This is a genomic window from Pseudomonas sp. PDM31, from assembly GCF_019218965.1.
Taxonomy (GTDB): Bacteria; Pseudomonadota; Gammaproteobacteria; order Pseudomonadales; family Pseudomonadaceae; genus Aquipseudomonas.
The window spans coordinates 57672-115342 of the sequence record NZ_JAHUWS010000012.1; the positions used below are offsets into that span (position 1 = coordinate 57672).

A 57671-nucleotide genomic window follows, 5' to 3' on the forward strand; every position below is an offset into this window, starting at 1 on the left:
ATGATCGAGCACCACGGCATTTTTCAGGGGCATAATTTCTTTCACTGCCTTGGCATGGATCGCAACATGCGTGACCGGTTCAAGGAGCATCCGCATTACGAACGTACGGTGGAATTTATCGATAAATACGACAGCCCCGCGTTCGATCCGGAGGGGGAGATTTATCCGTTGAGTACGTTTGAGCCGATGGTGAGGCGGGTGATGGGTGCGCCGCGGCGATCTATCTATAAGGCGGTTGTGGATGCGGAGTGAGGTCCGCTTTAGCAGGGGCAGGCGGGAGTTGGTTTTTATCAAACCCCAGATGCAACAAAGCCCGCATTGGGCGTAATGCTGTGGGCACACACTTGTGGCGAGGGGGCTTGCCCCCGTTGGGTCGCGAAGCGGCCCCAAAACCTGCCATCAGGGCGTATCAGGTACACCACGTGTAATGGTTTTGCGACTGCTTCGCAGTCGAACGGGGGCGAGCCCCCTCGCCACAGGTTTTGTACTTGCCTGATGATCGTCTTAAGTGAACAGCACTACCGCACTGGGCGGGCTTTGCCAGTTTTGGTTGGTGGGCCGGGACCAAAAAGGGGACGGATCTATTTGTGCCGGATTGTCACCTGCGGCTGGCGTCTTCGCTGGCAAGCCTGCTCCGACAAGAGGGAGCCATCGATTGCCAAACCCCAGATGCAACAAAGCCCGCACTAGGCGGGCTTTGTCAGCTTCGATTGGTGGGCCGGGGTAATCTGAACTGATCGCATATCCATTTGATTTTTATAAGAAACTATCGGTTAATTTCACTGGTGGAATACCCATTGGAATACCGTTTCGTCAAGGATGCTTTGAAATAGCCATCGATGGCTGGCACGGCTCCTATTTGGGTGCAAAAAAAATGGCCCGACTGAATGTCAGATTCCCACTCCTCTCAACTCATGCCTTCCTTTTGAATTACACCTTTTCTGACGCGTGAGTCGTTTTTCGCTGCGGGTATACCTGGCGTCGCGTTTGTCTGATGGGCGATGAGGCGCGCGCGGGCAGGTAGCTTGCGCTTCATCTACTACTGGCAGCCCAATGATGGATAGTCATGTTAGCGATTTAAGGCAAGGAGAGCGTGAGAGCCTGCCCTCCGACCAGGAAAAGCCGAAACAGGGCGTCACCGAAGTGCTGAGGGAGAGAGGTGCCAAATGAAAAAGCGTGATCTGCTTGCCGAGATGATGCAGGGCGTCAGTAAAGTGCTAGCCCATCGCGAAGGAATGAACAACTTGTGTCAGTACGAGCTTGAAAAAAGGCCGGTATCGGATGCTATCGCTGCTTATTAGATCGATGTTTCTGCAAGACGACGCATCTGTCCCAACATGTATTTGTACGTCCTTTCCGTATCAGCAGGGGACACTGGGAAGATGGGCGCAGGGAAGAACGAGGTCCAATACCCAGTCTGCAGTATTCAAGTTGGATGAAAAATATTCAGACATGGTAGGGCGTCTGGAGAATTTCTGATATCCAAGCCCCCGAAAAAATAGGGGCTTTTAATCGGCATATGCTTTGCCTGGCCGCTAAAGACTTTTGGTTAAACATCCAGCAGTGGCCGGAGCTTTTCTGCAATATAGATTCCCTTCTCTTCCTCCATCTGCAGCAGAATCTCTAATACCTGGGTTCGTTTCAGGTCATGTTTTTCTACTAGCTTATCTAGGCGCTTGATTGCTTTGTTTGACAAGATAAAGTTGTATTGTTTTTTGTCTGTCTGTTTCTCTCGATATTTGTTTTGACTCCAGCGCTTTTTTATTTCTTCGACGAGCAGTTTCACCTCCGCTGGGCCCATTACCAACTCGTCAAAAAAAGTAACTAGTTCTTGATGGTTTTGGAATTTGTCAAGGATCCATGGGAGGAATTTGTGCTTGTTGTGCACTATATCCCAGGCTGCTTCCAGCTTTTTTTGTTCGTCGGATCCTTTGAACCAATCAAATATTTTGTCGTTTGATTTTTGCTGTTTCCAAAGGGTTTCAAGTTGGAGGATTTCATTTGACTTGCTTTGTGGGTCTACTTTCCAGAAGTCAATCAAGGCTAATGCGAGTTCGTATTTTGGTAGGGTGTTTAGAATCTGCATGTGTGGGATTGGTGTTTTTCGTAGTAATCGTTGAACTATCCACCCAATTTGTCTTCCGTCTTTGGTGATCCATTGTAGATATTCATCGGAGATGAAGCAGTAGTTTTTGTTGTTCTCGATGTCTATTTTTAGCTGGGGATGTTGGTCGATAAACTTTGCCATCTCGTCCCTTATCCCGTGGCTTCGCAATTCGCCGATCTGAAAGTTTGGTACGGATGTCTTGAAATACAGCCACAACCAGTTAGTGAATCTTGTGTTTGTGTCTATGTTGCTTATGGATTTTGCGAGTTGGTCGTGTCTACTAGCTTCCACGATGATTTCTCCTGGATTTAAAAATTAATATTCTCTATTTATCACTAGTAGAAATCAAGTGAAAAATATGGTGTTTGGTGATGTTATTTTATCTGGTTTCTAGGGTATTTATAGTAGATTAAAATATGCTTGGCTCCATGGCTTTCCTGCCTTTTATGTGGCGTGGCTTGATGTTGCGCAGTAGTAATGTGGCTGGCAGCCACTCGTGTAAGTCGCTCCTCACGAAGAAGCTCTTCGGAAGTGATTGCTTAATAAAGTTGATCGCGTTAGATGACCATTGAGCGGTGCTGATTCGAAACGACGCTTTTTCCAATATGATGAGGGACGCCTTGAGGCGCTTGGAGTGGATTACTGTGTGGGGGTGGTCCTCACTTATTGGTGGTGTAAAGATTTACGTGGCTCGCCAATCCATTGAGTGGATATGAGGAGCTCAATCATGAAAATAATTCGACTGAATCAAGTGCAGGATGTAACGGGTCTGGGGCGCTCTACCGTTTACAAGTATATTGCGGAGGGATCATTCCCAAAGCCAATTTCATTGGGGGATCGTTGTGTTGGCTGGCTAGAGAGCGAGATCCACGATTGGATATTGGCGAGAGTCGCAGAGCGTGATCTGCAGGAGCCTGCAGTTGCTTGAAGATGGCAGCGAACTGGTAGTAAAGCGACAAATTCATTACTTTGTTTGATTTCAGAAAGCATTATGACTGGAGGACTCCCAGTCATGATGCTTTTTTTCCGGAGTGCTAGTTTTCTTGAAAATGATGGTTTTTTAATTGATTTATCAATATTTGTTGTGTTTGGGCTTGTCCGTCTTTTCGGTATTAGTAGTATGCTTTAGTAGTATCGATTGGTAGTGCGTGTCTGTAGTTGAAATTTCTGTATGCTATTGTTTTCAGGCTAAATTAGCTAATCGACTGTGTTGGCTATCGCTAGTGTGTCAAGGTGTGTTTGGATTGATGTCGGGTGCTCAATGCAGCGCTTGGTACAGTTCTGTTTGTTTGTAAGGCTCAGTAAAAATGTACTTGTTGCGCTGAGGGTATGAACCTAAGCCATGGAGTACCAGCATGATTCGCCATCCTAGCAATACAAATCTGACTCTTCACTACGAAAATACCTACCAAGGTTTGCCTGTGCAGGTAGCGAAGGGTCCTTTTATCAGCGAGTACCTAAATCGTCTTAACCAGACGGTAGAGCGAGCACTTGCTCAGTACCCTCGTGTATTTGCATTCAGGTTTGATCTGCGACTTCCTGCCGAGATTGAGTTATCTGAAAGCGCTTACAGGAATCAGGTCATTGAGCGTTTCATCGAATCTTTTAAAGCCAAGATCCGACATAACCGCAACATGGCTCGCCAATCGAATCCATATGCGCACGACAGCAAGGTCCGATACGTCTGGGCGCGAGAGCATGGCCAGCACGGCAAGCCGCACCACCATCTGGCTATCCTATTGAACTACGATGCCTTCAACTCGCTGGGTAAGTTTGAGCTCGGCAGGGACAATATGTTCAACCGTCTGCTGGAGGCCTGGGCCAGCGCCTTGGGCCTATCTGTAGAGGCTGTCAGCGGCTTGGTCGAAATCCCGAGTAATCCTTACTATCATTTACATCGTGACGACCTGGCTGGGCAGGAGGAGTTCTTCCACCGAACAAGTTATATCTGCAAGTCGGCTACCAAGGCCTTTGGTGATGGCAGCCACGGCTTTGGCTGCAGCCGAAGCTAAGTACAAACGCTGGATCACGACAAAAAATAAGTGATGGGTACCGTGCCGATGACCGCCCTGGCATCAGCCAAGGGCAGTCTATCGTGCAGTGTGAGCCGAGGAGTTAAAGGTAGCCTCGTTCAGCCAACGACACGCAGCCTTCACAGCCCACCACCACATGATCCAATATCTGGGTACCGACCATGTTGAGGGCATTTTTGAGGGTGGTGGTCAGTGTGCGATCAGCTTGACTAGGTTCCGGATCGCCGGAGGGATGATTGTGAACCATAATTACGGCCGCGGCGTTGTGCTCTAGAGCGATCTTGACCACTTCACGCGGGTACACGCTGGCCCCATCCAGCGTTCCTCTGAATAGTTCTCTAAAGCCTATAACCCGGTGTTTGGTATCAAGCAGCAGCAGAGCAAAGATTTCGTGCTCATGGTACTGCAGCAGTGTTTGCAGGTGGCTGAATACCTGCTTAGGCTCAGTCAATGCCCGGCCTTTAGACAGACGACTCATTGCCAATTGTTGTGCCATACGCAGGATGTCAGCTTCGGTGACCGGGCCTTCCAAAACATAGGTACCGGTATTTTCACCGGCTGTGAGCTTGTGATATTTCATGGGGGTCTTCCTGTACGAATGCGGTGAGAGAGGAGGAATCTGAGAAACCTGTTACTGGACGGTGGGCTTGCCGTTGTGCTGCGTGGCTTGTGACTCCAGCTTTTGGGCGAGTGAGGGTTTCGCAGGCGCTGCCAGTTGGGCTTGGGGCTCTACAGGGCTGGGCTGATCTTCCAGGACGGGAAAGAACTCCTCGACGACGGCACCGGTGTCCTCCTCGCTGTCCTCAAAGGCCCCATTGTTAAAGCCCTGCTGGGCCGCGTGATCCAAGGCGCTCTGTTCAAAGCCGGAGGCTTGCCGGGCTTCGTCCAATTGCTTGGCTGCCAGCAATGCGTCTTCTAGGCTCAGCCCGCTGCGTACTGTGATGTCCACGTAGAAGATCGGCGTGCCATGGCTCTGCCGGGTGGATTTACCACGTAGACGCAGCTCCAGCGGCAGACAGGCCAAACGATTGCCGGAGACGGCTTGCAAGTAATGCAGACGCGCTGCCAGGGTGCGGATGCTGTTAAAGCCGGTAGTGCGAAAGACAAAGCTGCCCAGTGGATCATCATCGCCAATCACCACGTTCAGCCGTCCGTAAGGCTTGCAGGCATTGCCTTGAGCCAATGAACAGCCATCGGGTGAGGGACAAGGCAATGATTGGATGCCATCCTTGGTCAGACGCTTGCAGGTCTCTCCATTGCCGACGCACAGCGGCCGACCTGTGTTTCGGTCGAACAGGCTGTAGTCCGCCCGAAAGTTTAGATCCGGCTCGTTGAACAGCAGCCGAATCGGAATGCTGCGCAGCTTGTCGTCCTGGCCATTGCGAAGTTCTTCGTTAAGGGGATGCAGCAACCAGCCGTCGCGGTTTTGTACCTGCGAGGTAATGGTGAACTGATCATCTTTCTCCGGCAGACGTTTGCCGTTTTTCTCGACGACCTTGCCTATGGAAATGCGCCCGAGCACGGGCGGGGTGATGGCCAGACCTTTGAGCATGGGAGTTCTCCTGCGTCTGAAATAAAAACGCCACCGAGACCGCGCAAACGGCCACGGTGGGCGTTGGAGAGAAAGGGCATGGGAATAAGGGAGGAGCGAACAAACGTTCAGGCCAGCAGAAAACGCCGACTGCCGGTTTTGGTGGTTGCGTAGCGCACTTGCAGATGGGGCTTTTCTTTGAGCAGGCGGGGGATATCCAGAGCCATGCTGTCTTTGGCTTTCTTCCACGTGATGCAGCCAGTGGCGAAGGTTGCCCGACTGGCATCGCCCATGGCCTGTTGTAATGTTTGCTTGAACTGAGCTTCCAGCTTCTCCTGCTGTGCAATTGATTCGCGTACGTTCTGCAGTGCGGTAAAGGTCGTACAGAGCAGCATGTCCTGGCTGAAGTCCAGACTGTGCCCACTGTCCTGTGGATACAGGCAGCGCAACGCGTGCTCCGCCGAGGCAGAGCCGTCTGCCGGTGGCGGGGTATCACTGACCACGTAATCCCAGAACAGTCGCTCCAAGTCGACCAGCCGAGCAATCAGTGAGTCGTCGCGTTCAATGCGATGGATCTCCAGGTGCTGACCACCGAGCAGTACCGCCACATCAGCAGCCTGCTTGCCAGTGACGGCGAGCTGGTGCATGACTTGCAACTGCACATACTCGGGCACACCTTCTTTCCAGAGGCGTGCGCCGTTTATGCCGGCGGTTTTGCATTCGAGGATCTGTACGTCTGACGCACCGATTACTTCTCGGTCGATGTTGGCCAGCATCCAGGGCAGTTTGGGATCAGGATGCTGCAGCACCGCATTGACGCGTCGCACCCGGTGACCACTGCGCCGGGTGTAATGGGTTGCGACAATCGGCTCCAGGATATTGCCCCAATAAGCTGGGCTTTCTTCATCCTGCGGATCGAGCTTGGGCAGTGCGGTGTCACGGCCGGTTTTCTCCAGCCACAGCTCCAGCTGGGATTTATACGGGTTAAGCCCGACGGCAGCGGCGGCATCCGAACTGCCGATGCCTTGCTTACGCACGGCCAGCCAATCCTCGCGCGGCAGTTGTTTAGTCCCCACCAGACGTAAGGCTGGGCGGGGTTTGCTGCTGGGTTGTTGCAGAGTTTGTGTACCCATGATGTTTTCCTGTGCGGCATAAAAAACACCCGGCCAGCAAAAGCTGACCAGGCGTGTTAATAGTTGAGTAAGTGAGTGGAGCTAGGCGGCGAGTTGCAATGCGGCTTGCAGGGCGCGTTGTTTGATGACAGCCCCTTGGCCGAACCAGGCCGAGTCCATGCGGTATTCAGTACTGCGGGCCCGCCGCTCGTGATCAACGTACTCGGTCACCGCATTGAGCAAGCCCCAAGCGGTTCCTTGAGCCGACACCAATGTTGATCCGCGTCCCTGGCCTTCATACAGGCTCTGCACCTTGCGCAGCGCCCGCTCCATAGGGAGTACTGCAGGTAGTGGACTGTTGGGGCTGGCATCACACAATACGTTCATGAAATACCCCGAGGCCTCATGCCATTGAACCTTGCGTTCCGACAGGATTCGCATGCGGTACATGAAGTCGTCCCATTGCGAGACGGCGATACCTAGCTGCTTTTTCACTGCCTGCGGATCGAAGCGGGTGTTATGTGGCACCTTGATCGCGTGGGTGGTGCCATCCAGGGCGATGGTCAGCGTGTTATTGCAGACCACGCGCACGGTGGTGGGCGTTGCGGTGGTGGCCAAAGTGCCATCGCAGGAGGTGGCAAGCAACAGGTATCCATTAACCTGGTCGTTGCCCTTCAAAACCGTGCCTTGGCCAGTACGGGCCAGAGCCCAGAACTTGCGACCGCCTTTGAGCACTCCAGCGGTTTCTAACTCGTAGCCCGAGACCTCAGTCAGATCCCGGTAGAACTCCAGCACTTCGCGCGGTTGTACGATTTGGTATCGGTTGGAGACGACCGACAATGGAGCCTTGGTATCGGAACGGTAGAGCACCTTCTGTTCAGGGAAAGAGTGAATTGACCCAAGAGCACCGATGCTCTCAGATTTGAAATGCACCGGGCTGTCTTGGATCTTCCAGTCCATACCCGCTTCACGCTGCCAGACTTCCAGCGGTTGCTGCGGGGAGAGGCGACTGCCCAGGCCATGCCAGGGGGTAGCACCAGCGTAAGCCATTTGTTCAATGAGATGAGCCATGGGAAAGATTCCTGCGGAATGAATGGAAAAGAGCGTGGCTTCAACAAACAACGACCTAACGGTTGACGCTGAAGCTGTAACCGCATTCCAGGCACTGATAGTTATCCAGCACCTTCTCATCAATCTGTTCACCCAGCGTGGCCCCAGCGATCCCGCCGGCAGCACCACCAAACAGCCCTCCAAGTATGGCGCCAGCGATACTGCCCACAGCGATCCCAACAGGCCCGCCGACTATGCCAAGTACTGCACCGGCTTCCGCTCCCGACAGGGCTCCGGCGGCCCCACTGACTGCACCGCCTGCAGCGCCAATCAAGCCACCCGTTTGCTTACCGATATTTTTCGTTACGACACGTCCAGAGTTGCAACTAGGGCAAGGGGTATACATACGTAAATCCTCTCAAGTGATGAGCGTACCAGCCAAAAAGCAAGCACGCTAAATCCCTACCGCAGTTAATACGGTGGGCGTTCACAGAGGTGATATAGGTCTGAGTTATTTTTGATTGGGATTTCAAGCGGTAATTAGTTGAAATCTCGCGGGAAATCGAGATATTCCAAGTGTTATTGGGGGGAGGGGCTGGAAATTGAGTGCGTGTTGCCCTGTCGTTGTGCGGCGGCAAACGCGCGGCGGCGCTAATGAGTCTGATCCAGCGGGCCAAGCTCAATGTGCGTGATCGGTAGGAGTACTTGAAGGACGTACTGGCGCGGCTGCCGACGAAGCAAGCGAAATCACCGAGTTGTTGCCGCATAACCAGATGCCGTTACGCAACCTGCAATGCCCGTTCGTTTACGGTCTACCTATGCAATAACCGGATAACAAGCATTACCCCATAGCGTTTCCGGGTTATCCAGCATCAGCAAAATAATCACCGGCACCAACTTGCCGAGAAGGTTCGAGCAGTCGCGCAGTTGGTCTCGGTTCACACTGCTGTTCCAGGTTGCGCCCCCATGCATTACCTGGTTACGCAATGTATAGATTCGATTGAACAGAACGCCGAGTACTGCTGGGGTATTGCGGTTGGCCAACGCTTGCTGCGCTGCTCGCCGACCGCTGGCAAAGCGCTCGGTCCACTGTTGCTCGCTGATCTTGCCGGTCTGGTGATCCCAGAGGCTCTGGAACACGAAGGGGTTGTCCAGCAACGCGCGAATGCTGCCAGAGAACTCGGACCAGACCAGATTCTCGATCCGGTTGGCCGTGTCGAGCGCACAGAGTTTGTCCAGGAACGCCTTGAACGTGGATTGCTCGGAAAGGCGGTATTGCTCGTCAATATCGGTGGCGTAGGCCGAGTTGAAGGCGATCCACAGGAAGATAAAGCGCCCATCGACATCGTCAGCCTGCTCGGCACGATTGAGCCAGCTCAACGCCCGATGGACACGCAAGGTGAGGTTGGGATGATGACTTTCACGTTCCTGGCGATGACGGGTCTTGAGTGCTTGATGGTCCATGGGGTGCCGATCCTTGAGGTCATGGGCAGTACATAAAACGGCAAGGTGCGTCTGAAAACTTTACATATGTTCTGGCTAAATGCCGACATGGGAGAAAAGCGTCTATCCAGCGCTTCAGAACCTGTTCCATTTGTTTACCTGTATGGGCAAACAACGTGGACTTGGCATGATCTTTTGCTTAGGGTATGGCCATTCGATATTACCTGCAAGGTGGTCTGCATGAAGCGCGAACAGTTCCTGGGGCAACCTGAAGTTGAGTCCTTCATCGCATGGCTTGCAACGAACTTGCCGACGTTGACTTTCAAGCTGCGCTTCAAGGCGAGCAAATTTGTACCGGGCGGTCTAACGGCTGATGTCCAGGGTTTCGAGCAGGTTCTTGAGCAATATCGCTGGAAAGCGAGCTGGCAAGATAGCCACCAAAACTCGGTGGATTCACAAACCTGGGCTGAAACTCAATGCTCTCTTGGGCAACTTCGCGAGTGGCTGACGAGTGCGATCAACCGGGGGGATGAACAACAAGCGCTTCAGGCGTGTTTGCAGATTCTTCGTTGGGGTGGTGTCCGGGGAGCGATTCCATTTTTGCACCGGCTGGCCGCAAAGGGCGAGCTGTCGAGCTATATGCAAAAGATGGGCGGACTCATGTCACTCGACGGCGACAATGATCTGAATGATGTCGATGCGATCAGTGTCGAGCGTTTCGATGCCGGCCTGACCAAGATTCACGCCTTGCTTGATCCGTCAGGGTCACCCATCTATGACAGTCGTGTCGGCGCTGCGATAGGCATGCTGTATTCACTGTTTCGCCAGCAGTGGATGGAGAGCGGCAAGCCCTTGCTGGCGTTCCCGTCCGGAGCCGCTCGCGGCAGCCAAATCCGCAACCCGGGAGCGTTCTTGAACGGTTTGGCGGCGCCGCAATTTTCGGCGATCGATTATGCCGAATGGGCACGTTGGCAGGTGCGGTTGGGGTGGATTATCCGAGCCCTGCTTGAGCGTACCGGCTGGTTTGCCGAACAAGGGGCTCTGCCGGCGCGATGCCACGCCTTCGAGGCCAGCCTGTTTATGCTCGGCTATGACCTGCGGTGCTTTGGTGTGACGCTGGCGTCTGATCCGAAGGCAGCAATGCCAGTAATGGCTGCGCAGAAAAGTGAACGAGATGGCACTGGCTGGGTGCCTACCGGGCACCCCTTCAGTCAGGTCCTGAAGGATTATCTGGCCTTCCGCCACAGCGGTTTGCACGACAATAAAGCGTCCTTCGTTGCATGGCTGTTGACTAACCCGCGTAACGAGAACCCGCTCACGCGTGCCACCGCGCAGGGCTACTGTTTCGCGTTTTCTATTGATGAGTTCGACCTGTTCGGCCGGCCGCTCGAAGAGCTCGAACGTATCGTCGACGGTGACAAGGACGGATTGTGTGCGGCACTGGCAACCGAGACTTTGGAGCCGTTCACCCTGGGTGATGAACGGGCAAGTGTCTGTTTGGTGGATGTATTGATTACGGGCAATGCGTATCTGCGGGCGACGACGGAGAAAGAGCGCATCGACTACCTTTTGCGCGCCGGATATGCGGGTACCGAGAACTCTGCCAAGACGCTGATGGCGTTGGGGCGCAATGTGGGCAAGCACTTCGGTCTGCTTGATGCACAACATTTGCCGACGACCTTGTTCGAGCAGTTTTTCCGCGGATGCTCGCTCGACGCTTGACTCACACACGACATTGAATCGGCGTGAAACGTTCCTGGACGTTTCACCGGACTGGAAGCGACCATGCAGACTCGAAACGGATTTCAGCTGTACTCCGCCTCAGATATCTGCGGTTTTCTTGAGTGCCAGCACCTGACGGCTCTAGACCTTCAGAACCTTGTCATGCCTATGGAAAAAGCCGCGGCAAGCGATCAGAACCGACTGATACAGGACAAGGGCTTGGCCCACGAGGCTGCCTTTTTCGAGCGGCTCAAAAGCGAAAATGCCAACGTAGTCGACATCGCCGAAGGCTATCCGAGTTTCGAGCGCCGGGTTGAACTTACCATCCAGGCCATGAAGGCCGGCGCCGATATCATCTTCCAGGCGTCGCTTCAGGAAGGCGCCTATATTGGCCATGCCGACTTCCTGCGCAAAGTGCCGCGAGCGTCGGCGCTGGGCGACCACAGCTATGAGGTGATCGACACCAAGCTGGCGAAAACTGCCAAGGCCAAATTCCTTGTGCAGGTTGCGCTTTACTCGCGAATGCTGATCTCGATCCAGGGTGTACAGCCACAGTTCATGTACGTCGTACTCGGTGATGCTGCGCGTACCGAGCAGGCATTTCGGGTGGCCGACTACGCCGATTATCTGGAACATGTGCTGCAGCGTTTCGATGCGTTCGTGAACAGTGCCGAACCGCCAGTCACCTACCCCGAACCGTGCGGGCATTGTGGGTTCTGCGCCTGGCGTGATCGCTGCGACGAACAACGACAGCAGGACGATCACCTATCGGCGGTAGCGGGTATCAGCCGTTCGCAAATCAAGAAGTTACAGAGTGCCGGCGTGACCACATTACACCAGCTGGCGGAAAGTACCGACGAGCTGCGCATCCCGAAATTGCAGACAGAGTCGTTGAGCAAGTTGCGACATCAGGCGCGGTTGCAGTTCCAGGGGCGCTCCAGTGATGTCCCGTTGTTCGAGCTCCTGCCTGTCTTGGGTGAACGGCGTGGTTTCTATCGGATGCCCAAGGCGGTCGATGGTGATTTGTTCTTTGACATGGAGGGCAATCCGCTGGAAGAGGGTGGCCTGGAATACCTTTTCGGTCTTTACATCGACGAGGGTGGGCAGCAAACCTTCAAACCCTTCTGGGCGCATACCCGAGAAGAAGAAAAGGTCGCCTTCGAGCAGTTCATCGACTGGGTCATCGGCCATTTCAAGCGTTACCCCGACGCGCATATTTACCACTACGCCAGCTACGAAGAGACGGCCATCAAGCGCCTAATGAGCCAGCACGGGACGCGTGAAGCACAAGTGGACTGGTTGCTGCGCAACGGCAAGCTGATCGATCTGTACAAGGTCGTGCGCGAAGCGATCCGGGTGTCCGAGCCCAGCTACTCGATCAAGAATATCGAGCACTTTTACATGGCTCAGCGCGACGGCGACGTTACCAATGCCGGCGCGAGCATCGTGTTTTATGAGCAGTGGAAAGAGACCGGCGAATCGAAGTTGCTGGAGCAGATCGAGCGTTACAACGAAGACGACGTGCTATCCACCTATCTTCTGCGTAACTGGCTGTTGGAAATCAAGCCGTCGAGTGCAGGCGCTTTTCTCGGGTCTGAAGCCGAAAGCGAGAAGTCCATGGCGGAGCAAAAGGAGATCGAGATTCGTCTGGAAGATTATCGCGATCGTTTGCTGGGGGGGATGTGCACCGACGAAGAGGCCATGAATGACGAGGATCAGGTCAAGTTGCTCACCTTCCAGTTACTCGACTTCCACCGCCGCGCAGATAAGCCTACGTGGTGGCAGCTGTTCAGCCGTCAGGACATGACAACCGAGGAACTGCTGGAAGATATCGAGAGTTTGGCCGGTTTGCAGCGTACAAAAACACCGCCGGAACCGATCAATCGGTCTTATCTGTATGAGTACAGTTTCGAACCACAAGAAACCAAAATGTGTACCGGTTCTCAGGGCGTCATCACCGAGTCCCTGGCCAGCGTACAGCTGGTTAATCTGGACCATGACAACGGTCTGGCGACATTCAAGGCTACCGAGAGAAATGCACCGCCTGATTACTTCGACATGATTCCCGGGAGGCCGATCCCGTCTACTTCGCTGCGCAAAGCGTTGTTCCGTTATGCCGACAGCCTCTTGGCCGGCGAACAGCGCTTCCAGGCGGTTGCAGACTTTCTGCATCGACGCGCTCCTCGGGTGAAGGGCATAAAGCCGGGTGCACCACTTGTTGATTCAAGCCTGCCGACGATTGATGCCATCAAGCAGGTGGTGCGAAACCTCGAGCACAGCGTGCTGTTTATTCAGGGGCCGCCAGGTGCAGGCAAGACCTACGCCGGCTCGCACGTCATCGTTGATTTGCTCAAGGCGGGCAGGCGCATCGGCGTAACTTCCAATTCGCACCACGCCATCAATAACCTACTGGCGGCGGTTGAATCTCGTGCGCAAGAAGAGGGATTCACTTTCACGGGATTGAAAAAGTCCTCGGAGGGCGAAGGCACGGAGTTCACCGGCCGCTGCATCCGTTCCATCGAGGAAAAAAAGGAGTTTCTCGATGCCTGGGGGCCGAACATTGACTTGACGGCCGGCACAGCCTGGCTATTTGCCGACCCCGTCTTCACTGAGCAACTGGACTACCTCTTCATCGACGAGGCTGGTCAGGTGAGTGTGGCGAATCTGGTCACGATGGGCTTGGCTGCGCGAAACATCGTCCTGATGGGCGACCAGATGCAATTGTCGCAGCCGGTGCAAGGCGTGCATCCGGGCCGCTCCGGCGATTCCATCCTCGATTATCTGCTGGATGGCACGCCCACCATCGCGCCTGATCGTGGGGTGTTCCTGGCGCAATCCTGGCGGATGCACCCCAACGTGTGCTCGTTCATTTCGCAAGCAGTGTACGAAGGGCAACTTTCTTCGGCGCCCGGTACTGAGAAGCGGGTGTTGTTATTGGATGGCCTGCGACCGGCAGTGCCGAACAGCGGGCTGATGTTTTGCCCTGTGGACCACGATGGCAACAGCCAGAGTTCGGACGAAGAAGCGGCGCAAGTCAAAGCGCTTTTCGCATACTTCTTGCGCCAGCGTTATGTGGATAACAAGGGCATCGAGCACGCGATGTGCATCGAAAACATCCTGGTAGTTGCGCCCTACAACCTGCAAGTGCAGTTGTTGAAACAGGTGCTGCCAGCGGGTGCTCGTGTCGGCACTGTGGATAAGTTTCAGGGGCAAGAAGCGGAGATTGTCATCGTATCGATGGCGACCTCGAATGAAGACTATTTGCCCAGAGACATTGGCTTCCTGTACTCGAAAAATCGCTTGAATGTGGCCGTCAGCCGGGCGAAATCCCTGGCCTGTATCGTCGCCAGCCCTGATCTGACGGCCATACGCTGTCTGACTCCGCACGACATGAGCCTGGTCAACGGTTTGTGCATGGTAGTCAGGTACGGGGCGACTTCCAATGCTGTCGCGCTTTGTGAATAGCGGCCCGGAGGGGCTTGTCATCTAATCCGGAGCAGGGAAGAAAGTCATGTCATACACGCCCGCTTTGCTTGCTCTGCTGCAAAAGGTTCTGGCCCCGACGCAGTGTTGTGTAGACGACATGCAGGGGCTAGGCATGGGGGACTGGCACGCTTCAGTGCTTGTCGACAATACGCAGTATCTGTCGTCGTTTGACCCGTTGGCGCTCAATGACCGAGATCTTGCAGGGGACACACCACTGGACATCGCCTACCGGCTGAACAGAATCGCCCTGATCGAGAAGCTGGAGGCACTTGGTGCCGTGGGGGACAAACAACGACAGGACTGGAAAGGCCTCGGCAGCTTCATGCCGCACGATAAATACATGCATCTGCCTGCCAAGCAGGGAAAAATCAAAACCCTTGAAACGCGTTTCCGGCTAGGCGGGAGTCTCAACCATCGTGATGTGGACGGAAATACGCCTATCCATTGGCTGGCAATCAACGGTCACTTCAAGGCCGTCAGGTACTTCACTGACAGCTACAGGATGTTCGAGCTTGATATAAATGCAAAGAACAATGAGGGCAATACCGCTCGAAATCTGGCCATCCTCCATGGCCATCACGACATAGCGCAGCAGCTGTTGATCCGGGAGATCGACAACTACATCAGCGCTACACATATCTGGCACGAGATGTCGGCCGAATGGACATGGATGTTACCGAGTCGAAACACCTGACAGACAGCGATCGACTCGGGGCAACAGGCTTTTGCCCAAAGGATTGAGGGTCAGTCATGCATGAGCCAGGGGCGCAGCTCCTTGAGGTTGGTTGCCACGATTTGCTGTGCCTCGGGGTTAGTGGCCTGGCTTCTCGGGTCGATCTGATAGCGTTGCAATACATACTTCACCAGCGCTCTGCGACTGGGCACTACTAGCTGGCCATCAATCATGCCGAAGTCGGTTTCGATGATTGACTTCTGCGCCGTGTTCAATCGCCCATCGGCTGCAAAGATGACCGGTATCTCGGTGTTCCAGTCTTCATCCAGCTCACGAGTGTTTGGCGATTCGTCGAGCAGATCCGGCTGGCCCCGTAGACGGCTGAGCACAAAGTCGCGGTACTGGCCGTTCTTCTCGCAGTAAGCCCGAACATGCCAACGCATACCGGTATAGACCAGCGTGTGAGGAGCTATGAGGCGAATCTCTACATTCGGAGTATTGAGCGACACGTACTCGGTTTCCAGGCGCAGGCCATCGCGACAAGCCTTGAGCAATGGGCGCAGGACTTCCGGCCGAATCGGACGATCCGGCACTTCGAGCACCTTGGTGTGGGCGTAGGCCAGGGCGAGCCCATCGATGTGCGGGGCGCGTTCGTTGTTCTGGTAGAGCAGGTGCAAATAGGCGCTGGCGCTGTCGTCGATGAACAGCGGCGTGAACGTCTTGCTGGGCACGTAACCTTTTATTTTTTTGTCATATGTAAGATTTTTAGGCGCATGTTCTGTGATGTAGGTGTTGATGTCCTTGGACGCCTGCTGACGGCTGATGCCAAAGCTCTGCATCAAGTGTCCCGTGGTTAACCGGCCCTCCCACCAGGCAACGGTCTCAATCAAACGATAGCGAAGTGCCAGATCCCAGCGGACCTGTTCGATGGACTGCTTGCGTTTCATACCCTCTCCATGTGCTCGAATACTTTACCTGTATAAGTCTACATTCTAGACCTGTCGTTTAACATTACATATCTTGTGTCTGTCTTCAAAATTAATTGAAGTCACGAAAGGAAGTGGACATGAGTATGTCGGAAGTGGTTTCGACAGGGGCATTGGTGATGATGGGGGCAATCCTGCTGGTGCTTCTGCATCAGTGTCTGAGGTTGCGTGAGCTCTGGCAGATGGCCATGGACTGCCAAAAGAATGCGCGCTGGTCGCGGATTTGGGAGGCGGAGAACCGGGAGTTGCGTTCGGCGCTGCGCGCTGAAAAAGCGCACATCGAGCAGTTGCAAAGAAAGCTGGTGATTCTGCAGGAATTGATCCCGGCAGAGGGATGAGGGAAAGGACATGAACAGACTTGAACGGATCAAGGGCTGCCTGCTCGGCGGCGCCGTCGGTGATGCGCTAGGCGCCCCCGTGGAGTTTCTTGAGTGGTCGGCAATCGAAGCTAAGTTCGGTCCACAAGGTATCGTTGATTTTGCCCCTGCTTTCGGTACCACCGGCGCCATCACCGACGACACTCAGATGATGCTTTTCACCGCAGAGGGCTTGCTGCGGGCGTATGTGCACGACAGCTCACGAGGGACTTGCCACGTCCCCAGCATTATTCATCATGCGTTGCTGCGCTGGCTGATAACCCAGGACTACCCTACGGCGATGCCGATCGGCGTGGACGGCTGGCTGATCGAGCAATCGGAGCTCTGGTCTCGGCGCGCCCCTGGCACTACTTGCCTAGGTGCACTCAAGGCAAGTCCGCGGCTGGGCGCAGTTGCCGAGAACAACAGCAAAGGCTGTGGCGCCTTGATGCGCGTTGCGCCCTGCGCCTTTTTTGCAAACGCCTTTGACTACGCTGTCCAATCAGGGCGCCTGACTCACGGACATCCTACGGGCTACCTGGCGGCCGGGTTGTTTGCCGATATTCTCCAGCGCATTGTCAATCGGCAAGACAGCTTGGAGCACGCGATTACTCAGAGCCTGGCCGAGTATGGACAAGTGCCCGGTATGGAAGAAACCCGGAGCTTCATTGAACGTGTGCTTTTCTTCTTTTACGAGGGCTACCAGCCCACGCCGCAACGCATAGGCGAACTCGGTGGCGGTTGGGTCGCCGAAGAAACGCTGGTTATCGGATTGTGGTGCGCCCTGGCAGCACCTTCGTTCGAAGAAGGCGTGATCACGGCGGTGAATCACAGTGGCGATAGCGACAGCACCGGGCTCATCGCCGGGCACTTGTTGGGTGTTCAGTATGGTGCTGCGGCGATTCCTGCTCGGTGGTTCGAGCAATTGGAGCTGCGTGAGGTGATTGTGCAAATCGCCGAGGACATTGAGCGCATTCCGCGTGAGTACTGTGGTTATGGTGGAGAGTTCGATCAGCAGATCGAGCTGGCGTATCCCGCTGGCCGAGAGCGCTGATGGAGACGATTATGGATAAATTTTCAGGAGAGCTGCGATGCCTATAAGGCCCAGGCCATTTACGTTTGTGTGTGGTGAATGCGGTTGGAAGAAAACGGTGGCCTCCCGGAGTGATGCGCTGGGACCGGGGGAGTGGTTCAAGCAGTGCCCGAAATGCGGGAGCGAATCGTTGAAGATGCGCGATGCGGGGTGGGTTCAGCGGACGTTAGCAGAGTTGCTTCTGCGTCTCTAAGTGCGTTGCCCAGTGATATCTGGGTGGAGTCGCGATATGGCAAAAGGCCAATTATTCACGAGGCCGCTCGGCCGATCACGACACTCCCCGTCGTGCTGGTCTCTCATGCTCGCCTCATCAGCATGCCGAGCGATGGATTACACGATCCGAACCGCTGAAACCTATAAACCCTAAGAGGTCGTAACATGAAAAATCTGTTCGCAATTGTTGGCGTCATCGTCGTCGCCAAGAAGGGCTACGAGTTCTTCCGTGAATACATGGAGATGAAACAGGAGCTGGGCAAGTGCACCGCTGATTCGGACTGACAAACTCCGGCAGCGTCGACCACTTCTTTTTTAGACTACCAACTGGTGTTTTCTCTATGCCTTGGCCGCCCATCCTTTTATCCAAAGCGGGCGAAGTGCTGGTACGTATTATCGCCAGCCTAGATAACTAACGAGCTGCAGGGAGGGCTCAGTCCTCACCGATCTTTGACCTGCTGCGCACGATGTTCATCGCATGTTTGGGTTGGTAGATATCTGTGGGCTAACTGCTGGGAGTGGGGCGAGTCGGTAAAGGGCGGAGCCAAGCAGTTCAAAGAACAGCTCTCCTGACGTTGCATTTGGTGCTGTGGATGCTGTGGGCCATAGCGTCGAGTGTTCCTGCACATGAGCGCAAAGATTCTGAATTAGCTGGCTCTGTTGTCGAAGTTCTTCTAATTCTTTCTGCCGGAGACCTGGGCTGAACAACAGTGCCAAAACCTGCCTCTCGGCCAAGGATATCTCGGTGAACTCCCGACTGTGACGACTCAGCCAGCGAGAAATCATTCGAATGTCTTCATGATTACGAGCATCGCTCACTTGAAGTTGTGCCACGCGAATCTCATCTGCACCGACGACCACTCGGCATGCAACGTAGCAGTCGCCGTTGGCAAGCGGGGCGCTGGCGTTCTCCAGAGCTAATTTGGGAGTCCCACTGGCATAAACGGCATGCCGGCGCGATGGCATCGAATCCGGTCGTAGCCACTCCCAAAGGTTATCGACAACGTAAGGAACATTGCTGGGAATTCGCAGGGTACTCTGGCGTCGATACCCTTCAGAGGATTCGGCCAGCTTGCTTTCGGGGATTGCTCGGAATAAATCAACAGTCATGGTCCAGCACTCAGTACGTTCGATCCTGAGTCAAACAGGATTTAGGGGCGGTTAGTTCTTTGGCCTAAGCTGTGAAATTCGGGCGCATGCCACAAAAACTGACTCCAGTAATGCTACTTGTAATACGAGAACAAAGGTTATCGATCGCCCTGGAATGCTTGACGGCGAATAACTCGCCGGTGAGCGCTTATTATTGCCGGCCTAGAAGGAAAAGATCGACAGCCTCGAAGCAGAGAAGGCTTGACCCACCTGCGCAACGGTAATCGACGCGATGTAGGTTCGGTTGGAGCATGACCCGGGAAAGTTGAGGGTTGGCCACCAGACTGTTGAACATCCTTTTGGAACGCTCAAATATTGGATGAGTGCAACCCACTTCCTGACTAAAACAATTCCGCGGGTAAGTACCGAAATTAGCCCTCATGTGCTCGCCGACGACCTCAAACGAATGATGCGTATCTCTGGCATCGCAGGACTGCTTGAAGCGATCTAGGTATAAATCCACACCTGCTCGCCCGTTAAAAATCGTTTGGGCCGCTGACGCGGCCCAAACGACATTACGAATGTCTATGTAGCTGACTAAGGCAATTCGCGCTTCCGCATGCTGATCCCACAGGCATCATCAGTGCGTAAGGACCACAAGCACCGTCGGCATCGCCCTGACGCAAATGCACCTGTTCGCCATTCAAGACGCTCTTTGGAAAAACCATTAATCAGCGGCGCACGCAAATCGTGTTGATTATGATCTTACCCTTCGATCCGGGTGAATTCGGCTTCGATCAATTCCCCGGTTTGGCGCCATTCCCGGAATTGTTCACGTAGTTTTTTCTGCGTATCGATGGCGACCTGAACATCAGCAGCATTGGCATCAAGCGAGGCGTAGTCGGGGAAGAATCGCTCCTCGAACGAGACGTCCTGAATCATATTCAACAGTTCTTCACGCTGGTTGTTGAAGTTGTCCACCATCTCTGCAATGGCCTGTCTGAACTGATCCTCGCGTTTCTTGCGCTCATAGCTGTCCCAGGCTTCCAGTGCCAGGCCTGCAACCGACAGGATACCGTTGAGGTTTTTCGCCAGGTTAACCGCGCCCCAAGGCTTGAATTTAAGTGCCTTGCCCAAATCCACGCCGAGGGTCTTGGCCACGTTGACGATGCCGTCGCGGGCAGCCAGAATGCTGCCGTTGTTGATCAGGTTGCCCTTGATCACATAGTTCACGCCTTGCTTGCCCAGGTTGATCACGTTGGTGTTGAAGTGATCGATTTCGGAGTCGAAACTTAGGCGCATGCGGCTGAGTTCCTGGCTCACCCCGTTCAGTTGACGATCGAATTCGTTTTGCAGGCGTGTGGTCACCATGACCCCATCACGTCCAATCTCGCGCTCGAAGAACTCCTTGAAGGTCTCTTGGGTCAGCCCTTCAGTGCGCATGATCAACCCGGAAAAATAACGGGTGACAAATTCGCGCAGGCCAATACGTACCTCACCGATTTGACCCTTGGCACCATCGAGCTGACGACTGAGCGTGCGGCTGACGCCGCTGAGGCGCTCTACTTCTTCGCCCAGGCGTTGGTCGTTTTCCACCGCCACTGGTAACTCTTTGTGCAGCACGTCGAGGATCACACTCTTTCGCGCTTGCTCGACGATCACCGCAGAGCCACCGCTGGACTGGATCTTGCCGGCGGTTGCTTGTTGCAGGTTATTGATGTGCGAAAGTGTCTTGAACTGCTCGATCCGCTCGAGCCAATAATCGGTGCCCATGTCGAACGGATTCGCCGCCACTGCGACGATACTCAGTGCCGCCACCTCCGCGTCGCTAGCACCGATGGACTCGCGAAGCCTGCTCTCGACATTGCTGCGTTTAACCTGCAGGTGCTGCGCATAGCTGGCCTCATCCTCCACGTCGGCCACTTCGTCGAAACGGCTCAACACGAAAACGGTGCGCGGCAGCAGGTCGAGCGTGCGGAACAACCAGTTCAGGTCATCTTTATGGCTGTCCTTGATCGGGTTGGTCGAGTTCATCACGTACAGCACCAGGTGTGCTTCGCTGACGTATTTGCGTGTGATGTCCTTGTACTTCTCCATCGAATTTATATCGGCGTTGAACTGTTCCTTGAAACCGAACAGCCCTGGGGTATCGATCAACACGAAGTTCTCATCTACTTCGTATACTTTCACCTCGTTCGATGACTCCTGCTGGCTGATATTCATGCTGGATTTGTCGAGACGCTCCATCCAGGCCGCAGCGATGGACGTCTTACCTTCAGAGAAACCACCGATCAGGGCAATTTTCAGCTTGTCGTTGGCCAGGTTCTGACTGGCATGTTCGAGCTTGCTCAGCAGTGTCGGGTCGATGTTGACGCCCAGTGCCGCGCCTTTTTCGAGAAACACTCGCAGTTTGTCTAGTAGTGCCAGAGCCTTGTTGTTTTGATTCAGAAAGAGCTCAAGGGTCGAGTTCATAGTGCAGTTCCTTATGCTTTGAGGTCGCTGGCTATCTTTTTCAGGCCGAGGTGGGCAGCGTCGAGTTTTTGGTTGATGTGCCGTGCCTGCAGGGCGGGTTGCCGAAGAACGGTACGGATTTGTTCGATTTTCACTTCCAGTGGCGGCAGCGCCTGCGCGAGGGTTTCGCGGAAACTGTCGCGGATCGCCTCGCAAGCGTTTTCGAGGTTATTGTCGGTGGCTTTGCGCTGTTGGCCTTTCTTGTAATCACTGTCGAAAAAGCTCCACACGGCCTTTGCGAGACTGACCAGTAGCGTCGCCACGCCAATGGACATCAGTACCCAGCCGGCGGGGTTCCAGAACAACACTGCACCACCGGCCAGGCTGGCCAACAAGCCTACGACGTTGATCCCGTTGTCGATGTTCACGTTCAGGCTGAAGTCTCCGGCTAGGCGTGCCTTGCCGATCTGTGAGTAGCCGGCCAGCAGGTCTTTGGCATGAGCCTCGAAACGCTGGACGATTTCGCTGACATTCTTCTGGAACTGCTCGACTTGCTTGTCGAGTGCTGTCGGGAGTTTTTCCTGCAGTGCCGACTGCTCACTCCGTAGCGCCTGCTCCAGTGCTTCTTTGAAATCATCATTGCTGATGTCATCGTCGATGCAGTCGTAAACGCGGTTGCGCACGGAGTCTTCAAACTCGCCGATGGCCTGCTCGCCCGCATTGCTCAGGCGGCTGTTGAGGGACTTGAACGCAATTTGCAACTGGTGACAGGCATTCTCGGCTTCCTCGTTCAACTTTTTCGCCAGCGGAGCGAACTGCGCGACCTGGATGGCTTTCACTTCTGAGCAAACGTCGGTTACCGCCAGTTGAACCTTGTTCATGTTCGAGCGGCGTATCTTGGCCTGTACGTTTGTGACCAGGTCTCGAGTCAGGTGCCGATAGAACTGCTTGACGCCGGATTTTTCCAGCAGCGCGTCTGGCGCCATGGCCTCGAGGAATTTCTTGCGGCTGGTCGCTATCGTGGAGCGTGGTACCAGGCAATCCGCTGCTGCATAGAACGCGGGCAATGCGCAGAGGGTCATGCTGCGCTGGTAATGCTCGCCCAGCTGCTCGCGCATGATCTGGTCAAGATCATCCAGGCTGACCTGCTCGTCAGGGCTGATCAATGCGGGTTTTTGCAGGGCCATTGGGTTGGTGATGCGTTTGTTGTAGAGCGTCCAGACTTCCGTCTGCGCTCCCAGTTGTGCCTGGATTTTTTCCAGGGTGCCAGGACGGCCGGCATCTCCGGTCTGCGGCGGGGCCGCTTTGGACGTTACGTAGAACACCGCATGGGCACGCTTGACCGCGTTGTTTATCTGCTCGCTGACCTTGCGCTCGTCGCCCTCAATGCCGGGAACATCGAGCAACTGGAAATGCTGGCCTTCTGACTCAAAGGCGTACGCTTGGGTTTGACGGGTGAAGTCAGCGCGGCCATCACCGATGATGCTGCCGTCTTCGAAGGCGGACAGTTGCTGTAGACCATCCAGTGCCGTTGCATGACGCTGGCAGGTTTCGCCTAGCTGAGACTGAATCTCTTCGCTTTGCTGACGTAGCCTGGTCAGTTCGGTTTCACGCTGTATGGACAGTACGGAGGCGCCGGCCTGCAATTGCACCAGAGCGATTTCTTCGGGAAGCTTGCGCAGCAGGTTGAGAATGCGCTGGATCAGACTAGCGCTTCGTTTCTGTTCTTCGATACGCGTGCGCAGGGTGTCTTCTTGCAACTGCTGTTCGACTTGGCGCTGGTCATGGCGAGCGTCGGCGTCAGTCGTTGCACTTTTGGCCAGAACCAAGTGGCTGCTCAGCGACTCGATTTCGGTTTCCAGTGCCTGCAACGCCGCTTCGCTTAGCCCCGACTGCTGCTGCAACGCGAGGAAGCGCTGACGTTGCTCACATTTGGTGTTTTCCTTAAGCAAGATGCGCAAGGTTTCAATCAGAGTCGACTTGCCAGCGTTGGTTTCGCCATAGAAAGCAACGGTGAAGGTCTTGTGTTCAGCGTTGTCCTTTAGCTCGTTAATTGCCTTGGTCAGCGTCTGTTCGATTTCCTGTAGTTTGCTTTGCGCCTCTACCTGAGCCGAGGCTAGGCTTGGATCGTCGGCGCCCCGTGCCAAAGCTTTGAGCAAGGTGCTGATGTGGTCGATAAGTTTAAGGTAGAGGCCTTCGGAGAGGTCTTCGGCGGCAGTCATGGTGTCTTCCTGTCTGACTAAATGTAATCGATTCGCCGCAGCGACTTGTTGCTACCCCAGACTCATGGGTCGCGCAAGTTGTGTTCAGGCGATGTACCCCCAGTCATCTCTGCGATCCGAGGCATGCATAAGGAGGCGTGGTGCGGGATGTTGAGCAACTTATCGTCCTTGCTGGCTCGTATGGATCACCGTCGACATCGGTACAATGCTGGCGTCTGGCTATCGGCCCTCAGTGAATAAACTTTAATTTTGGTAGCGACTACTTGTTTCGCTGACTCGGAATTTAGAGATAGCTCGCACATCAATCAGGACGTAGTGATCAACCCCCATCCAGTTATGCGACAACCCCATTGCCGCCGACAACGCCGATGGGGCTCGTTGAGCCATTGCTCAAGAAGATGTTGTGCAACGATGAAATTCGATTTAGAGCAGTCCCATGACGAGGTGTCGGAGCATTGGCGTTCTCTCTACCCGAGAACCATTGATTTGTCCGACACTGAGCCGTAGATCACTGTATCGACACAACTTTTCTGGCCCTGTTTTCCTTGATAGCTGACACTGACAGGTTGCCGGTAGCTGCTTCTTGAATAGGCATGGAGGGCTTTCTTGGGGCAGGTGGTGCTGACAGGGAGACGGATATGTCGACGCAGATAGTGTTGGGCGGTGGCAATGATCTGTCGGGGGAGCGCTCTGGCATGATTTTGGGGCTTGCTGCCACTGCAGTATCCCGGCACCATCTGCGCAATTAGCCATCCCCTTGCCATTATCGGGCGTGACCTCATCACACTCGGTCGAACGGATTTGCAAACCAGCTCATTACTTTGCCGCAAACGGCGACGTGCCCGCCCAAGACCTGTTCAAGGAATGAATGCAATGATCAAGAAATCGGTATCGGAGCTCGCGTTCGTCAATAGTGGGTCCCCGCTGCCCACCGTCGAGGTTGATTCGCAGTCCATCGAGAATGCTGGCTTCAGCATCTACCGCACCGTGATGCAGGTACTGACCCGGTTGGCCGAACAGGACGCATCACTGCGGGCGACTCTCTACATGTACGGTTCTGTTAGCGTCAATTTCCACGAACCGTGCTGGTCTGAATTCTTGTTGGTTGCAGGTCCCAAGAAAGTTCTGCTTGCCTTGGGCGCCGGCTTTGAGCAGTTGTCGACGGTGAAGTCGCGGTTTAGTGATTACATTTCGTCTTCTGCCGCCCTGCGCACGTTCCATCTCGAGGATGGTTTGGTATGGGAGCAAGAGGATGCCTGCACCTGGTATTCCCACGGCCAGAGTCTGGCAGACCTGACAGCTGAAGCCGAAGAGGGCAGTGACGATGCCGAGCCTATCGAGGAGGATGAGGAGGACGAGGTCTGGGATGTCGAGGAGCTGGATTCTTCGGATGAGCAGGATGAAGACCTGGCCGTTGTCACTGCCAGCCGGAAGGCGGCGCGGTATCGTGCCGCACGTTCGGATGCGAAGGTAAGCAGCATTCGGGCAGCGATCGAAGAAGTCTTTGGGTTGCCGGAAGGGTCAGTCGCACTATGTGGGCCAGATCGGCGTGCGCTGCGGGGTGATGCCCGGATCAGGACGTTGCGTAAACGCTGGGAGGAGAGCTGAGCAGGGGAGCTCGATCCATGACGCAGGAATCTCTTGTTCGGGTCAGCACCCTGTCATTCGCCGATGTGCTGAAGGCAAGTGACTGGCCATTGGCACTGGACAGCTATCAGCGCGGCTTCGTCTGGGGCCCGGACAAACTGATGCAACTGGCCAGTGACCTCGCAGAATTTGCAGAGCAGACGGACAACACCCTGCTTTACTACATGGGTGTGGTGTTGCTGCATCGCGATGCATACCAGTCGAGACGGTTCATCATCGATGGTCAGCAACGCATCACAGCGTTGTCGCTGTTGTACTATCGCGCTACCGGCATGCTGCCAGCGGGCCAGGCGCTCAGCTATTCGGGGCAATCCGCGCGGCATATCTCTGAAGGATTGCAGGCTTTGAAGCAGCTAGAGCCGATTGCGCGGGAGGTTATCGAAAAACTTCGTCTGACGGTGATCGAAGTGGACTGCACCGATCTTGCCTTCACCTTTTTCGATACCCAGAACAACCGCGGAGTGCGCCTAGAGGCCACCGACCTGCTCAAGGCTTATCACCTGCGTGCGATCGATCATGCAGATGGTGAGGGCAGGCTCAAGACAGCACTGCAGCAGCACTGCGCTGAGCGTTGGGAGTCACTGCAACGCCACCCCGCGATACTTTCTCCAGGTCAGGATTTCGCACCCAACCTATTCAATCGTTTTCTCTGGCGTGCGCGGCGTTGGCGCGGATCGCAAACGCCTGCGGGCAGGCACGAGGCGCTACTGGCCGAGTTCCAGCGCGACACTTGGCCCCATGTTGCAGACAGCCGCAGTCGTATCGATAGCGTGCCGCTCTACGCCACCCGGCACAATCGGCTGGCGACTGCGCTGACGCTGGCGGGCGACGGCGAGTACGTACTGCAGGGCAGTCAACTGCGTGTCAGCCACAACCCCGCAAACTTGCCGATGGCACTGCGCCAGCCCATTCATGCGGGTGTGGGATTCTTTCTCTACACAGATAAGTACTCCGCGCTGCTACAAAGGCTGATGAACGATCTTGAGCCATGCAGGCACGTGAGTTCGTTCCGCGTTATCTATCGACAGCTGCTGCGCAACAACCAGGAGTATCTGCGCGAGATATTTATGCTCTGCAGCTTGGTGTACGTGGATCAGTTCGAAGTTGAGCAACTGACTGCGTTTGCCCTGCGCCTGGAGTTTCTGCTGGGCGCGATTCGTCTGGAGAAAAAACAGGTCAAACAGGAGACCGCCGCCAACTTTTTCAGGCTGGCCGAGCTGAACCTGCTGGATGTGATTGCACAGAGTTACCACCCGAAACAGGTGCTGGATTTTCTGCAGCAACGGCAACAGGCCGTGGCGTCGTTGTACGCCAATGAAACGATTGAAGTGGGGAATGGTGTGCAGGGGCGATACAAAAGGGCTGTCCTGGAGTTCTATCGGGGACAAGCGGATTCTGAATGCCGCAGCCTTGCGGGCAAATCGCAATGGATCGAGGCGTTCCTGAAGGCTTTCCAGGAAGATCGCCATGAAAATTGATTCCAGCCTCTGCACTCTGGAACAGTTGGTCAACAAGCAAGACGCCGCCTGGTGCTTTAATGTGCCAATCTACCAGCGCTTGTACGTGTGGGGTGATGACCAGATCAAGACGCTGCTGACTGATATGGCTAATGCCTTCGATCGACGCGACACGCAGTTTTTCCTGGGTGGCACGCTGTTGGTGGAGAAAACCGCCGAGGAAGACCGCCATCAGGGCGTGCGCCGCTTCGACCTGATCGACGGGCAGCAGCGTTTCACCACGCTGTGGATGCTCAGCACGGTGGCGGTATGGAGCCAGGTGATGGGGGACTTCAGCAGGGTTGTGCTGAAGGACGGTGCGATTCCGCGCCTGCACTTCTCGATCCGAGAGCAGGTGAACGACTTTCTTGCCAGCATGATGCCGGGAAGTAGAGCGACGACCAGCGAAGCCATCGACACCCAGAGCATGAGAGAGGCACAGCAATTGATGACCTCCTTCGCGCAGACCTACAAGCGTGCGGACGGCGGGCCTGTGGATGATGAATATCTCAAGGCGCTGGCCGGCTTTGTTTATCGCAACGTCTCGCTGGTGCTCACACAGGTGCCCGAGGGCATGGACTTGAATAAGCTGTTCGAAGTCATCAATAATCGTGGCATCCAGCTACAGCACCACGAGATTCTCAAGGCCAGGCTGCTGCGTGACATCCCCGCAGAAAGCCGTTCCCGCTACGCGGCATTGTGGAATGCCTGTGCCGACATGAGTGGTTTTGTCGAGCGCAATCTTTGCCTGGAAACCCAACTGGAGGCGCATCAGCTGGGTGATCTCTATAACAAGGGGCAACTGCTGCATGCAGGCGCCGTGCACGGGCTGCTGAGCCGAAAGGTTGACGCCGCGCAAGCGGAAGGCGACGAGCGACTGACCTTACAAGCTATCGTTGACGGCGGGCTTACCGATATCGGCACGGATCCGACAGCCATCGCCGTGGATGATGGAGAAGCGTCCTGGGCGCGAAGCATTATCGGCTTTCCGCTCTTCTTGCTTCATGTGCTGCGCATTTGGTTGAAGGAGCAAGGGCAGGCGGATCTGCCCCGCGTGCTAGATCGCCAGTTGCTCGCTTTGTTCGAGGCGCACTTGCTGGTGCCGTCGGAGTCAATACAGCGTACGGCGAGGGCGCAGGGATTCATCGATCTGCTCTGGCGTATGCGCGTGCTGTGGGATGAGTACGTCATCAAGTGGGTCGATCAAGGCGATGAAGAGATCCACCAGGTTTGCCATACCTCGATTTCTGCCAGTGATGACAAGCGTTACATCAATCGCAGTCGTGACAATTCCCTGCATCAGGGCCTGTCGTTGCTGCAGAGCATGCTGTATCACTCGCAGGAGATCACCACTCATTACTGGCTGACGCCATTTCTCTACTTCATCCACAAGCATGCGCACACGGTGCGTGGTGGTGGTGGTGGTGGTGGTGGTGGTGGTGGTGGTGGTGGTGGTGGTGGCGAGGTGGAGCGCTATTACGGCTTCCTGTGTCATCTGGATAACCAGTTGCTGGGGGAGGCTACCAACAAACCGCTGGTCACACGTACCCGCTCGTTCATGGACGAGCCCTGGCGCACCGCATCTGCACTCCAGTTCGAGGATGTGCTGCCGTGGAGCCACGGCGTTGATTTTGCGCATTACTGGTTCTACAAGCTGGACTTCGTGCTCTGGCATGAACAGCAACGTGACCATGAGTTATGGGGCAATTTCCGTTTTACCGCAAAGAACTCGGTAGAGCATATTTCGCCGCAGAACCCACAAGCGACCGACACCAACAAGGTCTCGAAGGATTGGCTGGACCGCTTCGGCAATCTCGCGCTTGTCTCGCGCAGTATCAACTCAGAGTACGGCAATCTTCCCTACAACGAAAAGCGCCAGCGATTCCTTAACAAGCGGGCGCTCGAGAAGCGGCCTGACTCCTTGAAAATGGACTTGATCTATTCGGAAAATGAGTGGGGGGATGCCTCGGCCGATGCTCATCAGACGGCAATGCTGGCGGCACTGCGACGCCATTACCAAAGGGGTTTCAACCTCGACTAACCGCAAGCAGATGTAGGGCATAATCGACATGCTCTAGCTCTATCCCCTCCAGCCAGGTAAGGTTCAGTAGCGGCGTTAAGCCATCTTTTTCTTATGGTCAATACAATTTTTCGGGCGGAGCTGAGAATTCTGTTTACTTACAGCCTTTTCGTCGATTCACATCCGATCTGAACGGAATCACCAATGAATAATTCACACCCTACGGCCAATCACCTTCCCCGCGTCGGCATGCTAGCAACTGTGCGTAACCGCCGCGGTGTAATCTCTTCTGTAGAGCCCTTCAGCGATAGCAAGACCTCTGCTTTGCTGCACCTGGTTACCATCGAGTTCAGCGATACCGATGGTGATGCAGAAGAATCCCTGCTGTGGGAACGTGAGCGCGGTCCGGTGGTATTGGAACCGAACGCGCTGCCCAAAATAGATCGCGAAGCTCCGATGCAGCAGGATGAGTTTCTGGCCTTACAACGCGCAGCTCGCTGGAGCGCGCTCACGCCGTTCCTGTCGGCCAGCAATCCGCAGGAACGTTCAGAGCCAGTGCCCACTGCCCCTGTCTACGGTGCTGTCAGTGTCGACGACTTCCAGTTGGTACCGCTCGCCCGGGCCATGCGTATGCCGCGTGTTTCTTTGCTGTTGGCCGATGATGTGGGTTTGGGTAAAACCGTTGAGGCCGGCCTGATTCTGGCCGAGCTGATTCGTAAGCGACGCATTCGTCGGGTGCTAATCATCACTCCTGCAGCCCTGCGCACCCAGTGGCAGCAGGAGATGGAGGAAAAGTTCTCCCTCGGCTTTGATATCGTCGACAAAACCGCCACGCACAAGCTGCAAAAGGAGATGGGGCTGGATGCCAACCCTTGGCGTGCACTGCCGCGCATCATCACGTCTTACCACTACTTGCGTCAGCCTGATGTGCTGGAGCAGTTCATCGCCAATTGTGAATCCATTAAGCAGCGGGGTGGTGCACAGCTGCCGTGGGATCTGCTGATTGTCGATGAAGCCCACAACCTGATGCCGTCCAACTTCGGTGAAGACAGCGATCTGGCCAAAATGCTGCGGATCCTGACGCCGTACTTTGAGCACCGCCTGTTTCTGACAGCCACACCGCACAACGGCCATACCCGCTGTTTCTCGGGTCTGCTGGAGCAACTAGACCCTGTTCGCTTCACTCAGACGCCGGACTTCACCGATAAAGAACGCAAGATGATCGGCGATGTGCTAATCCGCCGTCTGAAAAGCGAGATCAACGATCAGGATCGCCAGGCGGGCCGAGTGCCGCGTTTTGCCAAACGCTATCTCGAACCGTTGCCGCTGTATATGTTCAAGCCGGAGCAGGAGCTGGCGGCTGCCGTTCGCAAGTTTTGCGCGCAGTTGAAAGGTATTATCCGCACCGCTCCCGAAGCACGCATGGTGCTCAATTTCGCCATTGAGATTTTGCGCAAGCGGTTGTTGTCGTGTCCGGTGGCCTTTGCCGACAGCTGGTTGCGCTTCAAGGAGGGTCTGGCTGCCAAAGAGGCGTTGCAGGCAGCTGAAGTGGCTGCCGCCCGTCGTGCCAGTGAAGAAGATATCGACGATGATCAGGAGCGCGAGAGCCGCAGCCGCCATGCCGCGCAGGTCGTCGGCGCCTGGATGCACCCCTACGTGGAGGTACTGCAGTCAGAAATTGACGCAATTGATGCCGCGCTGAAGTCTTTGGGGCTGGACAAGCAGCCCGTGGTTAAGGCCAAGCCGAAATCGGATGCCCGCTTTGATCGCCTGCGCGAGCTGATCGGCAAGGAGCTGCGTAACGCTGAACAGTGGAAAAATGATGAGCGACTGATCATTTTCACCGAGTACAAAACCACGCTCGACTATTTGGTCAACCGCTTGAATGACGAGTATGGCGCTGAACCCGGCAGCATCTGCATGCTCTATGGCGGCATGCATGAGGACGAGCGCGAGTCGGTAAAGCGCGCCTTCAACGATCCAGATGCGCCGATACGAATTTTGGTCGCGACCGATGCTGCTTCTGAAGGTCTTAACCTGCAGCACACCGCCCGCTTGTTGATGCACTACGAGATTCCGTGGAACCCCTCGCGTCTGGAACAGCGTAACGGCCGTATCGACCGTCATGGTCAATCACGGGATGTCACCATCTTTCACTTCACCAGCGAAGATGACAGTGACCTACAGTTTGTCGCCCGCGTACTGAGCAAAGTCAACGACATCCGCGAGGATCTAGGTTCGGTGGGTGAGGTGTTTGATGCCGCTTTTCAGCGTCGCATGATGGAGATGAACGAAGACCGCGATGTGTTGGGTGACCTGGACCTGCAGATAAGCAGTCGCAGAAGTGCAACCGAAGATGCTCAGGTTCACACAGAGGAAAGCGGCGAAGACGAAAAACAACGGTTGCAACAGCTGCTAGACGATCTAGACCTTAATCCCGGTACCCTCAAAGACACACTCGGCGTTGCCATGGGTCTGGGCGCCTCGCGAGAAGTGCTGGATGGTCCCGATGCCCAGGGCCGCATGCGCTTGCGTACGCCGCTACCTATGCGCTGGCAGGCCGTGGTCGATGACAGCCTGCGCTTGCCCTCGCAGAAAGGTGTCAGCGGCGCCATGCCCTGGCTGGTGTTCGACAACCACTTCTTTATCCACAACATCAATGGTCGGCCGGTATTCCGCCCCTCCCCGGACACCGTGCTGCTGCACCTGGGCCATCCATTGCTGCGTCAGTCGCTCAATGCCTTTGCACGATTGCGCTTTCCGGGCGGGCAGACCGACTTTCAGCCGCCTAGCCGCTGGCTGGTAAGCCGTGGCCAGGTGCCGGCTGGCGCCGAAGCGCTGGTGCTGTTCACCGTGGAGGAAATGGCCGTTAACGATCTGCGCGAAACCTTCCACCACTGGACCCGCACCCTGGCCCTGCCGGTGCAAAACAATACTCTGGGTGAACCCTTGCCTTACAGCGGGCCGCACTTTGGTTTACTTGGCCAGCAAAGTGCAGCCGATGTACCCGCCGCACGCGATCTATGGGACGAGGTGGAGGACAAGATTAAAACCTTATTGGGCAGTTACCGAGCTGATTTGACTCAGATCCTTCGTACCCAACTCAAGAGTGCGTACGAGCAGGCGAGGGATCATGAAAAGGATGCCTTCGAGCAGCGCATTCGTGAAGTTGCGGCCCTGCAAAAGGCACAGAGCATCGACAAGCTAAAACGAGAAATTGAGCAACAGCGGGTGGCTAGCATCCAGCAGCAACTATTTGATGACGCCGATGCACTGGCCGAAAAGCGTCTGCGTGATCTGGAGGACGAGCTCAAGCGCCGCCAGAACCAGTTTGGTGACCTGCAAGAACGTCTGACCGAAGAGAAACGTCGTATCCTTGAGCAGGTTCTGCCGCGCCGCTTTGCCCTGCGTGGCGAAGCTCAAGTCTTTCCGGTAACCATTGAAATTCGTTTCCCTGAGGTGGGTGTATGAGCCTGCATGCGGAAGGGTGGGCGCAGCTCAAACATGGTGGCCTGCTGTTATCCCCGGCCAAACTGGATGAATTTTTCCCGGCAGCCGCACCTGTCATGAGGGAATTTGCGGCCGAAAAACTCCGTCGTGCGCTCACGGCGTTTGACGGCAGTAATGAAAGCCTCAGCAGCCTGCTGGATTACATCCTGCAGGATCTTTCCGGGCTGCCCGCAGATGAATGGCAAAAGGCCCAGGGCGTCGACAGTCGCTGGGCCGTGCGTAGCTTTACCGGCGCCCAGATCAAACCCCGCCGCCTGTGGCTGGGGCCAAACGGTGAAACCCTGGCCGTGTTCGTGCCTGATGATGGCGGCTCGCGTCAGTTCGCCAGCCGCTTGGGGGTAGGGCGCTCACGGCAGTTGTTGGGACGCGTGGTCGAATGGCTGCGTCGTACCGGGCAGGCGCTGGCGCTGGTAACTAATGGCCGCCAATGGCGCCTGGTGCAAGCCGGTAGCGATCACGACGCCTGGTGTGAGTGGGATATCGACCTCTGGTTCAACGAAGGCCAACCCTCAGCCCAGACAGTGGTCTGGCGCACACTGCTCAACCGCAACACTCTGCTGGCAGAGCAGGGCCAGAGCCTCCTGCTGCAAGCCATCAGCGCCTCCCGAAAGGGCCAGGCCGAGCTCTCCAGCGTACTGGGTGAGCGCGTGCGGCAGGGAGTGGAAGAGCTGATCACCGCTTCCCATATCGCCATCGAGCAGGCTCAACAGCAAGGGCAGGCGCACGATTACAAAGATTTATACGTCGCCGGCTCGCGCATTATCATGCGCTGCATCATTACCCTCTTCTCCGAAGCCCGCGGCCTGGTGCCGGTCGACAACCCTATTTATCAGCAGGCCTACAGCCTGGAAGGGTTGCGTCATCAAATGGACCGCCGCGCCGGTGGCCGAGGCAACGAACGCCTGAGCCAGGGCCGCAGCGCCTGGCCGCGCCTGATTGGCCTGTTCAACCTGATCCATGAAGGCTCCGCCCACGAACGCCTCACCGTACCCCGCTACGGCGGTGCGCTATTCGAGTCGGGAAATCCTGGCAGTGACGATGGCATTTCCCGTGCACTGGCGCTGCTGGAAAGCAGTCAGAACCTGGTCAGCGATCTGCAGGTGCACAAACTGCTGCGCCTGCTCACCCGTACCAAAATGAAGGTGCGCCAGGGCCGCGGCAGCCGCTGGGTCGATGCGCCGGTGGATTTTTCCACCCTGTCTTCGGAATACATCGGCATTCTTTACGAAGGCCTGCTCGACTTCGAACTCAAACAAGCTGCCGACAATGACCCGGTGATCTTTCTCGCCGTAGGCAACCAGCCTGCCCTGACTTTGTCGCAGTTGGAGGCGATGGACGACAAAGCCATCAAGCAGCTGTTCGAAGCCCTGAAGAAAAAAGACAAGGCCGGGGATGACAGTGGCGACGAGGGTGACGAGGACGCGGAAGAAACCGCCGACAGCGAAGAAAGCGAAGAGAACGCCGACGAAGAAACCGAGTCCGTCGAGGACGACAGCCAAGAAGAAATTGTCGCCAGCGCCGACAGCGCAGAAGAGCTGATCCTTAGCGAAGACCATCTAGTCCGGGCCAATACCTGGCTGCAGCGTGCCGCGCAGATTGCCGGGCTGGTAAAGAAGCCCCGTGGCCGCAAAGCCAATGCCACCGGTGATGAAGAACAACAGGCACTGGAAAAGGCCGGCAAACAGCTGTGTGTTCGTATGGTCGCCCCCGGCCAGTTCTTCCTGGTGCGCTGGGGTGGTACCCGTAAGGGCGCCGGCACCTTCTACACCCGGCCGCAACTGGCCGCGCCCACCGTGCGCCGCACCCTGCAACCATTGGCTTATGAGGCCGTGCGCAGCGAAATCGATTCGCGCACCGGGCTGGACGCCGTAGTGGAGTGGGCACCGAAAAAGCCCGAGCAGATTCTGGCCCTGAAGGTGTGCGACCCGGCCATGGGCTCTGGCTCTTTCCTTGCGGGTGCCCTGCGTTACCTCACCGAAGCACTGACCCAGTCGCTGTTCCACCATAAGCTGATCGAGCGTAGCGAAGACGGCGGTGTGCCACGCATGGCTGACGGCAAGTTGGCCGAACTGCTCAGCGATGAGCTCACCAAACTCAATCCCAAAGATGATGGCTTTGAAGAGGCTCTGCGCGCCCAGCTCAAGCGTCACATTGTGGAAAACTGCCTGTACGGCGTCGACCTTGACCCGCTGGCAGTGGAGCTGGGGCGTATGGCGCTGTGGGTGGAGACCATGGACCGCGATCTGCCCTTTGGCTTCCTTGATCACAAGCTCAAGGTCGGCAACGCCCTGGTGGGCACCTGGTTTGACACCTACCGCGACTACCCGGCCATGGCCTGGGAACGGGAAGGCGGCGACAAGGACTATCAGAAGAACAAGCCTGAGGGCCTGATCAACCACTGGTACCAAGACGCGAAGGGCAAGCGCAAGGGGGACGTCTTTACCGATGCGATAAAGGCCCGCAGTAAGGCAGTGCCCGAGCAACTGCAGGCGCTGCTCAGCGGTCAGATGGCTTTGGATGGCGCTCTGGATGCGGGCAATGTGCACGACGAATTGCTCAAGGTGTTCCGCAAACTGCACCGCCTGCCTGTACACGAAAGTGAAAAGCGCGCCGAGGTCTATCGCAACGAGGTGCTTAACAACCCCCACTACCATGCCCTGAAAGCACGCATGGATCTGTGGTGCGCGCTGTGGTTCTGGCCAGGCGAGCAGATCGAAGTGGCACCGCTGCCGCTCGACTTTGTCAACCCCAATGCACAGGCGCTGGCCATTGCCGCCGACGTGGCTCGTCACCAGCGCTTTTTCCACTGGGAGCTGGAGTTCCCGGATGTGTTCACCGCCACCCAGGACGGTTTTGATGCGCTGCTGGGCAACCCGCCGTGGGAAATCCAGAAACCCAATTCCAAAGAGTTTTTCTCCAACAACGACCCGCTCTACCGCGCCTATGGCAAGCAGGATGCACTGGCCAAGCAACTGGAGTACTTCCGCTCCTGGCCGCAACTGGAGCACGACTGGATTGCCTACAACTCTGACCTTAAAGGTATGTCCAACTGGGCAAAGTACGTGGGCAAGCCCTTTGGCGACCGCATTACCGAAGACAAGAATGGCAAGAAAAAGCACGACCTGAATTTAGGTAGTGGCCGAAACAGCTTCGACGCCTCGGCGGTCGCACACAAAAAATGGCTGCAGCAACGCAAGAAGCACAAAGGTTTTGCCGATATCGCGCACCCTTTCCTGCATCAGGGCTCGGCCGACTTGAATACCTATAAGCTCTTCCTGGAGTTAAGCCATGCGTTGCTGCGTGGGCAGGGGCGCTTGGGCATGATCGTGCCCAGCGGTATTTATACCGACAAGGGCACCACCGACCTGCGCGAGCTGTTCCTGAGCCAGTGCGACTGGCAGTGGCTGTTTGGCTTTGAGAACCGTGCAGGCATTTTCGATATCCATCGTTCCTTCAAATTCTGCCCACTGATCGTGCAGAAAGGCGGTGCAACCCGGGCCATCCGCGTCGGCTTTATGCACCGCAATGTGGACGATTGGGAGCAGGCCGAGCGACATGTGCTGGCCTACCCGCGGGCGCGGGTGGAGGAGTTTTCGCCGTATTCCAAGGCCATTCTGGAAATCCGCAGCGAGCAAGACCTTCACGTACTGCAGAAAATTTACGCCAACGGCGTGCTGTTGGGTGACCAGAGCGAAAACGGCTGGGGCATCAAGTACGCCACCGAATTCCACATGACCAACGACTCCAAGCTGTTCCCGCCGCGTCCCAAATGGGAGGAAAAGGGCTATCGCCCCGACGAGTACGGCCACTGGCTGAAAGGCGCCTGGCGCGACTACGAGGGCCCGAAGCCTATTCTGGAGCGCGAACCGGGTTTGGTGCTGTCGCGGGATGGGCGGCAGGCGATGCGGGTGGAGGCGATTGAGGATGTGGCGTTACCGCTTCTCGAAGGCAACATCATCGATCAGTTCCAAGTTTCCTCAAAAGGGTGGGTTTCCGGGAAAGGACGTTCGGCCGTTTGGCGAGAAATCACCTCGGACAGCGAGGAGCTTGATCCTCAGTATTTGATCGGCCTCGAAGATGCCGCTTCGAAAAAATACAAGTCTGGAGAGATGGCCGGTCAGCCAAAATGGCGTCCTGTGCCAAAGGTTACTTTTATCGATGTGACGTCGGCAACCAACGCGAGAACTGCGCGAGCCACCTGTACTCCATTTTTCCCATGCGGCAACACGTCTGCCGTGCTGGGCTCCCAGCAAAGTGTGTTTGCGCTCGCAACGGCTATGAACTCCTTCGTTTATGACTTCGTTGCAAGAGCACGATGTGGTGGCTTGCACCTGAATTGGTTTGTGGTTGAGGAGTCGGTTCTTCCTGAAAAGGCAGTAGCGCCCTTTCTGGCTGGAATTGGCCAAGCCTTGATCGGTCACCTCAGGATTTTCAGCTTTGCACTTGAAGATCATCCGAGGAATTTTGCTTTGACGCCGGCGGAACGCATACGTCAGCGGTGTATATCTGAAGCCTTGGTTGCGAGCGCCTTAGCCCTTTCCAGTGATGAGCTTGTTTACATCTTGGCTGATTGTGACCATCCCCAACGGTCGCTTACCGACGCTTTCACGGCACAGCTCAACCCCAAAGGCTTCTGGCGCATAGACAAAGACAGAGATCCCGAACTGCGCCACACCATTCTGTCGCTGGTCGCCTTCCACGATCTGCAGGAAAAAGGGCTCGATGTCTTCCTCGCGCAGAACGATGGCGAAGGCTGGATGATCCCCGAACAGTTGTGCCTGGCCGACTATGGCTTGGGCCACGATGATCGCGCGCAGGAATACCAGCCAGTGACCTCGCGCCTTGGGCCGCGTTTTTTCGACTGGCAGATGAGCGAAGATGTGGAGCATTCCTGGCAGGAGTGTGCGGCCCATGCCGAACTGATCCGCCGCATCGTGCCATTGCCGCAACCGGAGCACGCCGACGGGGTTGCTGATGAGCGGGCGCCATATAAAACAGAATCACCGCAGAGAGCACTGTTCTGATGCTGAATCCCATTACTTATACCGAAGACGTCGTAAGCGACTTTCTGCGCTACCAGCTCAGCACCTATGCTTTTGCCGATGAGAGTCTGTACCGGCAGATGCGTGAACTGCTCAACCTTGAGCACACCCGCAATACGCCGTTGATGAAAGGGCCATTTATCTCCCTGTCGCGCACCTTTATGAAAGGCGCCAGTCTGGAGCATTTGGTCAACGAAGGCGTGTTGCACCCGCACATCCGGCAGTTGTCTCCCTATCCGGGCGCCTACTTGCACCAGGAAAAGGCCTTCCGCTCCATCAAGGCCGGTCGCACCACGCTGGTGGCCACCGGTACAGGTTCGGGCAAGACTGAATCCTTTCTACTGCCGATCATCAGCCGTTGCCTGCACTTACGGGACGAGGGGGCCGAGGCGGGAGTGACGGCGGTAATCGTTTACCCCATGAACGCCCTAGCTGAAGACCAGTTGCAGCGTATGCGCGAGCTACTGGTGGGCACCGGTGTGACCTTTGGCATGTATGTGGGCAAGACCCCGCGCACGGAGGCGGATATCAATGGCGTTCGCCTCCCGTCAGGCAGCACGGTGGCTGATTACCGCAGCAAGCTACAGCAAATGCAGCAGCAGAAAATGGATGTCGCCTTGCATCCGGCCGAGGAGCGGGTGAGCCGTGAGGCCATGCGCACACCAGGCCAGCAGCCACGCATTCTGCTGACCAACGTCAAGCAGCTTGAGCTGCTGCTGACCCGACAGCAGGACCTGGAACTGTTCGACAACGCACTGCTGGAGTTCATGGTATTCGACGAGGCGCATACCTTTACCGGTGCTGGTGGCGCCGAAACCGCCTGCCTGATTCGCCGTTTGCGTGCCTATTGTGGCAAGGACGAAAACAGCACCACCTGTGTCGCCACCTCCGCCACCATTGCTGACCCGCGCCGCGGTATCGAAGCCGGCCGCGAGTTTGCTAGTCGCTTCTTTGGCGTGGATGGCCAGAATGTCGAGCTGATCGGCGAAGCCTACGAAGAGGACATCTGGGGCGAGCCGCGCACTGTCAGCGCGCCCTTCAATGGCGATCAGGCCATGCAGCTGAAAACCGTGCTGGAAATGCTCGGCACGCTGGACCGAGCCGAGGTCGAGCCCGCCGACTTGCAGGCGTTCCGTATCTGGTTCCAGACCACCAGCGGCATGCGCATGGCCGGTGACAACTGGCGTGAGGCGCTGAACCAGTGGCTCAGCCATAACGAGGTGGTGTTTCAAATCGCCGATGTGCTGCGCCGTCCGCGAGCCGTGGCTACCTTGCTGGAAGAGCTGAACGACAAACTGGGACGCCCGATCACCGAAGAGGAAATCCTCATTTGGCTGGCTCTGGGGGCTGCGGCCCGTAATGGCGACCGGCCGTTGCTGCGACCGGTGGTACACGGGTTTGTGCGCGGCGTTAGCGGCGCGGTAGTGACCTTTGAAGAAGGGCTAGGGCAGCTGGGTAGATTGTGGCTGTCGGCTGAGGATGCACTGGCTGCGAGTGACGGGCGTGATCCGGAACTGAAAACCTTCCCACTGTCGAGCTGCACGACATGTGGCCAGCACTACTTCGAGCATGGGCTGGAGGACTTCAATTACACCGGTGATGCGCCTGGCGGTGGCTCGGCCGAGGGCAAGAGTCGTGTGTGGCGTGCGCAGGACATTCCGTTGGGGGGCGTGCGTGCTGTCTCATTGGATCATCAGGTAGGCTCCGATGGTGAGGAAGAGCCCTCGCGCACTGAGGTGCTCTTCGTCTGCCGTTATTGCGGCACCACGCATGACCGGCAGTGTCCTGAGTGTGTTGGTTGTGGCCGCAATAAGACCCTCAAAGCATTGCATTTCGTACAGCAGAAAGAAGAACACATTGGACGTTTGACCCGCTGTGTATCCTGCGGCGCCCATGGTCGCCGGGTGAGCGGCAGTTACCGCGAACCGGCCCGTCCAGTACGCGCGACGGGCGTGGCTGATGTGCATGTGCTGGCCCAGAGCATGATCCACCGTGCCGAGCGCAAGCGCCTCCTGGTGTTCGCAGACAACCGCCAGGATGCCGCTTTCCAGGCGGGCTGGATGCAGGATCGCTCCCGTCGTTATCGCCTCAGGGAATTGATCTACAAAAAGCTGCGCGAAGGCGCCGTCTCGGTCGGTGATCTGGTGTTGTGGCTGGACAAGTTTCTGGATGCAGATGATGAGTTGTCGCGGGCGTTGATCCCAGAGGTTTGGCGGGTCGAACCCAAATCGGAAACCAGCCTGGCGCATGCCGAGGAGCGCAAGTGGTTTTTGCGCGCCCAGGTGCTGCGTGAGCTGACGTTAGGAGCGCGGCAAAGCACCGGTCTGGAACCGTTGGGGCGTTTGAAGATCCAGTATCTGGGGTTGGATGAAGCACTGCCGGTTATTCAGAAGTGGGCAAGGGCGTTGGGCTGCTCACCGGCGGACTTGCGCGACGGTATTGCCTCGTTGCTGGATGCAGCTCGTTCCAGGCGCATGCTGTTTGATCCTGTGACGCGCATGTTTTCCAAATTCTGGCTGGACGGTGAAAAGGAAGTACTGCGCGGTTATCTGCCGATCATGCGTGGTGTGCCGGAAGGCTTGGTGTTTGAGCGCGATGGTCAGCACGACAAAGGACGTATCAAGCAGTGGTTCAGCACTTACGACAGTTCCGCCAAACAGGCGGCTGTGAGTTGGGGAGTGGATCCAGATCACGTTCAGTCGTTTCTGGATGATGTTTGGCGGCTCTGTACCGATGAGCTGGAGTTGTTGACGCAGGTGCAGTTCAAGGGCGCGCGCGGAAATAACCTGCCAGGCTGTCACGGCGCCACGCAGGTGCATGTGGATCACATGATGCTGGTGCCTGCGTCAGGCATGTATCGCTGCCAGACCTGCCGGCGGCTGCATGCCCGGGTCAACCCCGGTATGACCTGTATGGCCTGGCGTTGTAGTGGCAAGCTGGTATTCGAGGCCGAGAATCCGGATAACTACGACCTGCTGCTGCTGGATCAGGAGTTTTCCATGCTTCGTGCCCGTGAACACTCTGCGCAGATTCCGGGGCCGGAGCGTGAACGCATCGAAAACGCCTTCAAGGGCGAGAGCGAGCGCATCAATACCCTGGTGTGTACACCCACGCTTGAGATGGGCGTGAACATCGGCTCGCTGGATGCAGTCTTGATGCGCAACGTACCGCCTTTACCGGCCAATTACTGGCAGCGGGCTGGTCGTGCTGGGCGTCAGTTCCGCATGGCGCTGGATCTGACCTATGCACGCACAACCAGTCACGACCGAGCCTACTTCAATGAACCGCTGAAGATGCTCGAGGGGTTGGTGGAGCCCCCAAGCTTCAACCTGCGCAACCCCGTCATGGTTGCCAAGCACGTGAATGCTACGGTACTGACCACGCTGCTGCAGATGCTGCGTAGTAACTGTCTGCCTGGACAACAGGCCGCTGCGCTGCAGGAGGCCTTGTCTGCCTGCTTGCCACCTCAAATCAGACCCTATCTGTTTACCTCTGATGGCATGGTGAGGGCTGAGCCTCTAACGGTTGAAGCATTGAGCCAGCAGATAGCGCAGCATAAAGCAGTACTCTTGAATGCGGTGATCAAAGCCTTCCACCAGGGGTGGCCGACCAGTGACCGCGAGGTAGTAAGCTGTGGCCAGTTGGAGGTGCTCATTGGTAGTTTTGCGGAGCAGCTCCAGGGGGTAATCAATCGTCTATTCCAGCGCCTGCAGTGGGCTTTGGGGCAGTTGGAGCGGTTGCGCAAGGTGGCCGCTGGCAAGGGCGCACTGGACGCCGATGAAGAGGCCTTGCGCGCCCGCTGCGAACGGTTGGTAAAAAAACTAAAAGGCGAGGCCAAGCGCAATCGTAGCCAAGCAGAGGGTTTTGATGACACCAATACCTATGGCGTATTGGCGGCTGAGGGCTTTCTGCCGGGTTATGGACTGGATAGCGGTGCGGTAACCCTGACCCATGTAGCGCCTCGTCACAGCAGCGATATCAGTGACTGGGAGTTACGCCGTAACACTGCTCTGGCTGTTCGCGAATATGTGCCTGGTAACCTGATCTACGCCAATGCGCACAAATTTGTGCCCCGTCACTTCCATCTAGTCCCGGAAGAGCCTCTGGTATTTGCTGTGGATGTGGCAAGTGAGTCAGTCCAGGAAACTGGCCCGAACGCTAAGGCTGGCAGTGAAGCCAGCTCCATGTCGGTCACGCAAATTCCGGGTGTAGCCATCTGCGATGTGGATGCACCCCATCATTCCTACATCTCGGACGATGAGGACTACCGCTTCCAGATGTCGGTGGCAGTCTTTGCCCAAGACCAAGGGCGGCACTCCGGCGGTAAAGTCTATGAGTGGGGCAAAGCGCAGTTGCAACTAAAGCATGGCATGCACATGCGCTTGGTAAATGTTGGCGCGGCTTCGCAAGTGCGTTCCGGGGCGTTGCTGGGATATCCGCTGTGCCTGGTGTGTGGTGCTAGCCGCTCGGCCATGAGCAGCCAGCAGGAGCTGGATAAATTTAATGAGCATCATATCGAACGCTGTGGCCGTCCCGTTCAGACCATCGCTTTCTACGCCGAGGTGGTAGCCGACGCACTAGTACTGCAGGACTGCGCCTCCCAGGAAACGGCCTACAGCGTCATGGAGTCGCTGCGTCAAGGAGCAGCCGACGTTCTGGATATGGAGATATCCGATCTCCAGGTACAGGTGATAGGCAAACCGGGGAGTGAGTCGGTAGATGCGCTGCTGTATGACCCCATGCCGGGTGGCTCGGGCCTGCTGGAACAGTTGCTGGAGCACTGGCCGGATGTGGTGAGTGCGGCAAGGCGCTTGGCCGAGGAGTGTCCGTCTGCCTGTGAGTCATCCTGTGTGGACTGTCTGCAGCATTTCCGCAACTCTTTCTATCATGACAAACTGAATCGCCATACCGCGCTTGAAGTGTTCAACGACTGGGGAAGCACCCTGAACTTTGCCCATGAATTGGCGCCTGTATTGCCGGATGAAACACTGACGCAGCAACCGGGTAATCCCCCTGAGCAACAGCTGGTGGCAATGCTGAAGGCGGCAGGCATGGCTGCGTTTGAGACTGAGCGGCCGATTCAGCTATTCGGTGGCATCACGACCCGTCCGGACGTGTATTTCCACGAGCCCAACGATCAGTACGAGGGCGTTTGCATCTACTTAGATGGCATGAGCGAGCACCTGCACGGCAATGCCCTAACAGCCGCCAAGGATCGTCAGATCCGTCAGGAGTTGCTGAATACAGATTACGAGGTGATCGAAATCCAGTTCCAGGAGCTGTATGACAAGACTGTGATGCGTGAGCACATGCGCCGCATTGCGCGAGCAGTGATCGGCAAGGCGAAGGCCAAGGAGTTGGCGGCCAGTGATGACTGGTTTGATTTGGCGTCTGATCCAAAGTCTGGAGCGGCTGTATTATACAGTGCCAAAGTATTTCCATTCAAAACGCTAGCCCCGGAAGACGCGGGCTTTGTGCCATACCACAACTGCGTTCCCTTGGTTGGCCTGCAGGTCGCTGCTGGGGCCTGGAGTCAAGAGCAGGACGGGCTGACTGCGCTGGCCGAACATGCTGAAGATTGGGTCGCGTTGGATGACGGCAAGTTGGAGCCGGGCATGTTTGTGGCGCAGGTGGTAGGTCGCTCCATGGAACCCTTGGTGCCTGATGGTAGTTACTGCCTGTTCCGGCCGGTGCCGGCTGGTAGCCGCCAGGACCGAAAGCTGCTGGTCAGGCATGCTGGCGTGGCCGACACTGAAACTGCTGGTGAGTACACTCTGAAGGTTTATACCAGTGAAAAAACTGTCAGTGATGACGGTGAATGGCAGCACGAGCGTATTACCCTCAAGCCATTAAATCCGGAGTACCAGCCATTGGTACTTGAGCCGGAAGAGGAGGGGGCGGTTATAGCTATCGCAGAGTTTATAAAAGTGCTGTAAAGCAGCAGCGATTTCGAGTACCCATGATGAGTGAAAATGAGTGCACTTATGTTGACGTCGCTGCGTGTAATAAATTTGAAAGCTTGGAAGTAAATCGGCGAGATTCGTCCGGATATCAAACAGTACGGTAGCAGCTACCGCCAGCTTGCAGATAATGGCAAGCTGGCGCATCACTTACAGATTGACCTTCTCGGGCACGCCTACTTCCCGAAGGGGTGCCCGATCTATGCCGAATTGCATTCGAAGATTTTGCACGTCGCTTGCGGTCAATCACCTCTCGTCAGCGAGTACCGAAGAGTAAGCGAACGGGCAACACATCTTGCGGAGTAGAAGGCGGGCACCTTTACAGCGACCGCAATGTGAATGATGATGATAAGGTGCCATCCTAGGTGGCGAAAGTGCATAGGGAGCATGCCTTGACCATTTCAGCTGGCGCCGCAGAGTTACTCCTCGTCGCGAACAAACCGGGCCTCACAGAGACAGGCGGTGGCCACGGCGCTAAAGGTGTGGATTTTCAGCGGTGGTGGGCCGTGCTCCGAATGGTAGAGCTGGAGCAGGCGGGCGAGATTGATTTCTTGCTGCTTTTCGAAACGGTGCAGGATGTCACCGAGCTGGACTCGTCATACACTCCGTCGCGTGCGCGCGTTTACCAGGTAAAAAAGAAAGATCGAGGCGAGTGGAGCTGGTCCGTACTCACTGGCACAGCGGTGCCTCCGAAAAAGAAGAACCCAGCAGCTTCAGCGAAGGCGGTAATACCTAAGTTTGAAAAAGTCGGCGACAGTGCCCTTGGCAAGCTTCAGCTCAGCCTCGCTGCATTCGATAAGTTACCTGTTCAGGCCTTCTTTATCTCGAACGCTGGATGTGACATTCCTCTTGCTGCGGGGGGAAATGCAGCGACGTCGATGCCTTGCTCGCTCGCGGATTTTTCTCCTGATCATGCAGATTTGTTGTCTCAAGCTTTGAGTTCGCTTGGTGCGAGCGGCTCGCCTGCTCCGGATTTGACGAAGCTTACGCTGAAGAGAGTTGCTATCCACCCCGATGAGCCCAGTAGTTACGTCATCAAAGTTGCGCTGGAATTGTTGATGCATCGCAGTCCTGCTCATGCGGGCCAGGCTGCTTCGTTCGTAGAATCCCTCGTCACGAAGATTTCGCCTCTAGGTCGCCACACTGATACTTGTTCGTCTTTCGGAGAGCTCATTAAGCAGCGTGGGTTCGCGAGGCATGAGTTTGTAGCTGCAATGGGGGCACTTGAAGCAACTCCAGATTATTCGGCCTATTTGGGTGTCTGGCTCACGCAGCTACAAACCGAAGGAATGGACTTCATGTTGGTTACCGCGGTGCGAGCTGAAGCTGCGCGTGTGGTTCGGGAGCAACTAGCAGGCACAACACTGCCCGATGCCCGATCTGTTCACAATTTCTGTGACAGCTGGATCGAACTCAACGTGGCCGGACCACAGTTGCGGCCGTACTTTGAGGCTTGTTTAGCCGAACTGAAAAAGAATTTCACTAGCTTTCGCGATGCCGAACTACTCGCGCGCTTTGCAATGAGGGCTATTAAAAAATGCGTGGACCCGAACTGAGATTCCTCGTTCGTAGCTTGAGAACTAAGAACTATGAAAAGCTTTCGATTCGAAAACATCTGGCTGCTCTCGCACCGCGACAAGAAGGCGAGACACGTGGGCTTCCACCCGAAGAAAAACCTGTTGAGGGGAAGGAACCACACTGGCAAGACGAGTCTGATTCGAAGCATTTTTGAGACCCTTGGTGCCAAGCCCCAGGGAAAGCTCGAATCGTGGGATGAAAATTCCGTCTCTCTCCTAGAGTTCTCAATTGGAGGATGTCATTTCTTCGCACTGCACCAGAATGGGCGACGCGCGCTTTTCAACGCAAATCAGGAGATGATCGTCGCCACCTCTAAGTTCGGAGAGTGGTCCGAGGCGTTCTGCAACATTACTGATTTTAATCTGGTGTTTACCGATAAAAGAGAGTCAGCTATTAAACCGGCAGACCCTGCATGTTTTTTTTTGCCGTTTTACGTAAATCAGGATGGCAGTTGGCAGTCCGGCTGGAACACTTTTATCGGCCTCCAAAGGTTCAGCTCTCCCTGGAGCGCTATCTTGGAGTACTTCACTGGCGTATGTCCGCCCGAGTACTATCGGGCCAGAGCCGAGAGAGTTCAAGTATCCAAAGCGCTTGATGAGCATCGGCGAGAATACAAACTTCTAGAGCGAACTATGGAGCGGTTCAGCCGAACGCTGCCCTTATCTGGTCCTAAACTCAACCCTGAGAACTTTGCCTATGAGATTGCACTGCTGACCCGGGAGGTTACTGAGCTTAATCAGAGGCAGGAGATGCTCCGTAGTGCTGCCGTTCGTGAGCAAGATTTGCTTTCCAGTCTTGAGCAGCAGATCCGATTAGCCGATGACGCTCTCGCGGCATATGGTCATGACGCAAAGTATCTACGGGCTGAAGGGGCGGAACCTCTGATTTGCCCAACCTGTAATGCAGAGCACACGAAGTCGTTTTATGACTTGCTCCAATTCGCTGAGGATGCACGAGTGCTACGAGAGCTAGCAGGGTGTCTCAGGGATGACGCGAACGAGGTTCGGAATCGATATGGCGCCACGTTAGCCAGGCTCCATAACCTAGACGAGAGCTACCAGCGAATCTCTAAGCTTCTGGATACCCGCAAAGGAGACCTAAAGTTTCAGGATGTCGTTGAAAGCATTGGGGCGGAAAGCGCAGTCGCGGCGTTCGAAGCCGAGCGTAAACTTCTGCAAGGCGCGATCGATAAGGCTCTGGGTGCCGTGGATGCTCTAGATGAAAAAATGAAGTTGCTCCGTGCCCCGAAAAGGACTCGGGCGATATTGGAGAAGTTCAGATCCTACTACGTGTCTGGGCGTGTTGCCTTGCAACTTCCCGCAGTAGACGCATCGAAGATGAAGCTTGCTGGACGTCCAGATCTATCAGGAAGCGGAGGTCCTCGATCAATTCTGGCTTACTACGCCGCACTCTGGCAAACGTGCCAGGGTGTAACCGGGACTTTCGACGTCCCCGTGGTGATTGACTCGCCGAACCAGCAGGCTCAAGACGACGTCAACCTGCCGGCGGTGCTTCAGTTCATTGCAAAAGAGCTACCAGATGACATGCAGCTAATCGTTGGATTAGAAACAGAAACGGACTTTCCGTTTGACAAAGAGATCCATCTGGATGCGCCGTACTCAATGCTCCGGGAAGACCACTGGGCTGAGGCAGAGCTCATCGTCGAGCCATTGCTCGAGAAGATGTATGCAAAAATGACATCAAATGTTGAGGAGGTCAGCAAGTGATGAACGAACCGATAGCGCTGCACGCGTCCCAAACCCAAGACTCCTGCTCGCCACCGGTTTTAGTCTCAACGGATCGAAACGACTTTACGGTCCCTATTTTCATTGGTTGCTGACACTGAAAGGCTGCCGGTTGCCGCACTGTGGATGTGCTCGCTCCACCAAGCCATCATCGGGCGTCTGCGATCAATATAGTCGGCTCGGTTATAGGCGCTACGTACCTCATCCTTATCAACGTGGGCTAGCGCAACCTCAATCAGCTCAGGCTCCCAGCCGTGTTCATTGAGGATGGTGCTCGCCATTGATCGCATGCCGTGGCTAACCAAGCGCCCTTCAAACCCCATCCTCTTCAATGCCATGTTGGCGGTCTGGCTGTTGCAGTGCGTGCGAGGGTCTCTGTCTGCAGGGAACACGTATTCCCGATGCCCACTGTAGGGCTTGATCGCCTCCAAGAGTGCCAGAGCTTGATCAGTGAGAGGAATGATGTGTATCCGACGCTTCTTCATTCGCTCCGCCGGTATCGTCCAGATCTTCTTTTCGAAGTCGATATCAGCCCAGCGGGATGTAGCCGCCTCGGCCGGCCTGGTCATAGTGTGAAGCTGCCACTCAATTAAGCAGCGCGTGGTTCTTTTTATGCTGGCATTGGCGATCGCCACCATGAGCTCTTTTAGCTCCTCGGGAGGTAGTGCCGCCATGTTCTTCTTTTTTGGCTTCTTGAAGACGGAGCGAATCCCACTGAGTGGATTCGCGTGAATCAATCCCGAATTAACTCCATAGGTCATGATTTCATTGAGACGCTGAGTCAAACGTTTAACAGTTTCGAGGCTACCCCTCGTTTCGAGGGGGCGGAGCAAGGTGATGACCTTAGGAGCAGTGATAGCTGAGATTGGGGTCGGGCCCAGGTCCGGGAAAACATGCAGCGTGAGGGAGCGCCAAATATCCTCGGCGTACGCTGGGGTGACTGAATCCTTTTTGAGCTCGAACCACGCTGTCGAGATATTTTCAAAAGTGTGTTCCGTGGCTGCTTTTTTCGCATGTCGCTCGGCGTCGCGTTTCTCTTTAGGGTCCAGCCCTTGGGCGACGAGTTCTCTTGCCTCAACGGTTCTTTTGCGGGCTTGCGCCAGGCTGACCTCAGGAAAGGTGCCTAGCCCCATGTTGATCCGTTTTTTCGTCACGGGTTGAATATAATTGAAATTCCAAAGCTTAGAGCCATTGATTCTCACCCGCATCTGAAGGCCATTGCCATCCGTGAGAATGTAGTCCTTATCCTTTGGCTTCGCGGCTTTCACTTTTACGTCTGAAAGGCGCGTGGCTTGGGCCCCCATGGTGTATTCCAGTGCTGTTTATGTATTCCAAAAAATAGCAGGTGAGCGCCTGGAATACCACTTGGAATACACGAAATCATGGATGGTCTCGGACGTTGATGGACGCCCTAGGACCATAAACCCTTGTTTTTACTGGATTTCAGGCACAAAAAAAGACGTCCGTGGACGTCTTTAGATGATGAAGTGGTGGAGCCGGGGGGATTTGAACCCCCGTCCGCCAGTACTCCGCTGTCGGTACTACATGCGTAGCCGTGTCTATTAAGTTAACCCTCAGCGACCCGACGGGCAGGGTGCTTTGGGCGAGTTGTGTAAGTTTTAGCCGATTCGTCCACAACGTACTGCACGGCGATTCTGTTCTATATGACAATCACTTTGGGTTTACAGACATCCCCTGGTGATTGCTGGACCCGAAGGTACCAGAAGCTCAGGGCTAAGGCTGCTTACGCAGCGAGAGCGAATTCCTGGCCGTAGTTTTCGTCATTGGCAACTATAAGTAGTTGCAACAGTGGATTTACGAGTTCTGTTACCAACTCGGCATGCACCTAAAGTTTCGCAACCGGCGTCGAATCCTAAACGGCCCCGAGCCTGATGCTCGGTGAATCAAATGAGCAACAGGCCTGTGCAGTGTACGCCAACACGCGTGAGAAGGCCAACCCGAAAGGTTGGGCATCACAGATCATGGGGTGGCTGCGTTGGTCTGTTGGTCAGCGAGGGCCATTGCCTGGCTGGCTTCGGTGACGCATTTGGTGTCGTCACCGGCGGCTTGTGATGCTTGGGCGCTGGACAGTAGTCGTTTGATCTCCATTGTGGTGTTCGTGGAGGTTGCTGGCAGTGCGGTGACTTTGTTGTTGAGCTCTTGGAGCTTGCTCGTGCAGAGGGTGTTGTCGGCGGCGGACACAGGGGAGGCGAGGATTGCGCAAGTGGTGAGCAGGCCAGCAAGTGAGGCAGGTTTCATGGTTTTCTCCTTGGGCTGATTTTTTCGGGGCTGCGTCAGGGGGGGCGCGGCTTGGTCGAAAAAACTGCCATGGGGGGTATCAGGTCAGGTACATCGTGTGTAGCGGTTTTGCGACTGCTTCGCAGCCGAGCGGGGGCAAGCCCCCTCGCCACAGGGTGTGTTGCCCGACTACAGCTTTACATGATGGATCGGGGCTGTTTAGAAGACTCCGACGCTGCGCGGGAATTCGGTTCGTTTGGAAAAACGATGGGTGGACTGTCTGATGAGGCAGCGTTGAATGGGGCGAAAATTCTTTGTATAGGGCGGCGTCGGGGGGATGTGCGTCACCGAGGCTCGGAGGGCCAACCCGAAGGTTGGCCTTGAACCGGGTTACTTCGAGCCTTTTTTTGCATTCGTGACATCGGTGATGGTTTGGGTGGTCTCGGAGATGCAAGCGTCAATGCCTTCCTGGGTGCCTTTTGCCTGCTCGGCCTTGGCTTTCTCGACGGAGGCCTTTACCTGGTCAGTCATTTCCGGAGGAACCTGTGCCTTGCCGTTTTCGATGGTTTTCAGGTTGACCTCGCAAAGGTCTTCTGCGGCAAACGAAGGGGAAGCCATCATGGAAGCAGTAATGAACAAACCTAACAGCACAGAACGATTCATGTGTATCTCCTTGAGCTGAAGGGCCAGGTATCGCTGGCCATCAAGTCGGGCTGCCGAGTATTGGGAAAGCCCCGCATTTGCGGGACTTGATCAGTGGACTGCGGCGGCACGTCAGGGTTCTGTTTTTTCTGCTGTAAGGTTGTCAATTCCGGCAAGAAGCATCGAGGAAGGTCCAACAATCCACCTTCCTTGAGGTCTTGCTATCACAGCGCTCTGGCTTGGGTAACGCGGTCCACCAGATAGACTAGACCGTGATAGTCGATGCCGCCGTGTTGCGTCAGGCCGATCTCACAGGTGCGGCTGGTGGAAATCCCTTCGCTGCACTGCTGCACCGCGTCCTTGAGTGTTCGCAAGGAGTGCGCGTTCAACTCCGGCGTGGTGAAGCCCTTGTCGCCGGCGAAGCCACAGCAATGAATGCCTTCGGGGATCACCACGTTTTTGCTGCACTTGCGCGCCAGATCGATCAGCGCCTGGCTTTCGCCGAGGTGCTGGGTACTGCAGGTCACGTGTACGGCAATCGGCGCGTCCTGGGGAGTGAACTCCAGTCGATCCATCAAGTGTGTGCGGATGAAACGCACCGGGTCGTACAGATCCAGGCGCACGTCGCCCAGGTCCTGGACCAGACGCAGGGTGCACGGGCTGGTATCGCAGTAGATGGGGTCGAGTCCGCCGCGACTGGCGTGCAGCAGTGCTCCGATCAGTTCCTGGCGTTTGTGCTCTGCCTGTTCGGCGTAGCCTTTTGACGCGAACGGCTGGCCGCAGCAAAGGTTGTCGAGGTTGTCCGGGAAGACCACCTGATAACCGGCCTTTTCCAGCAGGCTGCGGGTCTTGTCGTGCAGCGACATTTGTTCATTGTCGCCCGCCGCCGGGCCCATGGCCCGTGACACACAGGCGGCCAGATACACCACCCGCGGGCGCGCATCGGTTGTCGTCGGGCTGAAACGGATCGCCCGTTCAGGCTGCGGCATGGCGTTGGTCCACAGCGGGATCTGCCCGTGGGACAGCTTATTCATCGTCGCGCTGAGTCTGGCCAGTCGTGGTGCTCCCAGCAGCATCCGTGCGCCGTTGGCCACGTGCAGGGTGAACCGCGCACCTTGCAGCGCCGTGGCGAAGTTTCCTTCAAGCCAGTTGGCGGTTTTCGTATGCGTGGCCTTACGGCTGCGAAGTTTTTTCACCAGCTCGCCGGTATTGATGCCGACCGGGCAGCGTTGTGCACACAGGCCGGTGGCGGCGCAGGTGTCGATGCCCTGGTATTCGAAGGCCGCTTCGAGTTCGGAGGTGTCGACTCCCGCGCTCTTCTTCGCCTGGATGTCACGCCAGATGACGATGCGCTGGCGCGGGCTCAGGGTCAGGCCTTTGGAAGGGCAGACCGGTTCACAGAAGCCGCATTCGATGCACTTATCCACAATCTCATCGGCGGCCGGCAGCGGCTTGAGGTGTTTGAGGTGGATCTTCGGATCTTCGCTGAGCACCACATCCGGATTGAGAATACCGTTGGGGTCCAGCAGGCGTTTGAGTTGCCACATCAACTGGTAGGCGTCGCTGCCCCATTCCAGTTCGACGAAGGGCGCCATGTTGCGCCCGGTGCCGTGTTCAGCCTTCAGCGAACCGCCGAATTCCACTGCCACCAACTGCGCCACGTCGTCCATGAACGCCTGATAGCGTGCGACTTCCTGCGGATTGTTGAAGCCTTGGGTGAAGACAAAGTGCAGATTGCCTTCCAGGGCGTGTCCGAAAAGGATCGCTTCGTCGTAGTGATGTTTGTCGAACAGCTCGATCAGGCGGTTCACGCCGATGGCCAGTTGTTCGACCGGGAAGGTCACGTCTTCGATGATCACCGTGGTGCCGGTTTTGCGCACCGCGCCGACGGCGGGGAAGGTGTCCTTGCGGATTGCCCAGAGCCGGGCGTTTTCCAGCGGGTCTTCGGTGAAGTCGACCTGTTTTTCTACCGGGAACCCGGCGAGCGACGCCATGATCTGCGCCAGTTGTTCATGCAGCAGGGTGGACGACGCGGCGCGGGATTCGATCAGCAGCGCGCAGGCATTGTTCGACAGTTGCTGTACGAAAGCCGGCATGCCTGGTTTGTCCTGCACTGAGCGCAGGCTACGACGATCGAGCAATTCCACGGCCGAGACCGGTTGGCTTTTGAGCACGCTTACCGCGTTGCAGCAGGTTTCCACATCCGGGAACACGATCAGCGCCGAGGCTTTGTTCGGGTGGTCGATCACTGTGTCGTAGGTCACGGCACTGATGAACCCCAGGGTGCCTTCGGAACCCACCAGCAGGTGGCTCAAGATATCCACAGGCTCGTCGTAATCCACCAGGGCATTAAGTGACAGGCCAGTGGTATTTTTCAGACGGTACTTGTGGCGAATTTTCGCAGCCAGTTCGGTGTTGGCGCGGGTCTCGCGACCCAGTGTCGCCAGTTGCTCCAGCAATGCACCGTGGCTCTGCCGAAATGCTGCAACGCTAGCGGCGTCTTCGGTATCGAGGCAACTGCCGTCGGCGAGTACCAGGCGGATGCCGGCCAGGGTGTGATAGGTGTTCTGCGCCGTACCGCAGCACATGCCGCTGGCATTGTTGGCGACGATGCCGCCGATTTTGCAGGCGTTGATCGAGGCCGGGTCGGGGCCGATCTTGCGGCCGAACGGCGCCAGCCAGGCGTTGGCCTGCGCGCCAATCACCCCCGGTTGCAGGCGAATCTGGGTGCCTTGGCCGCGAATCTCGCGACCGTTCCAGTTATCCCCAAGCACGATCAATACCGAGTCGCTGATGGCCTGGCCGGAGAGACTGGTGCCAGCGGCGCGGAAGGTCACCGCAACCCGATCGCGCTGGGCCAGTCGCAGCAGCGTTACCACTTCTTCTTCAGACTCGACGCGGATCACCAGTTGCGGAATCAGTCGATAGAAGCTGGCATCGGTACCGAACGCCAGCGTCGACAGCGGATCGTCGAAACGCCGCGCCTTGGGAATCAGTTGCTGCGCATCTCGCAGAAAAGCCGCCGGTAGACTCATTTGTCCTCCAGGATCAGAACCACCAGGTCTTTCGGTCCGTGAGCGCCGTACGCCAGCACCTGTTCGATGTCGGCGGTCTTCGACGGGCCGGATACCAGCAGTGCATTGGTCGGCATGCCCTGAGCCCATTCAAATTCTTGCTGCACCTGATAGAAGTTGTCGCGGATTTCACTGGCCTTGAGCAGGGCGAAATGCACCGGTGGCGCCAGGCTCATCAGGCGCGGTTCTTCCCGGGTCGGCCAGATAATCAGGCTGCCTGTCGCTGCGATTGCGCCGAGGGTGCCGGTGAGGCTCGCCGGTGTGTCGTTGAACAGTTCGGCTTTCCATTCTTCGATAGGCCGGTCGTAGGCTTTGAGCGTCGGCAGCTCAGGATGACTCGCCCAATGTTGAGTGACTCGCTGACCGTGAGCGGTGCCCGGTGCGATCAACAGGCTCGGCAATTGGCGCTCCTGCAGCAATTTCGCCAACAGCGCGGGCCATGCTTCGCCGGACGTCAGATGGATTTCCGTGTGCACCGCTTCCATCAGTTTGCGCAGCTGGGCGATGCGTTGTTCTGGCGCGTAGGTGTAGGGCTGCGTCACCAGATCGACGTCGAAGTTGTCAGCCACCGGCGTAGTGCCTGTCAGGCTTTTACGCAATTTGGCGAGGATGTTTTGCTTGGCGCTCATCAACGGTCTCCCTGTTTGGCCAGGTGCTCGCGGGCCATGTCATGCAGTGAGCGGGCAGCGGGTTTCGGCGCGCTGTGGTTTTGCGTCCACGGGCCGACATTGCTCGGGGTGAGGTCGCGCAGGCGGGTGGCGAAAAAGCCGAACAGGCGGTATAGCGTCGGCGAGCTGTTCAGCTTCGCCCAGGCGTTCCAGATGAACCGTTCCTTGCGCGAATACTTGCTGCCCTGGCCGCGCATCACTTGATGAGGGCTGTCCGGTGCCTTGACGTTTTCCTCACGCAGGCGACGCAGCAGTGCAGGGATCGGAATTTTTACCGGGCACACTTCGCCGCAGGCACCGCACAGCGAAGAGGCGCTCGGGTGGTCCGGGACTTTGGCCAGGCCAACCATGTGCGGGGTGATGATTTTTCCGATAGGCCCTGGGTAAACCTCGCCGTAGGCATGGCCGCCGATTCGGGTGTAGACCGGGCAATGATTCATACAGGCGCCGCAGCGGATGCAGTTCAGTGTCTGGCGCAATTCACTGTCGGCAAAGGCCTGGCTGCGACCGTTGTCGAGCAGTACCAGGTGCACTTCCTGAGGCCCGTCGAGCTCGTGCTCCTTGCGCGGGCCGGAGATCATGTTGACGTAGGTGGTGATCGGGATGCCCAGCGCCGAACGGGTCAGTAGTGACAACAGCGGCACCACATCGCGCAGGTTTTCTACGACTTTTTCGATGCCGGTGACGGCGATGTGCACCGGTGGCACCGTGGTGGTCATGCGGCCGTTGCCTTCGTTTTCCACCAGCAGCAGGGTGCCGGTTTCGGCCACGGCGAAGTTGACGCCGGAGACGCCGATGTCCGCTTCGAAGAATTTCTGCCGCAAGACCTTGCGACCGATCTGAATGAGTTGGTCAACGTCCTTGGTGTATTCCACGCCAAGTTTGTCGTGGAACAAGGACGCGACCTGACCGGCATTCTTGTGGATCGCCGGCATAATGATGTGTGAAGGCTTCTCGTGGTCGAGCTGGACGATGTATTCGCCCATGTCCGATTCCAGGCATTCAATGCCCTGTTCAGCGAGGAAGTGATTCATCTCCATTTCTTCGCTGACCATCGATTTGCCCTTGATCACTTGCCGCCCCTCGTGAGCGCGGATGATCGAAAGGACGATGCCATTGGCCTCGTCCACCGTTTCCGCCCAGTGCACTGTCACACCGTTGCGGGTCAGGTTCTGTTCCAGTTGTTCGAGCAGGTCTGGCAACTTGGATAACGCACGGGCGCGAACAGCATTGCCCAGTGCGCGTAAATGTTCTCTTTCGTGGGCATCGCTGAAAGCCGCTGCCCGTTTGGTCATCAGTGAATCCATCGCCTTGCGGAAGTTGCCCCGCAATTGCGCATCACCCAGCGCGTTGTGGGCGCGGGTGCGAAAGTCTTCTTCTACTGCAACTGTCGGAATAATCGTGGAAGCGCTCATCGGGCACCTCCGGTTCGCTGCCAGAGGAAGCTGGCCAGATGCTGACCGCGTAACGCTTCCTGCTGTTTCTCCAGCGAGCCGTTGATGTTCATCAAGCAGCCGCAGTCGGCACTCAGTACCTGGTGCGCTCCGGATTCCTTCAGCGCCCGGGTCTTGTCAGCCACCATGGCGCCGGAAATGTCCGGCATTCGGACGCTGAAAGTCCCGCCGAAGCCACAGCATTCGCTTTCGTGTTCGTGGTTGACCCGCTCCACATTGCTCAACTGCGCCAACAACTCGCGGCCGTGCAGGTGGGTATTCATCTCGCGGCGTGCCGAGCACGAGGTGTGCAGCGCCACTTTCACGGGAGCGCCGCTGTCCTTGAGCTGCACCTTGCACACGAACAGCAGGAACTCGGCCAGCTCATAGGTCCTGGCAGCCAGCGCCTGAACCTGTTTCAGCGTGTCCGGCTCGTCCTTGAACAAGTCGGCGTAGTGCTCGCGCAACATGCCTGCGCAGGAGCCCGACGGCACCACCACTGGATAGTCCCCGGCGAACAGCGCCAATTGCGAGCGCGCCACGGTCCGGGCCTGCTCAGTGTAACCCGAGGTGTAGGCCGGTTGCCCGCAACAGCTCTGCCCCTGCGGGTAGTCGACACGAATACCTTCGCGCTCCAGCAGGTGGATCGCGTCCATCCCGGCTTGCGGATAAAACAAATCCACCACGCAGGTCCCGAACAGGTAGACCCGTGACGGTTTCTCGCTGGGGTATTGCCGAGGCTCGGGCAGTGGCGGGGCGACACGGGTCGCGTTCGGCACAGCGTTGTAGAAAAGCTCGCTCATCAGGCGTCTCCGGGTGGTCCCGGTTATGCGTCCGTCGAGGCTGCTGAATATTGAAAGGGAAACGTTCAGCAGCCTTACAGACCGGGGTATGAATAGCTGACGCCGAAGGTGTGGCCCGGCGTCGGTTTTGTCCGTGTTTCCTGTAGCCCTTAATGCACCAGCATGCCGGTGAGCCAGTAGGCCTGAGCCAACGTGATCAAGCCGACGATTGTTGCAAAGAATAGGCTGTGCTTGAGGGTAAAGCGGAACAGATCCGATTCCTTGCCCACCAGGCCAGTCGCGGCGCAAGCCACGGCGATCGATTGTGGCGAGATCATCTTGCCGGTCACGCCGCCGCTGGTGTTCGCCGCCACCAGCAAGGTGTCGTTGACGCCGATCTGGTGCGCGGTGGTGGCCTGCAACGAGCTGAACAGGGCGTTGGACGAAGTATCGGAGCCTGTCAGGAACACGCCCAGCCAGCCGAGGAACGGCGAGAAGAACGGGAAGGCTGCACCTGTGCCGGCCAATACCAGGGCCATGGTCGATGACATGCCCGAGTAGTTGGTGACGAAGGCGAACGCCAGCACCATGCCGATGGACAGGATCGGCCAGCGCAACTCGTAAAAGGTTTCTTTAAAAGTGGTAAGACCAGTTTTGAGGTTGATCTTCAGGACCACCATCGAGATCAGCGCGGAGAAGAAGATTGCCGTGCCGGTCGCGGAAATCGGGTCCAGCTTGAACACCGCTGGAATGGCCGTCGGCGTCGCCACGATCGGGGCAACCTTGACCACCATTTGATCCAGGTGCGGGATGGCGAAGTTGAATACCCAACTGTACATCGAGCCGCCCGCGGCAAACATCGCCTTGAACGGTTTCAGGGTCCAGATGGTGACCAGTACAGTGAGGATCAGGAACGGTGACCAGGCCTTGATAATTTCCCCGAGGCTGTAGGGCGAAGCCACGGTGCTGCGCTTCTGGCCGAAACCACCGACGCTGGCGGTTACCACGGAGGCCGACACGGCGCCGGCGATGTGCTGGCCGGCGGCGCGTTTCGGTTGCCAGACTTTCAGGAACAGCGTGAGGGAAATCAGACTGGCCAGGGCCGAGGTGATGTCCGGCAGTTCCGGGCCGATGAAGTTCGAGGTGAAGTACTGGGTAACGGCGAAGCTCAAGCCGGCTACCAGTGCTGCCGGCCAGGTTTCGCGCACGCCGCGCAGGCCATCCATCATGAACACCAGCCAGAACGGTACGAACAGCGACAGCAGCGGCAGTTGCCGGCCGGTCATGGCGCCGATTTTGAAGGCGTCGATGCCGGTCACTTGTCCGGCAACGATGATCGGAATACCCAGGGCGCCGAACGCGACCGGAGCGGTGTTGGCGATCAGGCACAAGCCTGCGGCGTACAGCGGGTTGAAGCCCAGCCCGACCAGCAGCGCGGCGGTAATCGCCACCGGCGCGCCGAAACCGGCGGCACCTTCCAGGAAGGCGCCGAAGCAGAAGCCAATCAGCAACACTTGCAGGCGCTGGTCGTCGGTGATCGACAGCACCGAACTGCGGATCACTTCGAACTGACCGCTCTTGACCGTCAATTTGTAGAGGAATACCGCCGCCACAATGATCCAGGCAATCGGCCACAGGCCGTAGGCGAAGCCATAACCGGCGGCGGCTAATGCCATGTCGACCGGCATATGGAAAGCGAAGATCGCCACCAGAATCGACAAGGCCAGGGTGATGCTGCCGGCCACGTGGCCTTTGAGGCGAAACACGGCCAGGGCCAGGAAGAAAAACACGATGGGGATAACGGCGGCGAGTGCGGACAGGCCGAGGCTGCCGAGCGGGCTGTAGAGCTGTTGCCAGGTTTGCATATGGGGTGGCCCCTAATTGTTGTTGGTCAGGCACTGATGGGCGGTCTTGGTTAATTGGTAATACCAATTTACAATCGCTGTTCGCTAGGGTAAAAGCCTTGTAGGTGGTGTGTCAATTTGCCGCCCTAAAACTTTTGTCGAATGCGCCGTCCGCGACTCGTCTGTAGCACGTGGGCAAATGCGCTGAGGCAGGTGCTGGCGACGCGCCGATAGGCCAGAATAGAGCCCCGGCGAGTCGTCGGATCGTGGAGAAATTTTGTTATGGGGTTTGATCAGATTCGTCAGCGCCGTTTGTCTGACGATATTGTCGAGCGGCTTGAGGGAATGATTCTCGAGGGCACGCTAAAGGCCGGTGAGCGCCTGCCGGCCGAGCGCGCGCTGGCCGAGCAGTTCGGCGTGTCACG

Annotated in this window: 37 protein-coding genes, 1 other RNA gene and 1 pseudogene (2 of these 39 cut by a window edge); 19 read left to right on the top strand and 20 right to left on the bottom strand. The window is 56.5% G+C overall.

All coding sequences use genetic code 11. The features are described 5' to 3' along the window. Nucleotides 1–252: the final stretch of an HD domain-containing protein gene (locus KW839_RS22020; protein WP_256352788.1), read on the top strand. 342 nt of this gene lie to the left of the window's left edge; the window shows 252 of its 594 coding nt (coding positions 343–594); its start codon lies off the left edge, out of view; its stop codon occupies nucleotides 250–252. Between the two features lie 914 nt (nucleotides 253–1166). Further along, complete coding sequence (locus KW839_RS27740; RefSeq protein WP_256352789.1) at nucleotides 1167–1301, top strand: hypothetical protein; 135 nt, start codon at nucleotides 1167–1169, stop codon at nucleotides 1299–1301. A gap of 248 nt (nucleotides 1302–1549) precedes the next feature. Here KW839_RS27740 and KW839_RS22030 read toward each other — a convergent pair whose 3' ends face one another. Then, complete coding sequence (locus tag KW839_RS22030; protein WP_218425490.1) at nucleotides 1550–2248, bottom strand: hypothetical protein; 699 nt, start codon at nucleotides 2246–2248, stop codon at nucleotides 1550–1552. Between the two features lie 586 nt (nucleotides 2249–2834). Here KW839_RS22030 and KW839_RS22035 point away from each other — a divergent pair. Then, complete coding sequence (locus KW839_RS22035) at nucleotides 2835–3035, top strand: AlpA family transcriptional regulator (RefSeq protein WP_218425491.1); 201 nt, start codon at nucleotides 2835–2837, stop codon at nucleotides 3033–3035. Nucleotides 3036–3462: 427 nt separating this feature from the next. After that, the gene (locus tag KW839_RS22040; protein WP_218425492.1) at nucleotides 3463–4119 is read left to right on the top strand and encodes an inovirus Gp2 family protein; all 657 of its coding nucleotides are present in this window, start codon (nucleotides 3463–3465) and stop codon (nucleotides 4117–4119) included. A gap of 103 nt (nucleotides 4120–4222) precedes the next feature. Here the strand turns inward: KW839_RS22040 and radC are convergent, their stop codons facing one another. The 6 genes from radC to KW839_RS22070 form a co-directional block, all read right to left on the bottom strand. Beyond that, on the bottom strand, nucleotides 4223–4720 hold the full coding sequence (gene radC / locus KW839_RS22045) for a DNA repair protein RadC (protein ID WP_218425493.1): 498 nt from the start codon (nucleotides 4718–4720) through the stop codon (nucleotides 4223–4225). Nucleotides 4721–4771: 51 nt separating this feature from the next. Continuing rightward, the gene (locus tag KW839_RS22050; protein WP_218425494.1) at nucleotides 4772–5692 is read right to left on the bottom strand and encodes a hydrolase or metal-binding protein; all 921 of its coding nucleotides are present in this window, start codon (nucleotides 5690–5692) and stop codon (nucleotides 4772–4774) included. Nucleotides 5693–5799: 107 nt separating this feature from the next. Further along, nucleotides 5800–6804: a YqaJ viral recombinase family protein gene (locus tag KW839_RS22055; RefSeq protein WP_218425495.1), complete on the bottom strand. Its 1005-nt coding sequence runs from the start codon at nucleotides 6802–6804 to the stop codon at nucleotides 5800–5802. Between the two features lie 81 nt (nucleotides 6805–6885). Continuing rightward, nucleotides 6886–7854, bottom strand: coding sequence for a DUF932 domain-containing protein (locus KW839_RS22060; RefSeq protein WP_218425496.1), 969 nt, complete (start codon nucleotides 7852–7854; stop codon nucleotides 6886–6888). Nucleotides 7855–7909: 55 nt separating this feature from the next. Then, nucleotides 7910–8239: a hypothetical protein gene (locus KW839_RS22065; RefSeq protein WP_218425497.1), complete on the bottom strand. Its 330-nt coding sequence runs from the start codon at nucleotides 8237–8239 to the stop codon at nucleotides 7910–7912. Nucleotides 8240–8649: 410 nt separating this feature from the next. Further along, nucleotides 8650–9297: a HEPN domain-containing protein gene (locus KW839_RS22070; protein ID WP_218425498.1), complete on the bottom strand. Its 648-nt coding sequence runs from the start codon at nucleotides 9295–9297 to the stop codon at nucleotides 8650–8652. Between the two features lie 219 nt (nucleotides 9298–9516). On the opposite strand from KW839_RS22070, the gene KW839_RS22075 reads away from it, so the two are divergent. The 3 genes from KW839_RS22075 (at nucleotide 9517) to KW839_RS22085 (ending at nucleotide 15178) form a co-directional block, all read left to right on the top strand. Further along, nucleotides 9517–10998: a hypothetical protein gene (locus KW839_RS22075; protein ID WP_218425499.1), complete on the top strand. Its 1482-nt coding sequence runs from the start codon at nucleotides 9517–9519 to the stop codon at nucleotides 10996–10998. Between the two features lie 63 nt (nucleotides 10999–11061). Then, the gene (locus tag KW839_RS22080; RefSeq protein WP_218425500.1) at nucleotides 11062–14463 is read left to right on the top strand and encodes a TM0106 family RecB-like putative nuclease; all 3402 of its coding nucleotides are present in this window, start codon (nucleotides 11062–11064) and stop codon (nucleotides 14461–14463) included. Nucleotides 14464–14509: 46 nt separating this feature from the next. Further along, a complete protein-coding gene (locus KW839_RS22085) occupies nucleotides 14510–15178 on the top strand; it encodes an ankyrin repeat domain-containing protein (RefSeq protein WP_218425501.1) in 669 nt (222 codons plus the stop codon). 50 nt (nucleotides 15179–15228) lie between these two features. On the opposite strand, the gene KW839_RS22090 is transcribed toward KW839_RS22085, so the two are convergent. Continuing rightward, nucleotides 15229–16104, bottom strand: coding sequence for a WYL domain-containing protein (locus KW839_RS22090; protein ID WP_218425502.1), 876 nt, complete (start codon nucleotides 16102–16104; stop codon nucleotides 15229–15231). A gap of 119 nt (nucleotides 16105–16223) precedes the next feature. On the opposite strand from KW839_RS22090, the gene KW839_RS22095 reads away from it, so the two are divergent. Beyond that, entirely contained in the window at nucleotides 16224–16481 is a 258-nt protein-coding gene (locus tag KW839_RS22095; RefSeq protein WP_218425503.1) for a hypothetical protein, read from the top strand. Nucleotides 16482–16491: 10 nt separating this feature from the next. After that, nucleotides 16492–17553 carry an ADP-ribosylglycohydrolase family protein gene (locus KW839_RS22100; RefSeq protein WP_218425504.1) on the top strand — a complete coding sequence of 354 codons (1062 nt, stop codon included), beginning with the start codon at nucleotides 16492–16494 and terminating at the stop codon, nucleotides 17551–17553. A gap of 723 nt (nucleotides 17554–18276) precedes the next feature. On the opposite strand, the gene KW839_RS22105 is transcribed toward KW839_RS22100, so the two are convergent. Further along, nucleotides 18277–18915 carry a hypothetical protein gene (locus KW839_RS22105; protein ID WP_218425505.1) on the bottom strand — a complete coding sequence of 213 codons (639 nt, stop codon included), beginning with the start codon at nucleotides 18913–18915 and terminating at the stop codon, nucleotides 18277–18279. 277 nt (nucleotides 18916–19192) lie between these two features. Between KW839_RS22105 and KW839_RS22110 the strand changes: the two are divergent. After that, nucleotides 19193–19405 (top strand): annotated as a pseudogene (locus KW839_RS22110) (IS5/IS1182 family transposase); the annotation flags it as partial. A 254-nt stretch (nucleotides 19406–19659) separates the two neighbouring features. Here the strand turns inward: KW839_RS22110 and KW839_RS22115 are convergent. Together KW839_RS22115 and KW839_RS22120 are read right to left on the bottom strand one after the other, a co-directional pair. Then, on the bottom strand, nucleotides 19660–21366 hold the full coding sequence (locus tag KW839_RS22115) for a LeoA/HP0731 family dynamin-like GTPase (protein ID WP_218425506.1): 1707 nt from the start codon (nucleotides 21364–21366) through the stop codon (nucleotides 19660–19662). Nucleotides 21367–21377: 11 nt separating this feature from the next. After that, a complete protein-coding gene (locus KW839_RS22120; protein ID WP_218425507.1) occupies nucleotides 21378–23567 on the bottom strand; it encodes a hypothetical protein in 2190 nt (729 codons plus the stop codon). Nucleotides 23568–24440: 873 nt separating this feature from the next. On the opposite strand from KW839_RS22120, the gene KW839_RS22125 reads away from it, so the two are divergent. The 8 genes from KW839_RS22125 (at nucleotide 24441) to KW839_RS22160 (ending at nucleotide 46547) form a co-directional block, all read left to right on the top strand. Continuing rightward, a complete protein-coding gene (locus KW839_RS22125) occupies nucleotides 24441–25175 on the top strand; it encodes a hypothetical protein (RefSeq protein WP_218425509.1) in 735 nt (244 codons plus the stop codon). A gap of 17 nt (nucleotides 25176–25192) precedes the next feature. Continuing rightward, on the top strand, nucleotides 25193–26692 hold the full coding sequence (locus KW839_RS22130; protein WP_218425510.1) for a DUF262 domain-containing protein: 1500 nt from the start codon (nucleotides 25193–25195) through the stop codon (nucleotides 26690–26692). Beyond that, a complete protein-coding gene (locus KW839_RS22135) occupies nucleotides 26682–28751 on the top strand; it encodes a DUF262 domain-containing protein (RefSeq protein ID WP_218425511.1) in 2070 nt (689 codons plus the stop codon). The genes KW839_RS22130 and KW839_RS22135 overlap by 11 nt, the downstream gene beginning before the upstream one ends. Before the next feature lie 183 nt (nucleotides 28752–28934). Next, the gene (drmD, locus tag KW839_RS22140; protein WP_256352791.1) at nucleotides 28935–32201 is read left to right on the top strand and encodes a DISARM system SNF2-like helicase DrmD; all 3267 of its coding nucleotides are present in this window, start codon (nucleotides 28935–28937) and stop codon (nucleotides 32199–32201) included. Then, nucleotides 32198–37264, top strand: a complete 5067-nt coding sequence (locus tag KW839_RS22145) for an Eco57I restriction-modification methylase domain-containing protein (protein ID WP_218425512.1) — start codon at nucleotides 32198–32200, stop codon at nucleotides 37262–37264. The genes drmD and KW839_RS22145 overlap by 4 nt, the downstream gene beginning before the upstream one ends. Next, nucleotides 37264–43218, top strand: a complete 5955-nt coding sequence (locus KW839_RS22150; RefSeq protein ID WP_218425513.1) for a DEAD/DEAH box helicase — start codon at nucleotides 37264–37266, stop codon at nucleotides 43216–43218. The genes KW839_RS22145 and KW839_RS22150 overlap by 1 nt, the downstream gene beginning before the upstream one ends. A gap of 416 nt (nucleotides 43219–43634) precedes the next feature. After that, complete coding sequence (locus tag KW839_RS22155) at nucleotides 43635–44798, top strand: dsDNA nuclease domain-containing protein (RefSeq protein WP_218425514.1); 1164 nt, start codon at nucleotides 43635–43637, stop codon at nucleotides 44796–44798. A 33-nt stretch (nucleotides 44799–44831) separates the two neighbouring features. After that, a complete protein-coding gene (locus KW839_RS22160; RefSeq protein WP_218425515.1) occupies nucleotides 44832–46547 on the top strand; it encodes a hypothetical protein in 1716 nt (571 codons plus the stop codon). 65 nt (nucleotides 46548–46612) lie between these two features. Here KW839_RS22160 and KW839_RS22165 read toward each other — a convergent pair whose 3' ends face one another. The 9 genes from KW839_RS22165 to KW839_RS22205 all read right to left on the bottom strand — a co-directional run bounded on the left by KW839_RS22165 (nucleotide 46613) and on the right by KW839_RS22205 (nucleotide 57267). After that, nucleotides 46613–47869, bottom strand: a complete 1257-nt coding sequence (locus tag KW839_RS22165) for an integrase domain-containing protein (protein ID WP_218425516.1) — start codon at nucleotides 47867–47869, stop codon at nucleotides 46613–46615. A gap of 184 nt (nucleotides 47870–48053) precedes the next feature. Beyond that, nucleotides 48054–48450, bottom strand: a transfer-messenger RNA (tmRNA) gene (gene ssrA, locus KW839_RS22170). Between the two features lie 95 nt (nucleotides 48451–48545). Beyond that, on the bottom strand, nucleotides 48546–48824 hold the full coding sequence (locus tag KW839_RS22175) for a hypothetical protein (protein WP_218425517.1): 279 nt from the start codon (nucleotides 48822–48824) through the stop codon (nucleotides 48546–48548). 369 nt (nucleotides 48825–49193) lie between these two features. Further along, nucleotides 49194–49466, bottom strand: a complete 273-nt coding sequence (locus tag KW839_RS22180; RefSeq protein WP_218425518.1) for a hypothetical protein — start codon at nucleotides 49464–49466, stop codon at nucleotides 49194–49196. 203 nt (nucleotides 49467–49669) lie between these two features. After that, nucleotides 49670–52480: an FAD-binding and (Fe-S)-binding domain-containing protein gene (locus KW839_RS22185; RefSeq protein WP_218425519.1), complete on the bottom strand. Its 2811-nt coding sequence runs from the start codon at nucleotides 52478–52480 to the stop codon at nucleotides 49670–49672. After that, nucleotides 52477–53148 (bottom strand): lactate utilization protein C, encoded by a 672-nt coding sequence (locus KW839_RS22190; protein WP_218425521.1) that lies wholly within the window; start codon nucleotides 53146–53148, stop codon nucleotides 52477–52479. The genes KW839_RS22185 and KW839_RS22190 overlap by 4 nt, the downstream gene beginning before the upstream one ends. Then, nucleotides 53148–54602 (bottom strand): LutB/LldF family L-lactate oxidation iron-sulfur protein, encoded by a 1455-nt coding sequence (locus KW839_RS22195; protein WP_218425524.1) that lies wholly within the window; start codon nucleotides 54600–54602, stop codon nucleotides 53148–53150. The genes KW839_RS22190 and KW839_RS22195 overlap by 1 nt, the downstream gene beginning before the upstream one ends. Then, nucleotides 54599–55423 (bottom strand): (Fe-S)-binding protein, encoded by an 825-nt coding sequence (locus KW839_RS22200; RefSeq protein ID WP_060541179.1) that lies wholly within the window; start codon nucleotides 55421–55423, stop codon nucleotides 54599–54601. The genes KW839_RS22195 and KW839_RS22200 overlap by 4 nt, the downstream gene beginning before the upstream one ends. 149 nt (nucleotides 55424–55572) lie before the next feature. Then, nucleotides 55573–57267, bottom strand: a complete 1695-nt coding sequence (locus tag KW839_RS22205) for a lactate permease LctP family transporter (RefSeq protein WP_218425525.1) — start codon at nucleotides 57265–57267, stop codon at nucleotides 55573–55575. 261 nt (nucleotides 57268–57528) lie between these two features. On the opposite strand from KW839_RS22205, the gene KW839_RS22210 reads away from it, so the two are divergent. Further along, on the top strand, nucleotides 57529–57671 hold the 5' portion of the coding sequence (locus KW839_RS22210; protein ID WP_060541181.1) for an FCD domain-containing protein. The gene runs 625 nt beyond the window's last position; only the first 143 of its 768 coding nucleotides appear in the window; its start codon is at nucleotides 57529–57531; its stop codon lies beyond the right edge, outside the window.

Excerpts from the sequence above, each read along its gene's own strand:
- KW839_RS27740 (WP_256352789.1), top strand. The coding sequence starts at position 1,167 with ATGAAAAAGCGTGATCTGCTTGCCGAGATGATGCAGGGCGTCAGTAAA.
- KW839_RS22030 (WP_218425490.1), bottom strand. The coding sequence starts at position 2,248 with ATGGCAAAGTTTATCGACCAACATCCCCAGCTAAAAATAGACATCGAG.
- KW839_RS22035 (WP_218425491.1), top strand. The coding sequence starts at position 2,835 with ATGAAAATAATTCGACTGAATCAAGTGCAGGATGTAACGGGTCTGGGG.
- KW839_RS22040 (WP_218425492.1), top strand. The coding sequence starts at position 3,463 with ATGATTCGCCATCCTAGCAATACAAATCTGACTCTTCACTACGAAAAT.
- radC (WP_218425493.1), bottom strand. The coding sequence starts at position 4,720 with ATGAAATATCACAAGCTCACAGCCGGTGAAAATACCGGTACCTATGTT.
- KW839_RS22050 (WP_218425494.1), bottom strand. The coding sequence starts at position 5,692 with ATGCTCAAAGGTCTGGCCATCACCCCGCCCGTGCTCGGGCGCATTTCC.
- KW839_RS22055 (WP_218425495.1), bottom strand. The coding sequence starts at position 6,804 with ATGGGTACACAAACTCTGCAACAACCCAGCAGCAAACCCCGCCCAGCC.
- KW839_RS22060 (WP_218425496.1), bottom strand. The coding sequence starts at position 7,854 with ATGGCTCATCTCATTGAACAAATGGCTTACGCTGGTGCTACCCCCTGG.
- KW839_RS22065 (WP_218425497.1), bottom strand. The coding sequence starts at position 8,239 with ATGTATACCCCTTGCCCTAGTTGCAACTCTGGACGTGTCGTAACGAAA.
- KW839_RS22070 (WP_218425498.1), bottom strand. The coding sequence starts at position 9,297 with ATGGACCATCAAGCACTCAAGACCCGTCATCGCCAGGAACGTGAAAGT.
- KW839_RS22075 (WP_218425499.1), top strand. The coding sequence starts at position 9,517 with ATGAAGCGCGAACAGTTCCTGGGGCAACCTGAAGTTGAGTCCTTCATC.
- KW839_RS22080 (WP_218425500.1), top strand. The coding sequence starts at position 11,062 with ATGCAGACTCGAAACGGATTTCAGCTGTACTCCGCCTCAGATATCTGC.
- KW839_RS22085 (WP_218425501.1), top strand. The coding sequence starts at position 14,510 with ATGTCATACACGCCCGCTTTGCTTGCTCTGCTGCAAAAGGTTCTGGCC.
- KW839_RS22090 (WP_218425502.1), bottom strand. The coding sequence starts at position 16,104 with ATGAAACGCAAGCAGTCCATCGAACAGGTCCGCTGGGATCTGGCACTT.
- KW839_RS22095 (WP_218425503.1), top strand. The coding sequence starts at position 16,224 with ATGAGTATGTCGGAAGTGGTTTCGACAGGGGCATTGGTGATGATGGGG.
- KW839_RS22100 (WP_218425504.1), top strand. The coding sequence starts at position 16,492 with ATGAACAGACTTGAACGGATCAAGGGCTGCCTGCTCGGCGGCGCCGTC.
- KW839_RS22105 (WP_218425505.1), bottom strand. The coding sequence starts at position 18,915 with ATGACTGTTGATTTATTCCGAGCAATCCCCGAAAGCAAGCTGGCCGAA.
- KW839_RS22115 (WP_218425506.1), bottom strand. The coding sequence starts at position 21,366 with ATGAACTCGACCCTTGAGCTCTTTCTGAATCAAAACAACAAGGCTCTG.
- KW839_RS22120 (WP_218425507.1), bottom strand. The coding sequence starts at position 23,567 with ATGACTGCCGCCGAAGACCTCTCCGAAGGCCTCTACCTTAAACTTATC.
- KW839_RS22125 (WP_218425509.1), top strand. The coding sequence starts at position 24,441 with ATGATCAAGAAATCGGTATCGGAGCTCGCGTTCGTCAATAGTGGGTCC.
- KW839_RS22130 (WP_218425510.1), top strand. The coding sequence starts at position 25,193 with ATGACGCAGGAATCTCTTGTTCGGGTCAGCACCCTGTCATTCGCCGAT.
- KW839_RS22135 (WP_218425511.1), top strand. The coding sequence starts at position 26,682 with ATGAAAATTGATTCCAGCCTCTGCACTCTGGAACAGTTGGTCAACAAG.
- drmD (WP_256352791.1), top strand. The coding sequence starts at position 28,935 with ATGAATAATTCACACCCTACGGCCAATCACCTTCCCCGCGTCGGCATG.
- KW839_RS22145 (WP_218425512.1), top strand. The coding sequence starts at position 32,198 with ATGAGCCTGCATGCGGAAGGGTGGGCGCAGCTCAAACATGGTGGCCTG.
- KW839_RS22150 (WP_218425513.1), top strand. The coding sequence starts at position 37,264 with ATGCTGAATCCCATTACTTATACCGAAGACGTCGTAAGCGACTTTCTG.
- KW839_RS22160 (WP_218425515.1), top strand. The coding sequence starts at position 44,832 with ATGAAAAGCTTTCGATTCGAAAACATCTGGCTGCTCTCGCACCGCGAC.
- KW839_RS22165 (WP_218425516.1), bottom strand. The coding sequence starts at position 47,869 with ATGGGGGCCCAAGCCACGCGCCTTTCAGACGTAAAAGTGAAAGCCGCG.
- KW839_RS22175 (WP_218425517.1), bottom strand. The coding sequence starts at position 48,824 with ATGAAACCTGCCTCACTTGCTGGCCTGCTCACCACTTGCGCAATCCTC.
- KW839_RS22180 (WP_218425518.1), bottom strand. The coding sequence starts at position 49,466 with ATGAATCGTTCTGTGCTGTTAGGTTTGTTCATTACTGCTTCCATGATG.
- KW839_RS22185 (WP_218425519.1), bottom strand. The coding sequence starts at position 52,480 with ATGAGTCTACCGGCGGCTTTTCTGCGAGATGCGCAGCAACTGATTCCC.
- KW839_RS22190 (WP_218425521.1), bottom strand. The coding sequence starts at position 53,148 with ATGAGCGCCAAGCAAAACATCCTCGCCAAATTGCGTAAAAGCCTGACA.
- KW839_RS22195 (WP_218425524.1), bottom strand. The coding sequence starts at position 54,602 with ATGAGCGCTTCCACGATTATTCCGACAGTTGCAGTAGAAGAAGACTTT.
- KW839_RS22200 (WP_060541179.1), bottom strand. The coding sequence starts at position 55,423 with ATGAGCGAGCTTTTCTACAACGCTGTGCCGAACGCGACCCGTGTCGCC.
- KW839_RS22205 (WP_218425525.1), bottom strand. The coding sequence starts at position 57,267 with ATGCAAACCTGGCAACAGCTCTACAGCCCGCTCGGCAGCCTCGGCCTG.